This is a genomic window from Pseudomonas sp. IT-347P (genome assembly GCF_949768005.1).
Lineage (GTDB): Bacteria > Pseudomonadota > Gammaproteobacteria > Pseudomonadales > Pseudomonadaceae > Aquipseudomonas.
The window spans coordinates 225,956-281,791 of record NZ_CATKPQ010000058.1 but is presented as its reverse complement, the minus strand read 5'-3'; the positions used below and the strand labels follow the sequence as shown (position 1 = coordinate 281,791).

The window sequence follows — 55,836 nt, the reverse complement described above, 5'->3', positions numbered from 1 at the left end:
CCATCGAGAACGGTCAGGGCCGCGAACGCCTGGAACGTTGGGGTCCGCGTACGCTGGATCTGGACATCCTGCTGTTCGGCGATCGACTGATCGACGAACCACGCCTGAAAGTCCCGCATTACCAGATTCAGGAACGCGCGTTCGTGCTGTATCCCCTCGCTGAACTGGCTCCGCGAGATTTGCGCTTGGCTGACGGCCGCACCCTCCCCGACCTCTTGGCAGCCTGCCCATTCGTCGGTCTGGAACGCCACCCCCTCGCCTGACACCAATCCCCTGTGGGAGCGGGCTTGCTCGCGAATACGGTGTACCCGTTAAATAAGATGCTGACTGACACGACGCCTTCGCGAGCAAGCCCGCTCCCACACTGACTTGTGTCATGTCCAGATGTATTGTCCGACAAAAACCTCCCGAATCAGCCCCGCCGCGCCGCTGAATCGCATCAGTAACGGCGGTAACACTCCCCTCGTAACAATGCGGTAACACACGCAATTGACTTCCTGTTGGCTCATCACGACTATAGGCGTCCCGCTGCCGCCAACCCGGCACACACGGGCGCAATCCAGGCCATATAAGCACGACAAAAGAGCGTGCGCCTGAGTAGATGAAGAATCACGCGCGTTACTCGCAGTAGTTTCCAGAGCGCCTGAACGAGGATTTTTTACATGCCAGCCATCACCCTGACCACGCTCCAGAGCCTCAAGCAGAAAGGTGAAAAGATCACCATGCTGACCTGCTATGACGCGACCTTCGCCCACGCCTGCAATGAGGCCGGTGTCGAAGTGCTGCTGGTGGGCGACTCCCTCGGCATGGTCTTGCAAGGTCACGACAGCACGTTGCCGGTGACCATCGCAGAAATGGCCTACCACACCGCTTGCGTCAAACGCGGCAACAGCGATGCCCTGATCCTCGCCGACCTGCCGTTCATGGCCAACGCCACCCTTGAACAAACCATGACCAACAGCGCCATGCTGATGCAGGCCGGTGCGCACATGGTCAAGGTCGAAGGTCAGTTGTGGCTGGCCGAGTCGATCCGTCTGCTCGCCGAGCGCGGTGTGCCGGTTTGCGCGCACATGGGCCTGACCCCGCAAGCGGTGAACATTCTCGGCGGCTATAAAGTGCAGGGCCGCAACGAAAATCAGGCGCGGCAGATGCGTGCCGATGCGATTTCGCTGGAACAGGCCGGCGCCGCCATGCTCCTGCTGGAATGTGTACCGAGCGAACTGGCCGCCGAAATCACCCAGGCGGTAAAGATCCCGGTCATCGGCATCGGCGCCGGTAACGCCACCGACGGTCAGGTCCTGGTGCTGCACGACATGCTCGGCCTGTCGATCACCGGCCGCGTACCGAAATTTGTCAAGAACTTCATGCACGGTCAGGACAGCATCCAGTCCGCGCTGAAGGCTTACGTCAATGAAGTCAAAGCCACCACGTTCCCAGGCATCGAACACGGATTCTCTGCATGAACACCGTTAAAACCGTACGCGAACTGCGCGCCGCTGTGGCCCGCGCCCGCAGCGAAGGCAAGCGCATCGGCTTCGTGCCGACCATGGGCAACCTGCACAGCGGCCACGTCGCACTGATCACCAAAGCCACCCAGCGGGTGGATTTCGTGGTCGCGAGTATTTTCGTCAACCCGCTGCAATTCGGCGCCGGTGAAGACCTCGACAAATACCCGCGCACGTTGGCGGCGGACCAGGAAAAACTGCTGGAGGCCGGTTGTTCCCTGCTGTTCGCCCCGACAGTCGAAGAAATGTACCCCGACGGCATGGCCGGGCAGACTCGGGTCAGCGTGCCGCAATTGTCCGAAGGCCTGTGCGGCGCCAGCCGTCCGGGGCACTTCGAAGGCGTGGCAACCGTGGTCAGCAAGCTGTTCAACATGGTCCAGCCGGATCTGGCGATTTTCGGCCAGAAGGATTATCAGCAACTGGCGGTGATCCGCGCGCTGGTGCATGACCTGAACATGCCGATCCAGATTATCGGCGAACCGACCGTGCGCGCCGCCGACGGCCTGGCACTGTCATCGCGCAATGGTTTCCTCAGCGAAGAGCAACGCGCGGTGGCGCCGGTGGTCTATCGCTCGCTGAGCAACATTGCCGAATCGATCAAGCAGGGCGAACGCGATTTCCCGGCGCTGATCAGTGTCCAGTTACAAGAGCTCGAAGCCGCAGGCCTGCGCCCCGATTACCTGGAAATCCGCCACGCCCTGACCTTGCGTCCGGCGACGGCTGAAGACCGTGACCTGGTGATTCTGGTGGCCGCGTTCCTTGGCACCACGCGGTTGATCGACAACTTGCACCTGAATCTCGATACCCCGGTTTAACCAACACCGCAATATCCCCTGTGGGAGCGGGCTTGCTCGCGAATGCAACCTGTCAGTTGACCACGATGTCGGCTGACATGACGCCTTCGCGAGCAAGCCCGCTCCCACAGTGGTTTTCGCTGTAATGAAGATTGCATTTCAGCTGTATTGCCGCCCCCAAAGCCTTCGGGCACACTGCCCGCCGTTCGATGCCAACCCGGGAAATTCCTCATGCACGCGATCATGCTCAAGGCCAAACTGCACCGCGCCGAAGTCACTCATGCAGTGCTCGATTACGAAGGTTCGTGCGCCATCGATGGCGAGTGGCTGGACTTGTCCGGCATCCGTGAATACGAGCAGATCCAGATTTATAACGTCGACAATGGCGAGCGTTTCACCACCTACGCGATCCGTGGCGAAGAAGGCTCGCGGATGATCTCGGTCAACGGCGCCGCTGCGCACAAGGCCAGGGTTGGCGACCGCGTGATCATTTGTGCCTACGCTCATTACAGCGAAGCGGAACTGGTCGATTTCAAGCCGCGCATGCTCTACATGGCGCCGGGCAACGAGCTGAGCCACACCAGCAACGCCATCCCGGTTCAGCTCGCCTGATTCCTCAATCGCCCCGCTCCCCCTCCGTTTGTCGGCCAGTTCCCGGTCTGGATGTTAAAAAAGTACAGGGATCTGGTCAGACAAAGTCAAGACAGAACGCAGCGCGAGGTTTACTGTATTCGCCCTGTGTCCAGAAATCGTGTCGACGCAGTTGATCCCATGCCCAAACATGGCGTGTCGGGTCTGTTCAGTGTTCAAAAGGCCGTTCAAGTAAAAAGGAAAACCGCAGCGATGGCGTATTACCTCACTCCTCAAGACGTTACCGCTCTGCCCGCCTGGCAAGCGTTGAAAGATCACCGCCAAGCCATGCAGGATTTCAGCATGCGCGAAGCCTTCAACGCCGATCCGCAGCGCTTCAACCAGTTCACCCTCAGCAGCTGCGGCCTGTTTCTCGATTATTCGAAGAATTTGATCAACGCCCAGACCCGCAACCTGCTGGTCGGTCTGGCCAATGAAGTCGATCTGAAAGGCGCTATCAAAGCGCTGTTCGAAGGCGAAATCGTCAACACTTCCGAAGGCCGCCCGGCGCTGCATACCGCCCTGCGTCGTCCGGTCGGCGACAAGTTGTCGGTCAATGGCGTCAACGTGATGCCGGAAGTCCACAAGGTTTTGAACCAGATTACCGATCTGGTTGGCCGCATTCATGACGGTCTGTGGCGCGGTTACACCGAGAAGCCGATCACCGACGTGGTCAACATCGGCATCGGTGGCTCGTTCCTCGGCCCAGAGCTGGTCTCCGAAGCACTGCTGTCCTACGCGCAGAAAGGCGTGCGTTGCCACTATCTGGCGAACATCGACGGCAGCGAGTTCCACGAGCTGACGCAGAAACTGCGCGCCGAGACCACGCTGTTCATCGTTTCGTCGAAGTCGTTCAACACCCTCGAAACCCTGAAAAACGCTCAGGCTGCTCGCGCCTGGTACCTGGCGCAGGGCGGTTCGGAAGCCGAGCTGTATCGTCACTTCATCGCCGTATCGAGCAACAACGCGGCAGCCGTGGCGTTCGGTATCCGCGAAGAAAACATTTTCCCGATGTGGGACTGGGTCGGCGGGCGTTACTCGCTGTGGTCGGCCATCGGTTTGCCGATTGCCCTGGCCATCGGCATGTCCAACTTCAAGGAACTGCTGTCCGGTGCCTACACCATGGACCAGCATTTCCAGACCGCGCCGTTCGAACAGAACATGCCGGTGCTGCTGGCCTTGCTCGGTGTCTGGTACGGCAACTTCTGGGGCGCGCAAAGCCACGCGATCCTGCCGTACGACCATTACCTGCGCAACATCACCAAGCACTTGCAACAGCTGGACATGGAATCCAACGGCAAGAGCGTGCGTCAGGACGGCACACCGGTGTCGACCGATACCGGTCCGGTAATCTGGGGCGGCGTCGGCTGCAACGGTCAGCACGCTTATCACCAGTTGCTGCATCAAGGTTCGCAGTTGATCCCGGCCGATTTCATCGTACCGATCGTCAGCTTCAACCCGGTCTCCGACCACCATCAGTGGCTGTACGCCAACTGCCTGTCGCAGAGCCAGGCGTTGATGCTCGGCAAAACCCTGCCGGAAGCCGAGCAGGAACTGCGTGACAAGGGCATGAGCGAAGAGCAGGTACACAAGCTCGCGCCGCACAAGGTGATCCCGGGCAACCGTCCGAGCAACACTATTGTGGTCGAGCGCATCAGCCCGCGTCGTCTCGGCGCGCTGGTGGCGATGTATGAGCACAAAGTGTTCGTGCAAAGCGTGGTCTGGGGCATCAACGCCTTCGACCAGTGGGGCGTGGAATTGGGCAAGGAACTGGGCAAAGGCGTTTACAACCGTCTGGTCGGCAGCGATGAAACCCTGGCTGACGATGCCTCCACCCAGGGCTTGATCAACTACTTCCGCGGCCGTCACCGCGGGTGATGTGATGGTTCGGCCCACAAGGTTTGGCTCAAACCCAATCTTGTGGGCACAGAGATCCCTTGTAGGAGTGAGCCTGCTCGCGATAGCGGTGTATCAGTCAGCATTGATGTTGAATGACACACCGCTATCGCGAGCAGGCTCACTCCTACAGTTGTTTTGAGGTGCATTCAACATCAGCTTCAGCCTTCAGATTCCTGATCCGGCTTGAACCCTTTGCCCGCTCGGCGCATCTTTATTCCTGTCGCACCACAAGAATAAGGAACCGTCATGTTCGATATCAGCACGTTCCCAAAAGCCGATGCTGTCCGCCGGGCTGCTCAGTTGAGTCAGGATGACTATCGGCGCCTGTACCGCGAATCCATTGAACACCCCGCTACCTTCTGGGCCGATCAGGCCACGCAGTTCCTCGACTGGAGCACGCCGTGGCAGACCGTTCAGCGCTACGACCTGAAAACCGGTGAAGCCGCCTGGTTTGCCGGGGGCAAACTGAACGTCAGTTACAACTGCATCGACCGCCATCTGGAAAAGCGCGGCGAGCAGACTGCCTTGCTCTGGGAAGGCGACGATCCGGCTGAATCGGCGCAGATCACCTATAAAAAACTTCATCACCACGTTTGTCGCCTGGCCAATGTGCTGAAAAGCCGTGGCGTGAAGAAAGGCGATCGAGTGTGCATCTACATGCCGATGATCCCCGAGGCCGCTTACGCCATGCTCGCTTGCGCGCGGATCGGTGCGATCCATTCGGTGGTGTTTGGCGGTTTTTCCCCGGACTCCCTGCGTGATCGCATTCTCGATGCCGACTGCCGCACGGTGATCACGGCGGATGAAGGCGTGCGCGGTGGCAAGTTCGTGCCGCTGAAACAGAACGTCGACAAAGCCCTGCAAAGTTGCCCCGACGTCAGCACCGTCGTGGTGGTTGAACGCACCCAAGGCAACGTCGACTGGGTCGACGGCCGCGACCTCTGGTACCACCAGGCCGTGCGCGAGGTCAGCGACGATTGCCCACCGGAGCCGATGGACGCCGAAGACCCGTTGTTCATCCTTTACACCTCCGGCAGCACCGGCAAACCCAAAGGCGTGCTGCACACCACCGGTGGCTATCTGCTGCAAGCGGCGATGACCTTCAAATACGTGCTCGATTACCGCGACGGCGAAGTGTTCTGGTGCACCGCCGATGTCGGCTGGGTCACTGGCCACAGCTACATCGTCTACGGTCCACTGGCCAATGGCGCGACCACGCTGATGTTCGAAGGCGTGCCGAGCTACCCGAACAGTTCACGTTTCTGGCAGGTGATTGATAAACACAAGGTCAACATCTTCTACACAGCGCCCACCGCCCTGCGCGCGTTGATGCGCGAAGGCGCCGAGCCGTTGAAGGAAACGTCGCGCGCCAGCCTCAGATTACTCGGCAGCGTCGGTGAGCCGATCAACCCGGAAGCGTGGGATTGGTATTTCAACGTCGTAGGAGAACAGCGCTGCCCCATCGTCGATACCTGGTGGCAGACCGAAACCGGCGGCATCATGCTCAGCCCGCTGGTCAGCGCCCAGCGAATCAAACCGGGCTGCGCCACGCAACCGATGTTTGGTGTGCAACCGGTGCTGCTCGATGAGCACGGCAAAGAAATCAAAGGCGCCGGCAGCGGCGTGCTCGCCATAAAATCAAGCTGGCCGGCGCAGATCCGCAGTGTCTATGGCGACCCGCAGCGAATGGTCGACACCTATTTCAAACCCTACCCCGGCTACTACTTCACCGGCGACGGCGCGCGTCGCGACGAGGATGGCGACTACTGGATCACCGGGCGCATCGACGACGTGATCAACGTCTCTGGCCATCGCATCGGCACGGCTGAGGTGGAAAGTGCGCTGGTGTTGCACGACAGCATCGCCGAAGCCGCCGTGGTCGGTTACCCGCACGACGTCAAAGGTCAGGGCATCTACGCCTTCGTCACGCCCATGAACGGCACCGAACCGAATGACGAACTGAAGAAGGAACTGCTGGCCCACGTCAGCAAGGAAATCGGCAGCTTCGCCAAACCCGACCTGATCCAGTGGGCACCGGCCTTGCCGAAAACCCGTTCAGGCAAGATCATGCGACGCATCCTGCGCAAGATCGCCTGCAACGAACTCGACAGCCTCGGCGACACCTCGACCCTGGCCGATCCGAGTGTGGTGCAAGGCCTGATCGACAAGCGCCTCAATCAGTAACACCCCGGGCGCGGTCAACCGGCCGCGCCCGCCCTTCCTCACTGAGTGGTCATGGAATTCATCCGCAGCCGTATCGAACAGCAACTCATGAGCCTGACCGGGCTGTCGCTCGGTCAGCTCGATCTGGAAAACCCCAAGGGCGATCCCGGCCTGTTTGGTCCGGATTCGATCAGCTGGCAGGTGCACGGCGATTTCAGCAGTATGTTGATCGGTGGCATCAGCGCACTGTTGCTGCAAGCTTTGCATCCGCTGGCGCTGGCCGGGGTTTGGGACCATTCGAACTTTCGCGAAGACATGCTCGGTCGCTTGCGGCGTACCAGTCAGTTTGTCTCCGGCACCACGTTTGGCTCGCGCAGGGACGCTGACTGGCTGATCGAGAAAGTGCGCACCATTCATCTGCAAGTAGTCGGTACTGCGCCGGATGGTCGTCCCTACGCGGCGAGTGATCCGGATTTACTGACCTGGGTGCACGTGGCCGAAGTCAGCAACTTTCTCGCCGCGCATTTGCGTTATCGCAATCCGCAGTTGTCGGGGGCGGATCAGGATCGTTATTACGCGGAAATCGCGGTGATTGCCGAACGCCTGGGCGCACGGGATGTGCCGAAATCGCGGCAAGCCGTCGCTGATTATCTGCAACGCATGCGCCCGCAGTTGCTGTGCGATGGGCGCAGCCGTGAGGTTTTGCGCTTGCTGCTCGACGCACCGGCGCCCAGTGTTCTGGCGCGGCCGCTTGGTGATTTGATGATGAAGGCCGGTATCGACCTGTTGCCGGACTGGGCCAGCGACATGCTCAATGTCCGCCAGAGTTCGCTGCAACGGCAATTGATTCGCGCCAGCGTCAGGCGCAGTGCACCGATGCTGCGCTGGGCGATGCGCAATGGTTCGGTGCAAAGGGCTAAACGCCGGATGGGTTTGCTGACCTAAAAGCTTCGCGAGCAGGCTCGCTCCTACAGGAGATCGGATTGGCAGCATCGATCCCATGTGGGAGTGAGGCTGCTCGCGAAGGGCGCCACTCGATAGCCCGCCAAGCTGCTAAACTCCCGCGCCCCCATTCTCTCCAGCAAGGCGCCCGCATGTCTTCCTTGAATCAGGCGCTGCGCGCCGCCCTCGATCAACGCCAGGACTTGCTCACTGAGCTACACAGCCAGGGCACCGATTGCTATCGGCTGTTCCACGGTAGCCAGGAAGGCGCCGGCGGTTTGACCATCGACCGCTACGGCCCGCAACTGCTGGTGCAAAGCTTTCACCAGACGCTCGAGCGTGACGATCTGCTACAACTGCACGCCATGGTCAACCAGACCCTGGGCTTCGACTCCCTTCTGGTCTACAACGACCGCTCCCGTGGCAACTCGCGCATTGATCGCGAAGACAGCGTCTACCAAGCCGATGACGCAGCGCTGGCCGATCTGGTCGGCCACGAATGGGGTCTCAACTACCGGGTGCGCGGTCGCCATGCCGGGCAGGATCCACTGCTGTTCCTTGACCTGCGCAACACCCGCGGCTGGGTCAAGGGTCACGCCAAAGGCAAATCCGTACTCAACCTGTTCGCCTACACCTGTGGCGTCGGTCTCAGTGCCGCCGCCGGTGGTGCGCGCGAAGTGTGCAACCTGGATTTCGCCGAGGGCAACCTGGCGGTCGGTCGCGAAAACGGCCTGCTCAATCCGCAATTGCCCGAGATGCAATTCATCCAGTCCGATTACTTTCCGGCAATTCGCCAACTAGCCGGTCTGCCGATCAGCCAGCGTCGCGGGCAGAAACTGCCGAGCTACCAGCGCCTCGATCAGCGTCAATACGATCTGGTGCTGCTCGACCCGCCAGCCTGGGCCAAAAGCGCTTTCGGCACCGTCGATTTGCTGCGCGACTATCAAAGCCTGCTCAAGCCGGCCTTGCTGACCACCGCCGACAACGGCGTGCTGATCTGCTGCAACAACCTGGCAAAAGTCAGCATGGACGACTGGCGCGAGCAGGTGCTGCGCTGTGCCGAGAAGGCCGGGCGACCGGTGCGTGAATGGCAAGTGATGACTCCGGGCGCCGACTTCCCGTCGATGGACCAGCAACCGCCGCTGAAAACCCTGATCCTGCAGCTCTGAACCGCCCGCGCGGCTGACAACTGTTCCCCTGTGGGAGCGAGCTTGCTCGCGAAGGCGTCATGTCAGTCGGCATATTTATCAACTGAACGACCGCTTTCGCGAGCAAGCTCGCTCCCACAGTGTTTGTGATTACACAAAAATCTGAACAATCCTGCCCCCTGCGATGTACTTCGGAACCAGAATCGCGTGCCATACTCCAAGGCACTCCGATTCAGACAGATGAAGCCGCACATGCCCAAAGGATTGATCCGCGCGATTGGCGCCCTGTTGACCGCTCTGGCCCTCTACAGCTTGCTGGGGTTTCTGATTCTGCCGGGCATCGCCCTGCGCATTGCCAATCAGCAACTGGCCAGCTACGCGACGGTGCCTGCGCATATCCAGCGCATCGAACTCAACCCGTTCAGCCTTGAAGTCACCCTGTGGGGTCTGATCATCGGCGAGCCGGGCAAGGAGCAGGTGGGTTTCGATCGCTTGTACGCCGACCTGCAAATCGACAGTCTGTGGACCAAAGCCCTGCATCTGGCGAACATCGAGCTGGACAAGCCGAAGACCGAAATCCTGTTTGCCAAGGACGGCAAGCTCAACCTGCTCGGTCTGTTCAATGTGCCGGCCAGCGAGCCGACACCGGCCGACCCGGACGCCAAACCCTTCCCGTTGCGCATCGATAACATCAAACTGGCCAGCGGTGTGGTGCACTTTCAGGACGTGCGCCCGAGCGAGCCCATCGAGTTTCTTTACGACGACCTCAGCTTCGAACTGAAAAACCTCAGCACCCTGCCCGAAGACAGCGCCGACATGACCCTGATCGCCATCGGCCCGGCCGGTGGGCGAATCGACTGGAGCGGTAATTTCAGCCTGATCCCGTTCACCTCCGAAGGCACCCTGAAAGTCACCGACGGCAAGATGAAAGCTTTCTGGCCCTACGTGCGTGACTCGGTGCCTTTGGTGCTCGAAGACGGCGTGATCAGCCTCAGCACCGACTACAAACTCAATCTGTCGAAAGAAACCGAACTGCTGCTGAACAACGTCGCGGTGAGCATCGCGCCGTTCGCCATCAAGGCTCCGGACGGGCGCCCACTGGCTAAACTTGAACGCCTCGACGTCAGCGAGACCTCGCTGGACCTGGCCAAACAACAAGTGGTGGTCGGCAAAATCCGCAGTAACAAACTGGAAACCTGGGCGGCGCTCGAAGCCGATGGGCAACTGGACTGGCAGAAACTGTTCGCCAGCCAGCCATCGAAACCGGCCGCCAAAGCTGCTGCCGAACCGGCGAACACCCCGGCAGCCGCCGACTCGCCGAAAACACCGCCTGCGCCGAGCAAGCCATGGCAAGTGCTGCTCAAAGATGTGCAATTGCGTAACTACACCGTGCATCTGGCCGATCGCTCTGCAACGCCTGCGGTGGCGCTGGATATCACGCCGCTCAACGTCGATCTGCAGGATTTCGACAGCCTCAACGGTTCGCCTTTCAAGCTCAAGCTCGATGGCGGCGTGGGCAAACAAGGCAAAATCACGGCTGATGGCACGGTCAATCTGGCCCCCGTCAACGCCCAGCTCAACGTCAAAACCCAGGACATCGACCTGCGTGTCGCGCAGTCCTACATCAATCCGTTCATTCGCCTGGAACTGCGCAGCGGCATGCTCGGCAGCGATCTGAAGGTCAACCTCAAGAGCACCGAGCCGCTGGCCCTCAGCGTTACCGGGCGCGCGCAGATCGATCAACTGCACACCCTCGACACCCTGAAAACCCGCGACTTCCTCAAATGGCAGCAGGTGGTGGTCGAAGGCCTGAACTATCAGCACGGCGACAGCTTGTCGATCGACAGGATCAACCTGTTCCAGCCGTATGCGCGGTTCATGATCAACGATGATCGCACCACCAACATCGATGACCTGCTGATCCCGCAGCCCGCCGACAGCGGCACCAAAACCACAGCGGCGAAACCGGCCAGCAACGAAAAACCGCTGGGCATTCACATCGGTGGCATCGCCATCAACGATGGCTCGGCCAACTTCGCCGACTTCAGCCTGACACCGAACTTCGCTACCGCCGTGCAGCAACTCAATGGCCAGATCGGTACCATCGACAGCCGCCAGGCGAAACCGGCCAGCGTCGACATCAAAGGCAAGGTCGACCGCTATGCACCGGTGACCATCAAGGGCGCGGTCAATCCATTCGACCCGATGGCCAGCCTCGATATCGCCACCAGTTTCAAACGGGTCGAGCTGACGACACTGACGCCCTACTCCGGCAAATTCGCCGGTTACCGTATCCGCAAGGGCCGCCTCAACCTTGACCTGCATTACCTGATCACCAAGGGCCAGCTCAAAGCCGAAAACAAAGTGGTGGTCGAGCAATTGCAGCTCGGCGAGAAAGTCGACAGCCCGGATGCCGTGAGCCTGCCACTGAAACTGGCGATTGCCTTGCTCAAGGACGTCGACGGTAAGATCTCCATCGAGTTGCCAGTGACCGGCGACTTGAACAACCCGCAGTTCAGCGTGATGCCGATTGTCTGGCAGACCTTGCGCAACCTGATCGTCAAAGCCGCTGCCGCGCCCTTCAAAATGATTGGCGGGCTGATCAGTGGCGGCAGTTCGCAAGACCTTGGCACCGTGTCGTTTGCCCCGGGTTCCAGCGAGTTGAGCAAGGATGCCGAAGCGGCGCTGGTGAAACTGTCCCAAGCGCTGAAGGAGCGCCCCGCCCTGCGCCTGGAAATCGAAGGCACCGCGGCCAAAAGCAGCGACGGCCCATTGCTCGCCGAACAGCGCCTGGAACGCGAATACCAGTACAACTACTACAAGATGCTCCAGCGTCGCGGCGATAAAGTCCCGGCGCAGGCGTCGTTGCTGCAAGTGCCGGACAGCGAGAAAGGCCCACTGCTCGAAGGCATCTACCGCACCCGTCTGAAAACCCAGCCGCCGGCCGAATGGAAGGATCTGGGCAAGGAAGAACGCACGGCGAAGCTGCGCGAGGGCGTGATCAAGTTCTGGAGCAGCAGCGACGTGCTGTTGCGTCAGTTGGGTCAGGACCGAGCCAGCAGCATCAAGGATTATCTGGTCGATAAAGGCAAGCTGGCAGACGACCGCGTGTACTTCATCGATGCCAATCTCGGTGAAGCCGAGAGCGATGGCCGCGTGGTCACGCAAATGCATCTGGATGCCGAATGATGAAACTGCAGTGGCTGGCCTTGATCGCAATGACCTTCGCGGCCAGCCACGCCTCGGCCTCCGATACGCTGCGCTGCGGCAGTCAACTGATCAGCCTTGGCGACCGTGCCAGCGAAGTCGTGCAAAAGTGCGGCGAACCGGTCAGCCGTGATGTGTTGGGCTACAAGCGCAGCGCCAACCGTCGCGAGGAGTTTCAGGTCGAGGAATGGACCTACGGTCCGAGCAACGGCATGTATCAATACCTGCGCTTCGAAGGCAATCGTCTGCGGCAGATCAACAGCAAACGCGGCGACTAAACCAACACCAAACCCCTGTGGGAGCGAGCCTGCTCGCGAATGCGTCGTGTCAGTCGAAATCTTCGTCAGCTGACAGACCGCATTCGCGAGCAGGCTCGCTCCCACAATTGTTTTGTGTTGTCTCTGAAATAGAACAGGCCCCGACACAAGTGGCGGGGCCTGTAATGGTCACATCCGTGTGACCCTTCGCATGAACTCTAAAGTTGCGGCAGACGTATTGCTCGGCCCGTCTGTCGCGTCTTCTCCCGGTCCAGGCGAGAAGTCATGCCTTACTCGGCTTTCAGGCCGTCAGCGGAAACCGCTTTGACGCCTTTGATTTTTTTGGCGATTGCTACAGCGGTAGCTTTTTGCGCATCAGTTACTGCAGTAGTCGACGACAGCGATACTACGCCTTTGTTGGTTTCTACTTTGATGTCAGTACCTGGAATGCCTTTTTCGGTAACCAGGTCAGCTTTGACTTTAGTGGTGATCCAAGTGTCAGAAGTAGCTTCTTTAGCCTGGGTGACTTCACCAGCGGCCAGAGTCATTGGAGCCTGGGTAGCCTGAGTGGATTGGGCGAATGCACCGGAAGCCATGGTCAGGGTCAGCGCGGTAGCAGCAGCGGCAGTGATAGCGAACTTCTTCATACGAGTAACTCCTGTTTTTCTGGAAAGTCTGCTGGTTGTCTTGTCAGCAGGGTTACCAAGGTAGTTGCGAACGCTGTGCCAACTTTTTGTTAAGCACAATATCCTTAAAAATCAGTATGTTACGTATATGCTAAATTTCCGGAATCATGCAATTTGCATGAGTTGCGCGATATTCACATGCAAGTTGCGGTTTTTTGGAAAGTTCCTAAGACGCTGAAATTATTGAAGCTTTTGAGAAGCACTCACAATGAAAAATGCCCCGCATTGCGGGGCATTCGGCTGTCCATCAACACATCAGGTACCGCTGGCAGTACAGCCTTTTGGCGAATAGTCCGGTGCAACGGTCGTACCGCAAGTCCATACGCCCGCACCGGTACCCGAGGAACGAGTAAGGGTGATGGTTTTATCCAGCACCGGGCCTGGCGCGTTTTTAATCGTGCAGACGATTGTCCCGGCACCCGTGGACGCAGTACCCGATGCAGTGACGGCGCAATTGGAGGTCGTGACGGTCGCGGCACCCGCTACAAGTGTCAGTGTCGGATCAGTGCCCTGATTGATGGTGTCTTCGAACGGCACTTTCAATGCGCTGATCTCAGCGAGCCCTGCCGTCACCTTCGACCGCGCCTGATACTTGGAATACTGCGGCAAGGCAATGGTCGCCAGAATCCCGATGATCGCCACCACGATCAGCAGCTCGATCAGGGTAAAGCCTTGTTGTTTTTTCATAGACACGCTCCATGCATGAGTCGAATTCTCATGATCTGAAAGAGATTGAGCATAGGCCATGCCAAGGCCCGCAAGCCCCGTCCATTGGGCGCAATCGGCGAGCGATGCCGTTTCCTACAGCCTGCAACCGCACTATCTGACACTTTTTGTCACCTGCACCCGCCGTGTTTGGCGCTGTCACTTGACTAGGCTATAAGTCATGAACGGCAAGCGTGCGGAATCCCCATGAATGACATCGCTCTGAGCGGTCTGGCCAAGCAATTGGTGCAGGCCGAACTGCTCACGGAAAAAGGCGCCCAGCAAGCCTGGCAACAGGCCCAGCGCAATCGGCTGTCGCTGGTCAGCTATCTGGTGCAGAACAAATTGGTGAAAAGCTCGCAGGTTGCCGAGATCGCCTCCGAGCATTTCGGCATGGCCTTGCTGGATCTCAATTGCCTGGACAAGGAAACCCAGCCTAAAGGCCTGGTCAGCGAAAAACTGGTGCGCCAGCATCACGCCCTGCCTTTGTGGCGGCGCGGCAACAAGTTGTTCGTGGGCATCTCCGACCCGAGCAACCATCAAGCAATTAACGATATTCAATTCAGCACCGGGCTGAGTACCGAAGCCATTCTGGTCGAGGACGAGAAACTCACCGATGCCATCGAAAAATTCTTCGACACCCAGGCCAGCGGCCTTGAGGACATGGCCGATGTCGATCTCGACGGGATCGATGTCGAATCCATCGACGACAGCAAACAGGACGCTATCGGCGGCCTCGACGCCGACGATGCGCCAGTGGTGCGCTTCGTGCACAAGATGCTGCTCGACGCAATCAAGAGCGGTTCTTCCGACTTGCACTTCGAGCCTTACGAGAAAAACTACCGGGTGCGGGTGCGCACCGACGGCATCCTGCGCGAGGTCGCCAAGCCGCCGATTCAACTGGCCGGGCGTATTGCCGCACGCCTGAAAGTCATGGCCAGCCTGGATATTTCGGAACGACGCAAACCCCAGGACGGGCGAATCAAGATGCGCCTGTCGAAAAGCAAGTCGATCGACTTCCGGGTCAACACCCTGCCAACCCTGTGGGGCGAAAAAGTGGTGATCCGGATTCTCGACCCGTCCAGTGCGCAGATCGGTATCGACGCCCTCGGTTACGAGCCAGAGCAAAAGGACTTGTACATGGCCGCTCTCAAGCAACCACAGGGCATGATCCTGGTCACCGGCCCCACCGGTTCCGGTAAAACCGTGTCGCTGTACACCGGCCTGAATATCCTCAACACCGTCGATATCAACATCTCCACCGCCGAAGACCCGGTGGAGATCAACATGGAAGGCATCAACCAGGTCAACGTCAATCCCAAACAGGGACTCGACTTTGCCCAAGCGCTGCGTTCGTTTCTGCGCCAGGACCCGGACGTGATCATGGTCGGTGAGATCCGCGATCTGGAAACCGCCGAGATCGCCATCAAAGCCGCGCAGACCGGTCACCTCGTGCTCTCGACCCTGCACACCAACAGCGCCGCGGAAACCCTGACACGCCTGCACAACATGGGCATTCCCGGCTTCAACATCGCCACCTCGGTCAGCCTGATCATTGCCCAGCGCCTGGCGCGCAAACTTTGCAGCCACTGCAAGAAACCCATCGAGATCCCGCGCGAAACCTTGCTCAAGGAAGGCTTCCCCGAGGAACGCATCGGCCATTTCACGATCTACGAGCCGGTCGGTTGCGATCACTGCAACGGCGGTTACAAGGGACGCGTGGGGATTTATGAAGTGGTGAAAAATACAGCAGAGCTGCAACGCTTGATCATGGCCGAAGGCAATTCGCTGGAAATCGACACACAGATGCGCCGTGACGGTTTCGACGACCTGCGCACCTCCGGTTTGCGCAAGGCCATGCAAGGCATTACCAGCCTTGAAGAAATCAACCGGGTCACCAAGGACTGAACATGGCCGTCAAGGCAGCAAAGATCAGTATTTATGCCTGGGAAGGTACGGACAGAAAAGGCAGCAAAGTCACCGGTGAGTTGAGCGGACAGAGTCCGGCGCTGATCAAGGCCCAACTGCGTAAACAGGGGATCAATCCCGGCAAGGTGCGCAAGAAGTCCGCGTCATTGCTGAGTTTTGGCAAACGCATCAAGGCCCGGGACATCGCCCTGTTCACCCGGCAGATGGCGACCATGATGAAAGCCGGCGTGCCGCTGTTACAGTCGTTCGACATCATCGGCGAAGGCTTTGAAAATCCGGCCATGCGCAAGCTGGTAGACGAGGTGAAGCAGGAGGTCGCGGCCGGTAACAGCTTCGCCGCAGCCCTGCGCAAGAAACCGCAGTACTTCGACGAGTTGTATTGCAACCTGGTCGATGCTGGCGAGCAGTCTGGCGCCCTCGACACCCTGCTCGAACGCGTCGCGACCTATAAGGAAAAAAGCGAAAGCCTCAAGGCCAAGATCAAGAAAGCCATGACCTATCCCACCGCTGTGGTGCTGGTGGCCGCGGTTGTTACCGGGATCCTGCTGGTCAAGGTGGTACCGCAATTTCAGTCAGTGTTTTCCGGTTTCGGCGCTGAACTGCCGGCGTTCACCCTGATGGTGATCAGTCTGTCTGAATTCATGCAGCAATGGTGGTGGGCCATTCTCGCTGCGTTGGTCGCGGCCATTTTCGGTACCCGCCACGCGCTGAAAACCTCCCAGGCCTTGCGCGATCGTAAAGACACCTGGCTGCTGAAGCTGCCATTGGTGGGCACGCTGATGTACAAGTCTGCCGTGGCGAGATTTGCCCGAACCTTGTCGACCACATTTGCCGCCGGTGTGCCGCTGGTGGAGGCACTCGACTCGGTGGCCGGCGCCACCGGCAACGTCGTCTTCAAACGCGCCGTGCTGCGCATTCGTCAGGACGTTTCCACCGGCATGCAGCTGAACTTCTCGATGCGCAGCAGCGGCGTTTTTCCCATCATGGCCGTGCAGATGACGGCGATTGGCGAAGAGTCCGGCGCCCTGGATGAAATGCTCGACAAGGTTGCAGGCTTTTACGAAGAAGAAGTGGATAACATGGTCGACAATCTCACCAGCCTCATGGAGCCGTTCATCATGGTCGTTCTGGGGGTGATCGTCGGCGGTCTGGTGGTGGCCATGTACCTGCCGATTTTCCAGCTCGGCTCAGCGATCTGACATGCCTATCGACGAACTCTTTGCCGTGTATCCGCTGGCCTTTGTCTTCACCGCCCTGCTGTTGGGACTGGTGGTCGGCAGCTTCCTCAATGTGCTGATCTGGCGCCTGCCGAAGATGCTCGAACGCGACTGGCGCCAGCAGGCCCACGATGTGCTCGGTCTGCCCGGCGAAACGCCGCAACCTACCTACAACCTGATGCTGCCGCACTCCGAATGCCCGCATTGCACCCACCGGATTCGCCCGTGGGAAAACATTCCCCTGCTCAGTTATCTGTGGCTGCGCGGGCGCTGTTCAGCGTGTGCCGCGCCGATCAGTAAACGTTATCCCTTGACCGAACTGGCCTGTGGGCTGCTCTCGGCCTTCATCGCCTGGCACTCGGGTTTCGGCTGGCCGGCGTGCCTGCTGATCTTCCTCACCTGGGGTCTGCTGGCGATGAGTCTGATCGACACCGAGCATCAATTGCTGCCCGATGTACTGGTGCTGCCGTTGCTGTGGCTGGGGTTGATCGTCAACAGTTTCGGCCTGTTCGTGCCGTTGCACGATGCGTTGTGGGGCGCGGTGGCCGGTTACTTGTCGCTGTGGTCGGTGTTCTGGCTGTTCAAACTGCTGACCGGCAAGGACGGCATCGGTCACGGTGATTTCAAGCTGTTGGCGCTGCTCGGGGCATGGGGTGGCTGGCAGATTCTGCCGTTGACGATTCTGTTGTCCTCACTGGTCGGCGCCATAATCGGGGTGATTTTGCTGCGCCTGCGCGAGCAGAAAACCTCGACGCCGATCCCTTTCGGCCCCTACCTGGCAATTGCCGGCTGGATTGCCTTGCTCTGGGGTGGTCAAATAACCGCCTTCTATTGGCAGTTTGTCGGTTTGAAATGAATACCCCTGTGGAAAAACCCTGGATTCTCGGCCTCACTGGCGGCATCGGCAGCGGCAAGAGCGCGGCCGCCCAGCACTTCATTGATCTGGGTGTCCACGTGGTGGATGCCGATCACGCCGCGCGCTGGGTGGTTGAGCCGGGGCGTCCGGCGCTGGCAAAGATTGCCGAACACTTCGGCCCCGGTGTGCTGCAGGCCGATGGCACGCTGGACCGCGCCGCCCTGCGCAAACTGATCTTCGAAGTACCGGAGCAACGCCGCTGGCTCGAAGCCCTCCTGCATCCGTTGATCGCCGAGGAAATCGCTCATCATCTGGCGCTGGCAAAATCGCCTTACGCGATTCTGGTTTCGCCGCTGCTGATCGAATCCGGGCAATACGCGATGACCCGGCGCATCCTGGTGATCGATGCCCCGCAACAATTGCAGATCGAACGCACCTTGCAGCGTGACCAGACCAGCGAGCAGCAGGTTCAGGCGATCCTCAAGGCCCAGTCGAGCCGCGAAGACCGTGTGAGCCGCGCCGACGACGTAGTGGTCAACGACCGCGACCTTGCCTGGCTGCACAGCGAGGTCGAGCGCCTGCATCACTTTTACCTGACTTTATCCGGAGGCCAAGCATGAGCCAGATCCCCACCGTTGACTGCCCGACCTGCGGCGCCCCCGTGGAATTCACCCCCGAAAACAAGTTTCGGCCATTCTGCTCCGATCGCTGCAAGCTGATCGACCTCGGCGCCTGGGCGTCGGAAGAACACAAGATTCCGGTCGCACCGGATGCCGAAGATGAACTGTTTTCCGGCGACTTCGATCCGCGCCACTGATCCCGGTCAGGGCCGCATAAAGCTGTAGTCCTGATCGTCGTCGAGGTTTTCCGCAAGAAAGCGCAACTCGTCGGCCAGGTCTTCGGCATTGCGCACAGCCTTGCTCTGCTGCACCACAGCGCTGAGCAAGGCGCGCAAACTCAACCCCGGGTCGAAACCGACTTCCTGGGCCATTTCCAGACTCTGCCGGGTTTCCTGCCTGGCCCACTCGTAAACACCCATGCCGCTGCTCCTGAAGGGATTTGCGCGAGCATGAAATGTCCCGCGCGTGGCGGGTTTGATGTGGATCAAGACTTCGGATCGTCGTCCTTCCAGGGCGCCGAAAGGTAGCGCGTGCGGTTGAAGGTCTCCAGCCATTCCGGGCTGAATACCACCAGCGCACTGACGATCATGCCGTTGATGAACGCCTCGGGAAAAATGATCAGCCACAAGTAACCGATGAAATCTTCCAGCCATTCCGGCATGGCGAAGAGGCCGTCGTACCACAACAGTGCCAGGCTCAGTATCAGGCACAACAACGCCGACAGCGCGGCGGCAAAAAATCCGGAACAGAAGATGTACACGAACGGATTGCGCGGCTGCGCACGCTCGACGAGGATCGCCACGCACTCGGTAACCAGCACCGGCAGCAAAATGAACAAGGCGCCATTGGCCCCCATCGCTGCGAGATCCTGACGCCCGAGCAGCACCAGGCCGATTTGCGCTACCAGCCCGCCGACGATCGCCAGCGGCCAGTCCAGCAACAACGTGACCGCCGTTATGCCGAGGAAGTGATACGACACGCCCGTATCGAAATCCCTGCGCATCAACCACAACAGAAACAACGCAAACACGGTGCCGAACAGCAAATGCTGACGCCGGCTGTCGCTGAACAACTCGACCCACGGTGCCCGCACCATCGCCCAGAGCAGCACTGGCAGATAGATCAACCAGCCGAGCGTCAGGCTTGCGGTGGAAAGCAGTTCAGCCCCGATCATTGTCCCTTACCTTTGCTGCACCACAGCTCCTACACGGGATAGTCGTCGCGCGAATAATCCATTTATTGAAGTCTACACCGTGTGTACTGACGCATCCGCCAAGCAAAGCTTTCAGCTTGTCGCATTTGAACGCTAAGCTTGGGCTTATGGATGACTCAGATTATTTACGCCTGCTGACCATCGCGGCCGAGCAGGCCAACGCCTTTCTGTCCAATGCCCGCAAATGGGAGCGCGAGCGTTGGGTTTGCCAGCGCCTGCTGCAAGGCTTGAACATTCCCTACCGCGCCGATGAATTCGCGCCGGCCGGCGAACCGCCGGACGTACTGTTCCGGGACGCCAATTTCGAGGTGTTCTTCGTGCTCGATGAAGGCCGCCGCCTCAACGACGAATGGCGTGATGAACTGCAGCGCCGGCGCAGCGCCTTTTCCCTGAGCCAACTGGTGCGCCGCGAGGCCAAGCCCAAACGCATCCCGGCCAACGAGTTCCTGCTGCGACTGGCACCGACCTTGCGCAAAAAAGCGCACAACTACAAGGAACGCGGCATGGATCTGGGTGAACTGGACATCATTGCTTTCGCCAGCCTTAAACGCGAAGTGCTTGATCTGAACAGCCATTTCCCCCCGCCGACCGAATATCTGCGCCAAGGCTGGCGCTCGTTGTCCCTGGTCGGTCCGACCTTCGCCCGCGTGCTGTTCGCCCACCCGGATGCACCGGATTTTCTGCGCAGCAACCTCGGCCGCAGTATCGTCTTTGATGTGGGAATCAGCCTGTGACACCACTGCAGCAATTGATCGCCGATGTACCGCAGACCGGCTGTGTGCGCTGGATTGGTGTGCGCCCAGAATCCCGTGGCCCGATGATCGAACTCGATGCAGTGGAGGCGCGTCTGGAAGCAGGACTGACCGGCGACCACGCACGTCCCGGTGTGCGCAACGCGCGACAGGTGACGCTGATTCAGTGGGAACATCTGGCGGTGATCAGCGCTTTGATGGGGCGCCCGGATGATCAACCGGTCAAGCCTGAAGATCTGCGGCGCAATCTGGTGATCAGCGGAATCAATCTGTTCAGCCTCAAGGGTCGGCGCTTTCGCATCGGTCAGGCCATATTCGAAACCACGGGCTGGTGTCAGCCTTGCGCACGTTTGCAGAACAACCTTGGCCCCGGCACCTTTCAAGCGGTGCGCGGGCATGGCGGAATTACCGCACGGGTGTTACAAAGCGGAATCATTCGCCTCGAAGACCGAGTGAGCGTCGAGGCGGTTCCGGACAGCGGCTATGCTGCGTTCAACCCCGGATAAAAACCGCTGTAGCTTCTGCCCATTCAGTAACGTCTACCTGACGAGGCATTTATGACCAGCCGCCTGAAACCCGAAGACCAGAAACATGTCGAAGAGTACCTGCAACTGTCTCAACACCGTGTCGAGCGCCGGCCTTTCCGGCCGTGGATGCTCCTGGTGCTGGTGCTGGCAGTGACCATTGGTCTGGGCCTGTTGAGCCGATTTATCAGTTACCTGACGCTATGAGCTGCCTCGCGCTCGCTTGGGTAACGATACCGATTTCCTTTAAAAACCTTGCGAGCTATCCCCATGTCCCATCGTATTGTTATTGTCGGCGGCGGCGCCGGCGGTCTGGAGTTGGCTACCCGTCTGGGTAAGACTCTGGGCAAGCGCGGCACGGCCAGTGTGATGCTGGTCGACGCGAATCTGACGCACATCTGGAAACCGCTGCTGCACGAAGTGGCCGCCGGATCGCTCAACTCTTCCGAAGACGAACTCAACTATGTTGCCCAGGCGAAATGGAACCACTTCGAGTTCCAGCTCGGCCGCATGAGCGGGCTCGATCGCGCGCAGAAGAAAATCCAGCTGGCGGCCACCTACGACGAAAACGGCGTCGAACTCGTCCCGGCGCGTGAAGTGCAATACGACTCGCTGGTGATCAGCGTCGGCAGCACCACCAACGATTTCGGCACGCAGGGCGCGGCGCAGCATTGCCTGTTCCTCGACACCCGCAAACAGGCCGAGCGCTTTCACCAGCAACTGCTCAACCACTATCTGCGTGCGCATGCCGGACAAACCGATGTGGTCGAGCAGATCAGCGTGGCCATCGTCGGCGCTGGCGCCACAGGCGTGGAGCTGGCGGCCGAACTGCACAACGCCGCCCATGAGCTGGCGGCGTACGGTCTGGACCGGATCAAACCGGAAAACATGCACATCACCCTGATCGAAGCCGGGCCACGGGTGCTGCCTGCCCTGCCGGAACGCATCAGCGGACCGGTGCACAAGACTCTGGAAAAACTCGGGGTCAATGTCATGACCAACGCGTCGGTGAGCGAAGTGACCGCTGACAGCCTGATCACTGCCGATGGCAACGAGATCAAGGCCAGCCTGAAGGTCTGGGCAGCGGGCATCCGGGCCCCGGGTTTCCTCAAGGACATCGATGGCCTGGAAACCAATCGCATCAATCAGCTGCAAGTGTTGCCGACCCTGCAAACCACCCGTGACGAGAACATCTTCGCCTTCGGCGATTGCGCCGCGTGCCCGCAACCGGGCACCGATCGCAACGTGCCGCCACGGGCGCAAGCCGCGCACCAACAAGCCTCACTGCTGGCCAAATCGCTGAAGTTGCGCATCGAAGGCAAGACCTTGCCGGAGTACAAGTACACCGACTACGGCTCGCTGATCTCGCTGTCGCGTTTTTCGGCGGTGGGTAACTTGATGGGCAACCTGACCGGCAGCGTAATGCTCGAGGGCTGGTTGGCGCGGATGTTCTACGTGTCGCTGTATCGCATGCACCAGATGGCGCTGTACGGGCCGTTCCGTACGGCGATGCTGATGCTCGGCAGCAAGATTGGCCGTGGTACTGAACCGCGCCTGAAACTGCATTGATGCAGTAAAACTGTAGGAGGGGCTTGCTCCCGAAGGCGGTGGGTCAGTCGACATTAATGTGGCTGATATACCGTTTTCGCGAGCAAGCCCGCTCCCACAGTTGATCTTCATATGATTGAAGATATGTGTCTGACTGTATCTGCGCCCCACCCTTCACAACTTCGCTTACAAACTCCCCCGCTACGCGACACAGTCGCGATACACCGCGACCGCTTAATGGCCACACCCGAGCACACCTGCTCAGGCAATCGTCCTTAACGTGTGGTTGCACAGCGCAGCCCTGGAGAATGTATATGTCCCGTACTTCGACCTTCGGTAAAAAATCCATTGGCCTGATCGGCGCCGCCATGGCGGGTGGGCTGATGTTGTCCGGTTCGGTGTTTGCCGCTCAACCCCTGGCGCAGGGCTACATGGTTGCCTCGGCAGAAACTTCGGTGAAAACGCCGGAAGGCAAATGCGGTGAAGGCAAATGTGGCGACGCCTCGATGGCCAAGACTGACAGCGATGGTGACGGCAAGGTCTCGCGCGCCGAATTCCTGAAAGTCGCGCCGAAGTCCGACTTCGACAAGATCGACACCAACCATGACGGCTTCATTGATGAGCAAGAGGCCTACAACAACGTGAAGGCCAACTTCGAAGCCAATGGCAAGAAGATGCCAAAAGGCCTGTTCGAGCACCTGAAAGACCAGGACGGCGCCTGATCGGCAGAAAAAAGCCGCGCGTCTCCTGTGAGAAGCGCGGCTTTTTCATGTGTGGTTATTTACAGCTGGAAACGCCGCACCATGCCCTGCAAGGCGTTGGCCAGTTGCGACAACTCATGGCTGGAAGCACTGGTCTGGTCAGCGCCTGCGGCAGAACGTACGGACAAATCCCGAATATTCACCAGGTTGCGGTCCACTTCCCGCGCGACTTGCGCTTGTTCTTCCGCAGCGCTGGCGATTACCAGGTTGCGTTCATGGATCTCATGCACCGAGGCGGTAATGGTGTGCAACGCCTCACCGGCGCGCTCTGCCAACGCCAGCGTGGTGGTCGCACGCGCGGTACTGGCCTGCATCGATTCCAGCGCCAGGCTCGAACCGCTGCGCATGCCCTGAACCATCTGCTCGATCTCCTGCGTTGATTGCTGGGTGCGATAGGCCAGCGCCCGCACCTCATCAGCGACCACAGCAAAGCCTCGCCCGCTCTCACCGGCCCGTGCCGCTTCAATCGCCGCGTTGAGCGCCAGCAGATTGGTCTGTTCGGCAATTGCTCGGATCACGTCCAGCACTTTGCCGATGTCCTGCGATTGATTGGCCAGTGATTGCACCAGTTCGCCGGTCTGTTGCACATCGCTGGCCAGGGCGTTGATGGCCGTGGCGGTCTCACTGACGCGCACCTGCCCCAGATGCGCCGACTCGCTGGACTGACGGGTCGCGTCAGACGTCGACACCGCGTTGCGTGCGACCTCCTCCACCGCGGCCGTCATCTGATTAACGGCTGTCGCGGCTTGTTCGATTTCGTTGTTCTGTTGTTGCAAACCCTGTGTGCTGTCGAGTGTCACCGCGTTGAGTTCATCGGCAGCGGTTGCCAGTTGCGTGGCCGAGCCGCTGATACCCTGCAGCGTCTCGCGCAGGTTCTGCTGCATGGTCGCCAAGGCTTTGAGCAAACGACTGACTTCGTCGTTGCCATGGGTCTCGATCGGTCGGGTCAGATCGCCCTGCGCGACACTTTCTGCTGCGCTCACTGCGCTGCTCAGCGGGCGGACGATGCTGCGCGTGAGCATCATTGCCAGTGCTACCGTGGCCAGCGCGGCCAACGCAATGAACAAACTGACAATCGTGCGCGAGTTTTCGTAATGCGCAGCGGACTTCTGACTCTCGGCGGCGACCTGCTTGGCGAACAGGTCCGCCAGATCGTTAAGTTGTTTCCCGGAACCATCGACGACGGTTTTCATGTCGACCAGCAACAACTTGGTCAGCTCATCACGCTTGCCTTGCTCGGCGAGGGCGAAGGATTGAGCGATACCGCTGCGATACGCGGCAAAGGTCTTTCTGAATTGGTCGTATAGTTGCTGGCCTTCCGGAGTGTCGACCAGTTTGTCGTAAGCAGCGATTTTCTCGCTCAGTTCTTTGTCGCGGGTGTCCATCTGGCTGCGGTAAGTCGCAATGTTGGCCGGATCCTGATCCAGCGCCATGCGCAACGAGATGGTGCGGATGCGCAGCATGATCTCGCGAATCTCGTCGCCGCCACGAATACTCGGCAGCCACTGATTTTCTACCGCAACTTCACTGTCGCGAATGCTCGACATCTGCCCCAGCGCAAACACGCCGAGCAATGCCACCAACACCGCGATCAGGGCGAACCCCAAGGCCGCCCGCGGAGCAATATTCAACTGACGAAGCAACATGACGAACGCCCTTATTCTTGTATTGGCCAGATTCAAGGGGCGAAAGCCATGGCAGTCCCCTCGTGTTAGCGGGCTATCGGCAGGTTGTATGATGACTTGAAGAGGAAATGAATTTTTTGTCGGACAAAAAAAATCCCCGTATCTTTCGATACGAGGATTTTTAATATGGTCGGGGTAAGGGGATTCGAACTCCTGACATCCTGCTCCCAAAGCAGGCGCGCTACCGGACTGCGCTATACCCCGGTAAAAAAAAGGCGACCTTTCAAAGATCGCCTTCTTCGATCAGCGCTTTTGGCCTCTGATCTTAAGATTCGATCCCAGCGCTAACTGGTTTCAAAAATGGTGGGTCGTGTGGGATTCGAACCTACGACCAATTGGTTAAAAGCCAACTGCTCTACCAACTGAGCTAACGACCCAAAAATGGTCGGGGTAAGGGGATTCGAACTCCTGACATCCTGCTCCCAAAGCAGGCGCGCTACCGGACTGCGCTATACCCCGGTTTGAAATTGGCTCCGTGACCAGGACTCGAACCTGGGACCCAATGATTAACAGTCATTTGCTCTACCGACTGAGCTATCACGGAACTACATATTTCAATTTACAACGGTGAAACTTGTTGCTTCCAGTCACTCGTTCGCATCGCTGCGTTCGTGTGTCTGAGGCGCGCTATTCTACAACCTAGAACACCTCTGTCAACCCCCTAAATTGCTTTCAAGTTAATGATTTGCAACTTATTTCAGTTTTCAATCCAGAGGATTGAAACGCTGCCGGTGACTGACTGCGGGGCGCACTTTACAAGCCTTTTCCTTTGAGTTCAACAGCCTAACGAAAAAAAAGGCCCCACAATGTGAGGCCCTCCTTTTTTCCCTGGCGCTTTGCCTCAGTTGAAAACGATTTCGTCGTTCTCGACCGTGCCGGTCGCCGTGTCGCCCGGCATGAAGTGACCCGAAAGGATCAACTGCGCCAGCGGGTTTTCGATCCAGCGCTGGATCGCCCGTTTCAAAGGACGTGCGCCATACACCGGGTCATAGCCGACGGCGATCAGCTTGTCCATCGCCTCCGGACTCAGTTCCAGTCTCAGCTCGCGCTCGGCCAGACGGCTGCGCAGACGGCCCAACTGGATTTCGGTAATGCCAGCGATCTGATCCCGCGCCAGAGGCTCGAAGATCACCACTTCGTCGACCCGGTTGATGAACTCGGGACGGAAGTGCGACGTCAGCGCATCCATGACTGCAGCACGCTGCGCCTCGCGATCACCGACCAGCTCCTGAATCTGCACAGAGCCAAGGTTGGAGGTCATGACGATCACCGTATTGCGGAAATCCACCGTACGGCCATGGCTGTCGGTCAGGCGACCATCCTCAAGCACTTGCAGCAAGATGTTGAACACATCCGGGTGCGCCTTTTCGACTTCGTCCAGCAGGATCACCGAATAAGGCTTGCGACGCACAGCCTCGGTCAGGTAACCGCCCTCTTCGTAGCCGACGTATCCCGGTGGCGCACCGATCAGGCGAGCCACGGAATGTTTTTCCATGAACTCGGACATGTCGATCCGCACCATCGCCTCTTCCGTATCAAAGAGGAATTCGGCCAGCGCCTTGCACAGCTCGGTTTTACCGACACCGGTCGGGCCGAGGAACATGAACGAGCCGCTTGGACGATTCGGGTCGGACAACCCGGCACGCGAACGCCGTACCGCGTTGGCCACCGCCACCACGGCTTCGTCCTGACCGATTACACGCTGGTGCAACAGGCTTTCCATCTTCATCAGCTTGTCGCGCTCGCCTTCGAGCATTTTCGACACCGGGATGCCGGTCCACTTCGACACGACTTCAGCGATCTCTTCTTCAGTCACCTTGCTGCGCAGCAACTGATTTTCGCTCTTGCCGTGCTGATCGACCATTTGCAGGCTGCGCTCCAGATCCGGGATCACCCCGTACTGCAATTCGGCCATGCGGTTCAGATCGCCTTTGCGACGTGCAGCTTCCAGTTCCTGACGCGACTGCTCGATCTTCTGCTGAATCTGTGCGGAACCCTGCACCTCGGCTTTTTCCGAGTTCCAGATTTCTTCCAGATCCGAGTACTCACGCTCGTGACGCTCGATTTCTTCCTGGAGTTTTTCCAGGCGTTTCTTCGCGGCGTCGTCGCTTTCCTTCTTCAGCGCCTGGGATTCGACCTTCAGCTGAATCAGGCGACGTTCCAGACGATCCAGCACTTCCGGCTTGGAATCGATTTCCATGCGGATGCGGCTGGCGGCCTCGTCGATCAGATCGATGGCCTTGTCCGGCAACTGCCGGTCAGTGATGTAGCGATGGCTGAGCTTGGCCGCGGCGATGATCGCGCCGTCGGTGATTGCCACCTTGTGGTGAACCTCGTAACGCTCTTTGAGGCCCCGCAGGATGGCGATGGTGTCTTCTTCGCTCGGCTCATCCACCAGGACTTTCTGGAAGCGACGCTCGAGCGCGGCGTCCTTCTCTATATATTGGCGGTACTCGTTGAGCGTGGTCGCGCCAACGCAATGCAACTCACCGCGAGCCAGTGCAGGCTTGAGCATGTTGCCGGCATCCATCGAGCCTTCGCCCTTACCGGCGCCGACCATAGTATGCAGTTCGTCGATAAACAGAATGATCTGCCCTTCCTGCTTCGACAGCTCGTTGAGCAGCGATTTCAGGCGCTCTTCGAACTCACCGCGATACTTGGCACCGGCAATCAGTGCGCCCATATCGAGCGACAGCAGACGCTTGCCCTTGAGGCCGTCCGGCACTTCGCCGTTGATGATGCGCTGCGCCAGACCTTCGGCAATCGCGGTTTTACCCACGCCAGGTTCACCGATCAGTACCGGGTTGTTCTTGGTGCGGCGTTGCAGAACCTGAATGGTGCGACGAATTTCGTCATCACGACCGATCACCGGATCGAGCTTGCCTTCTTCAGCGCGTTTGGTCAGGTCGACGGTGTATTTGTCCAACGCCTGACGCGACTCTTCGTGGTTGGCGTCATTTACCGCTTCGCCGCCACGCAGGTTGTTGATCGCGTTTTCCAGGGCTTTCTTGCTCACGCCCTGGCCGAGCAGCAACTTGCCGAGCTTGCTGTTCTCATCCATCGCGGCGAGCAGCACCAGTTCGCTGGAAATGAACTGGTCGCCCTTCTGCTGGGCCAGACGATCGGCCTGATTGAGCAGGCGCGCCAGATCCTGCGACATGTTGACATCGCCGGTCGGGTTCTGGATTTTGGGTAATTGGTCGAGCTCTTTGGTCAGCTCTTTACGCAAGCTGTTGACGTCGAAGCCTACCTGCATCAGCAGAGGTTTGATCGAACCACCCTGCTGTTCAAGCATGGCTTGCATCAGGTGCGCCGGCTCAATCGCCGGATGATCGTGGCCAACCGCCAACGACTGGGCGTCGGACAAGGCCAACTGTAATTTGCTGGTTAAACGGTCTATACGCATGGGGTCACCTTCCTTTTGAGCAGGCCGGACCTAAAAACCATCCTGAATAAAGAAACCTGCCAGATACACTGTAGATGCGGTCGATTCTGGGAGATTCAAGCGTCAGCGGATTGATTCAGGTCAGGCAAGTCTAGCGGGTGAGCCAAACTAAGGAAGCGAAGCGACCGGTGCGCGACGCACGGCGATAAGAAAAGAAGCGTGAATCGGTCACGGTGCAGAAACCGCCACCATAAACCGCGGTGACACCCCGTTCAGCCAGACGCAAGCGCGCCAGCAGATAGATGTCAGCCATGAACTTGCCAGCATTGTGACTTGGCACGAAAGCACTTGCCGCTTCGGGCAATTGCTTGATGAAGACTTTCCGCACTTCCGGGCCGACTTCAAAGGCTTTCGGGCCGATCGCCGGGCCGAGCCAGACCAGCACCTCTTCAGCCGGAACATCAAGGCTGTCGAGGGTCGCCTCCAGCACACCCGCCGCCAGACCACGCCAACCGGCGTGAGCCGCAGCCACACGGGTGCCGGCACGATCACAGAACAATGCCGGCAGACAGTCCGCCGTCATCGCCGCACAGGCAATACCCGGCGTCGCCGTCCAGCTCGCATCAGCGGTCGCAACAATGCCCGGATCAGCGTGCGCCACGGCAATCCCGTGCACTTGCTGTAACCAGGCAGGCTTTACGGAGAAGTGCTCGGTCAGGCGCCGACGGTTCTCAGCGACGGCTTCCGGGCGATCATCGACATGATCACCCAGATTGAGACTGTCGAACGGCGCCTCGCTGACACCGCCCTCGCGAGTGGTGACGCAGGCTCTTACGCTGGCCGGCGCAGGCCAGTCCGGCGTCAGCCAGTTCATCCGACGAACGCCTCGCGATCCTGCTTGAGCAGGGTCAACAGCCAGACGAAATCTTCCGGCAGCGGCGATTCCCAGCTCATGCGTTCACCGCTCGTCGGGTGATCCAGCTCAAGGAAGCGCGCATGCAGTGCCTGACGCGGGAAGTGCTTGAGGGATTCAACCATGGTCGGGTTGGCCGCTGGCGGAATGCGGAAACGACCGCCGTACGCCGGGTCGCCGACCAACGGGAAGTTGATATGCGCCATGTGCACGCGGATCTGGTGCGTACGACCGGTTTCCAGTTTCACCCGTACGTGGGTGTGGGAACGGAAACGCTCCAGCACGCGATAGTGACTGACGGCAGGCTTGCCGCCCTCCATCACCGCCATACGCTGACGCTGCTGGCCGTGGCGACCGATCGGGGCATTGATCTTGCCCCCGGCGGTGACCACACCGATCACGATGCACTCGTAGATGCGGCTGACGCTGCGGCTCTGCAACTGCGCAACCAGTTTGGTCTGCGCCTGAATGGTCTTGGCCACCACCATCAGACCGGTGGTGTCCTTGTCCAGACGATGCACGATACCGGCGCGCGGGACATTGATGATGTCCGGCACATGGTGCAGCAAGGCGTTGAGCAGCGTGCCATCGGCATGACCGGCAGCCGGGTGTACCACCAGGCCCGCGGGCTTGTTGATCACCAGAATGTCGTCGTCTTCATAGACGATGTCGAGCTCGATGTCCTGGGCGATCCACTCGCCCTGGGCTTCCTGCTCGGCAGTCAGCTCAAGGATGGCACCGCCGTGCACGATGTCGCGAGGGCGGATGACCGCCCCGTCCACAGTCAGGCGACCTTCTTTGATCCAGGCGGAAAGGCGCGAGCGTGAGTGCTCAGCGAAGAGTTGGGCGGCGACTTGATCGAGGCGTTGGCCGCCCAAATCGGACGGCACCTCTGCGCGAAGTTCAATTTTATCGGACATGCTCTGACTGGGCGTCGGCACAGCCTTTGGTTTCGGCTGCGCGCTTGTGGTTAAATACGGCGTCTTTTGCCCCGAGGCTTTTCAACGGGGCGCTCATCATAACAGGACGGCCCCGCCCAAGACAGCGGCCGTCATAGGGACGCAAGCCGCCATGCAAGTGAAACACCTGCTGCTGATCGCCATCCTCGCATTGACCGCTGCTTGCTCATCGAAGGAAGTCGTAGACGAAAACCTCAGCGAAGCCGAGCTGTATCAGCAGGCTCAGACTGATCTGGACAACAACAGCTACACCAGCGCCACAGCCAAGCTGAAGGCTCTGGAGTCGCGTTATCCGTTCGGTCGCTACGCCGATCAGGCACAGCTGGAGCTGATCTACGCCAACTACAAGAACGCCGAGCCGGAAGCTGCCAAGTCTGCCGCCGAGCGTTTCATTCGTTTGCACCCGCAGCATCCGAACGTGGATTACGCGTACTACCTGAAGGGTCTGACCTCGTTCGACCAGGACGTTGGCCTGCTGGCGCGCTTCCTGCCACTGGACATGACCAAGCGTGACCCGGGCGCCGCGCGCGACTCGTACAACGAGTTCGCCCAGCTGACCAGCCGTTACCCGAACAGCCGCTACGCGCCGGACGCCAAGCAGCGCATGATCTATCTGCGCAACCTGCTGGCCGCCTACGAAATCCACGTGGCCGACTACTACCTGACCCGTCAGGCTTATGTAGCCGCCGCCAACCGTGGTCGTTATGTCGTGGAGAACTTCCAGGAAACCCCATCGGTCGGTGACGGCCTGGCGGTAATGACTGAGGCCTACCAGCGTCTGCACCTGGACGATCTGGCAGCGACCAGCCTGGAAACCCTGAAGCTCAACTACCCAAATCACCCGAGCCTGCAGGATGGCCAGTTCGTGCCACGGGTTGCCGAAGCCGACAACCGTTCTTTCCTGAGCAAGGCGACTCTGGGCCTGATCGAATCGCGCCCACCGCTGCCGCCGGGAGAAACCCGCGCCAACCAGGACGTGCAGAAGCAGTTCCAGGACGCGAAAGACGCGATCCCGAACGAGCTCAAGCCAAAGGACGAAAACGGCGACGTGATCGAAGAGCCGGAACCCGAGTCGAGCGACACCGACCGTTCGTGGTTCAGCTACATGACTTTCGGCGTGTTCGACTGATCACACCGGATGTACAGAAAAGGGAGATCTGCGGATCTCCCTTTTTCATTTCCGCGCTTTAATCCGCTGTGCGCTGATCGGGTCCTTGGCTAAACTGCCGGATCATCAGTCAAAAAGCCGCTCATCATGCTTCGTTTACTGTTCTGGATTGCCCTGATCTTCGCCGCCATCTGGCTCTGGCGAAAATTCAAGGCCCCCGCCTCCTCCACCCAATCGCCGCGCGAGCAGGACGCCCCGCCGATGGTGCGTTGCGCCCATTGTGGCGTGCACTTGCCCCGCGACCGTGCCCTGGGCAACCAGCAACAATGGTATTGCAGCCAGGCTCACCTAGAGCAAGGCCCGGGTACCCGTGATCGCTGAGGCCGCCCACGCCGACAGCAAACAGGCGCAGCGCCTGCTGCGCCTTTATCATCTCTACCGCTTGAGCATCGGCATCACCCTGGTGCTGCTGATCTCCAGCAACATGGACAACCGCCTGCTGACGTCGGCCAATGATGAATTGCTGCGCGGCGGCAGCTGGTTGTACCTGATCCTCAATATTCTGCTGGTGGTGTTCCTGGAGAACACCCGACGGCCAGCGCAACTGTTCAGTCTGGCCCTCGTCGATGTCCTGCTTTTATGCGGTCTGTTCTTTGCCGCGGGCGGCGTCGGCAGTGCGCTGGGCAATTTGCTGATTGTTTCAGTGGCGATCAGCAACACCTTGCTCCGGCGACGCATCGGCCTGTTGATCGCCGCCATCGGCGCGCTGGGCATCGTCGGTTCGAGTTTCCTGCTGGGCTTCAATCACCCGCTGAGCGCCAATGAATACTTGCAGGCCGGCACCCTCGGTGCGCTGTGCTTCGCCGCATCCTTGCTGGTGCAGGGGCTGATCCGCCGCCTCGAAGTCAGCGAAACCCTGGCCGAGCAACGCGCCAGCGAAGTGGTCAGCCTCGAAGCCCTCAACGCGCTGATCCTGCAACGCATGCGCACCGGCATTCTGGTGCTCGACGAGGCGCGTCGGGTGCAACTGGCCAACCACAGCGCGCAAACCCTGCTCGCGCAATCGCACCTTCAGGGGCATTTGATCGATGACTACTCCACGGCGCTGGTCGATCGCCTGCAACTGTGGATGAACAACCCGACCTTGCGTCCGCAGAGCCTGAAAATTCCCGGCAATGGCCTGGAACTGCAACCCAGCTTCATCGCCCTTGAACAGAGTCCGAATCAGCAAACCCTGGTGTTTCTCGAAGACCTCGCACAAATCACCCAGCAGGCCCAGCAACTGAAACTTGCCGCGCTCGGCCGCCTGACCGCCGGCATCTCCCACGAGATTCGCAACCCGCTGGGCGCCATCAGTCACGCCGCGCAGCTATTGGCCGAGTCCGAGGAACTCGACAGCGCGGATCGGCGTCTGACGCAGATTATTCAAGACCACTCCCAGCGCATGAACCGAGTCATCGAAAACGTCCTGCAACTGTCACGCCGCCAGCAAAGCGCTCCACAGCGCCTCGATCTCAAGCCATGGCTGGAAAACTTCGTGGCGCAAAACCGTGAACAGGCCAGCGAGCGCCAACAAATTCATCTGCGGATCAATTCGGGAGATTTCACCACGCTGATGGACCCCAACCAGCTCACGCAAATTCTCGACAATCTGCTACGCAACGGCTGGCGCCACAGCGCTCTGCTGCACGATCAGGCCGAAGTCTGGCTAGCGCTGTTCAGCGATCCCGACAGCCAGTTGGCGGTCCTCGAAGTGCAGGACAACGGCCCCGGCGTACCTGCCGATGAACAAACGCATCTGTTCGAACCATTCTTCACCACCAGCAGCCAGGGCACCGGCCTTGGGCTTTATCTGTCCCGTGAGCTGTGCGAAAGCAACCAAGCGCGCCTAGACTTCCAGTCACGCCATGACGGCGGCTGCTTTCGCATCACCTTTGCTCACGGACGGAAACAAAGTTGAACACGAGCCCACGGCAAAAAATCCTCATCGTCGACGACGAGCCGGATATCCGCGAACTCCTGGAAATCACTCTGGGGCGGATGAAACTCGACACCTACAGCGCTCGTAATCTGGCTGAAGCCCGGACACTGCTGAATCGCGAACATTTCGACCTGTGCCTGACCGACATGCGCCTGCCCGATGGCACAGGACTGGACCTGGTCCAACACATTCAGCAACGTTATCCACAACTGCCGGTGGCGATGATCACCGCCTATGGCAGCCTGGAGACGGCGATCAACGCTTTGAAAGCAGGGGCTTTCGACTTTCTCACCAAACCGGTGGACCTCACTCGCTTGCGCGAACTGGTCGGCACCGCCCTGCGCATGCCAGCAGCGGGAGGCAGTTGCACCGCCATTGATCGACGCTTGCTCGGCGATTCACCGCCCATGCGCAATCTGCGCAAGCAAATCGACAAACTCGCGCGCAGCCAGGCGCCGGTGTACATCAGTGGCGAGTCCGGCAGTGGCAAGGAACTGGTCGCGCGTCTGATCCATGAGCAAGGGCCACGCTCCGGCCAGCCATTCGTACCGGTGAACTGCGGGGCCATTCCTTCGGAGCTGATGGAAAGCGAGTTTTTCGGCCATCGCAAAGGCAGTTTCACCGGTGCGGTCGAAGACAAGCCGGGGCTGTTTCAAGCGGCCCATGGCGGCACACTGTTTCTCGACGAAGTGGCGGACTTGCCGCTGCCGATGCAAGTCAAGTTGCTGCGGGCGATCCAGGAAAAAGCCGTGCGCAGTGTCGGCGGCCAGCAGGAGAGCGTGGTTGATGTACGAATTCTTTGCGCCACCCACAAGGATCTCGATGCGGAGGTCGCGGCCGAACGCTTCCGTCAGGATCTGTATTACCGCTTGAACGTGATAGAACTGCGCGTGCCGCCCCTGCGTGAGCGGCGCGATGACATCGAAGTGCTCGCGGCCAGCATGCTCAAGCGCCTGGCCAAGGACACCGGCCAGCCGGCAGCGCGCTTACATCCTCAGGCTATTGAGGCGCTGAAGAACTATCGGTTTCCGGGGAATGTGCGGGAACTGGAGAACGTGCTCGAACGGGCGCACACCTTGTGCGAAAACCGCACGATCGAGGCTGGGGATTTGCGCCTGAGTGAAGGCAACTGCGCGGCGGATGGCGGCATCGCCGATCTGACCCAGATCGACAATCTGGAAGACTATCTGGAGAACGTCGAGAGGAAGCTGATTCTCCAAGCGCTGGAAGAAACGCGCTGGAATCGTACGGCAGCGGCGCAGCGCTTGAGTCTTTCGTTCAGGTCGATGCGCTACAGGCTGAAAAAGTTAGGCCTGGATTGAGGGCCCCTTCGCGGGCAGGCTCGCGAAAGCGGCCTGCCAGGCACCAGAAATCTATCTGACTAAATGCGGCCTTCAGGCGCATACGGCGCCGGATCGATAATCGGTGACCGCTCCAGCATCACATCGGCAAACAACTGGCACGACGCCGGCGCCAGCACCAGACCATTACGGTAATGCCCGCAGTTCAACCACAACCCTGCGCACCCCGGCACCCGGCCAATGTAGGGAATCCCCGCCGGCGAACCCGGACGCAACCCGGCCCAGTGCCCGACCACCTCGGCCTGCGCCAGCGCCGGCAGCAACTCGACCGCTGAAGCCTTGAGACTGTCCAGCGCCACATCGGTCGGCGTCTTGTCGTAACCCTCGTGCTCCAGCGTGCTGCCGATCAGGATATGGCCGTCGCGACGCGGGATCGCATAACGGCCCTTGGCCAGGACCATGCTCGGCAAAAAGTCCGCCGCACATTTGTACAGAATCATCTGGCCCTTGACCGGTTCAACCGGCAATGTCAGGTCCAGCGTCTTGAGCAGATCACCGCTCCAGGCCCCTGCCGTCAGCACGACCTGATCGCCCTTGATCACTCCCTTCGATGTCTCGACGCCGATAACCTGCTCACCCTCGCGGACAAAGCCGCTGACTTCACACTGTTCGTGAATGGTCACGTTCGGCAGTGCCTGAAGTGCCGCTTTCAGTGATTTCACCAGGCGCGGGTTGCGCACGTTGGCGACATCGGCCATGTAAATCGCCCGGGAGAAACCACCGCCAAGCACCGGCACCGCGTCATGCGCCGCCGAGATATCCACAGCCCGCAGCGGACGGTTCTCCCGCTCGGCCCAGGCCAGCGCCTCGGCCTCATCGTCCAGATCCAGCCAGTACAGGCCGGTGGTGTGCACTTCCGGATCGACCCCGGTGTCGGCAAACAGACGCGCGCCGAGCTGTGGATAAAAATCCTGCGACCAATGCGCCAGCGCGGTGACTGCCGGGCTATAGCGCCACGGATACAGCGGCGAAACGATACCGCCGCCCGCCCAGGACGATTCCTGGCCAAGATTCGAACGATCGAGCAGCACCACGCTGCGCACCTCGGAGGCGAGATTGTAGGCAGTCAGCAGGCCAATTACCCCGCCACCGACAATCACCACTTGCTGTTGCCTGGTCATGTTTGATCCAACCGTAAAAAAGACAGTGGGCGAAAAAGGCACCCGAAAGAAAGCGCTTCAGCGGCCCCAGCAATCCTTGGTGGTCAGCCCGGTAGTCGCGTTGTTCATGCTTCTGACGCCGGTATTGGTCAGGGTGAAATCCCCGCACTTGTCAGTGGCCATGGCCGTGCCCGTCTTACGGGTGGCGGTCAGGAGAAAGGTCTGGTCAGCGATGGTCGGGGTGATGGTGTAGAAATCATTGCCTGTGCTGAGCCCGGTAACGTTGGTGTAGGTATTGTTCCTGGTGTAGAAGCGTTCGAGGGTCTGCGCCTGTTCCGAGAGCAGCGACACCACCTCGGCGCGACGGCCTTTCTTCAGGTATTCCGTATAGCTCGGTGCGGCGATGGTGATGACGATCCCGATGATCGCAATCACGATCATGATTTCGATCAGGGTAAAACCTCGGCTGGATCTGCGCATGCCTCAACTCTCGCTTACTGTATTTGTCGCCACATGATACGACGGCTGCCGCCGCCGGATTTTTCCACCAGCGTGGTAATGCCGCCGCTGGAGTCATTCACAATCTTGCGCGTGGCGCCGTTGACGATGGCATTCAGGGTCGGAATGCCGCCGGTGAACACCACGCCACTGGAAATCGTGTCGTTGCTGTCGACCACGCCATCGGCGTTGGTGTCGAGCACCGCGTAGTTGAGCATCTTACCGCTGAACCCATCGAGCTCGACCAGTTTGCCGGTACCAAAACTGGAACACGGGTCGGTGGTGTCGACGCTGGCGGTGGTGAAGATGATCCGCCCGAGCACCAGACTGGCCTGATTGATCACCCGTTCGCCGGTCAGCGCGTTGTTATACACCAAGGGCAGGTACCAGCCCTTCTCTCCCGGATAGATCGTGTCGTTTTGCGTCGTCGTCACGAACTGCCCGGTACTGCCGGAGAACACGCCCGTGATGGCCTGCGCCTGCAAACTGCTGACCGTGAGCTGTCCCGAGCCGCCGTCGGCGTCCCATACCGAATAGAACGCTTGCAGATCCTTGTTGGTCTTGTCGGCCGTTTCGTTGAATTTACCGGTGCCGAAGAAAATCTGTTTGCCGCCGAGCGAATTGTCCGCCAGCAACGGTTGCGCAGTGATCGGCTGGGTCGCTCCGCCGGCGGTGGTGAACAGCGGCTTGCCGGAAAACGCTACGCCCCAACTGTCCGTCGAGGTCGCGCTCAAGTCGAACTTCCACAAACGCCCTTTCAAGTCACCGCCATAAGCGGCCTGCACGACGTTCTGTGAGTTGACCTTGAGTTTTACCGAAGACAAACCGTTAGTGGTTTCCGTATTGTCGATGACGATTTTCCTGATCAGCGAACCGTCGCGCACATCCAGCACATACAACGCAGCCACCCCTGAGTTGCTGCCGTAACCGTTGGCGATAAATGCAGCCCAGCGCCCATCGGCCAAGCGTGCCACTTCCGGACGGGCGTAGGCATAACCCAGATCATTGAAAGCGTTGGCCGTGCTGGCAGTGGCCGGTGCGCTGACCTCCCACAAGGCGCGCATCACGTTCCCCGCCGAGGCGTCGAACAACTGCAGCGCGTAGAAAGTTTTGCCGCCGGCACCGGTGCCACCGATGGCCAGGGTTTTCCACGCGCCGCTGATTTGCGCGTCGTACACGCCGACCTGACCGTCGACGAGAAACTTGTGGCTGACACCGTTGACGTAGTTCGGATCGGCAATGAACCGCAGTGACGGCAATACGCTGGACGGCATATAAGCGTAGCGTCGAGTGCCATTGGCCGAGTTGATGACGTTGACGAAGCCGTCGTTGGCATTCACCACCAGACTGGCGCTCATGGTGTTCGCCTTGGTGGTCAGGTAGGTGCTGTAGGTAGTGTCGCCCGAGAGGTCGGATGCAGTTTTCTCCGTGGGCGACGCTAGCACCAGAGGCGAATTGATAATGTCGCCGAGCAATACGCTGCGCACTTTCAGGCCGGCCTTGTTGGTGCCTTTGCTCCACTCCACCAGATCGTTGCCAGTGATGCCGGTGGGCAGGCCCTGGCTGAGCGTGGTCTGTTGAGGCAGGGAAAAATTGCCGAAGGCCAGGCTGACCGCTGCGTTGCTCGCTGTGTTCCACGACTGGAAGGTCGGTGCGGTAGCACTGGGGACAATGGTGGTATCGGTGTTCCACAGGGTGGCAGAGGTATTCACCGCACCAGCCGCCGTGAAGCCGAATGACTTGATCGTCCCACGCCAATCCTTCGGGTCGTAACTGGTCTGGAAATAACTGGTGCCACTGGCCAGCGTCGTGCCGCTGGTGACGCCGCTGCCACCAGAGCCGGCCTTGGAGGTAATGTCACTCAGTGCCGAAGATAAAGCCGCATTGAGTCCCGAGCTGTCGGTCGCCTGGTAATACCTGCCCTGCCCATAGCTGGCGGCGTCGGACAACATGTCGTTATCCGCCGCGAACCCTACTGTGTAGGTGTTCATGTTCTGTTTGGGAAAATCCACCGCATTCCAGCTCTTGCCCGCTGCATCGGTGCCGGCCGAACGCATGTCGATATCGAAGGCAAACTTGGCGATGTCATCCAGATACAGCGTGTCCCCTTCACCATCACCGTTGAGGTTGCTGCCATCATTGTTGACACCGTCCCAGTTCGGCAAACGGCTGCCACCCAACGGGTCGTTGGTGGGGAAGGTGCGGTCGTAGGTCGGCAAGCCATCGGTAATCACCACGCCGTAGTTTTTCTGACAGCGGTACTGAATCGGGCTGGTATAGGTCGCTGGCGTGCCGTTGTAATAAGGCGCCAGGCCGCGCATGTAGCGGGTGACTTCGTAGTAGGTTTCGGCCAATGGTGTATTGGCCACGGCGTTCAAGCCGTTGATCGATGAAATCAGCGCGTTGTAGTTGGTGTCGGCCTGGGCCTGAGTCACGCTGCCCGTGACGGGCGACAAATCGGTAATCGACCGGGCTATGAATCCGCCATTGCCCGAATTGCTACTGGTGGCCGGGTTGAACGTCGACAAGCCCATGCGCAAGGTGCGGTTACTGCTGACCAATGCTGTGGAAACGTTACGCGCAACATTCATTCGGTAATCGTTGGGAATCGCGCCGGTGGTGAAATCACGAGTGCCGTTGCTGATAGCCTGGCTGACAATCCAGGAAATGTAATCGGCGGAATACCGGGTGTTCTCATTGCCTACGGGGTCGGGAAGCTTCAGACACAACGGTGCCACGCTGTTGTTGTAGAACGCATAGGCGCCGCCCGAACACCCGGAAGTCGGCAGGCTCGATAGAAACACCGTGTCGCCGGTGATCTGCGGAGCATTGAGCGCAGAGCACAATCCGAGGAAGGCATTGCACTGCCGGGCCGGAGTGCGGTTGATGTTCGGATCAAATCCGGCGGCGTAAATGATACTGTTCATACTCCCCGAGTCGTCAATCAGCAGCATCACATTCGGCGCCACCGCAGCTGCGCTCAGCAGCGGTGAATCGGACGGCGTGAACGCCCACGCCGGCGTCGCCAGATAAAGGCTCAGCAGCATGCCGAGCAGCAGCGACGCGGAGCGTTCAATACTTCGCATAGACACTCTCCACCACACTGCGCGAACTACCGGCGATGCCGACAGCGGTGACGCGATATAGCGTCGCCGAGGTATTGCTCGGCACATTTACCGCCGTCAGGGTCGTGCCGATGTTCTGAACACCGTAAAAGCCATTACCGGTGGCGATCCAGGTCACCCCGGAGGTCGAATTGAAACCGGCTGAATTGACCACTGACGACTCCGCCGGCGGCGCACATTGGGTCGTGCCGCTGCACACCGCCAGCGCATAACTGTCCAGTTGCACAGCGCTCTCGCCGACACGCAAAGCCGCCTCGGCAGTCTGGAACGACTGATTGCGCAGACTGACGCTGCCGGCCATTTTCTCCTGCAGGTTGGCGCTTTGCATCGACGACAAACCGATCAGGGTCAGCAACAGAAGAAACACCAGGCTGACCAGCAGGACCATACCGCGCTGTGCCTGACGTTGTTGCAAGGAAATCCTCATCACCGCCTCCCTCACTGCAAGCGATTGCGCAATGCCGCAACCACGTTGAAGGTTTGATTGCGCACCCGATTGCTCGGATCGGTGAGGGTCAGGCTCAGGCGCACACTGCGGATGCGCGCCGGGTCGCCGGGGTTGGCGCTGTAAGTCGAGGCCGCCACATCCGTTGCGGAGCTGGCGAGACCAAAAGTGACGTTGAACGCACTGACGTTGTTCACCAGCACCTGCTGCGTCGGCGTACCGCTGCCGGTGCCCATGAGAATCTGATTGTTGCTGAAGCTGTAGATCAGCCGCCGGATCGGGAAGGCGATCTGCCCGCTCGCCGGTGATCGCAAGCCGGTATAAGCCATCGCACTGTTGCGGCAATCGGAAATCACCGTCCAGGTCGGTGTGCCCCCACCGCTGCCGATATCGGCAGTGACCAGCGTCAGTTTCAGATTGGCGTTGTCCCAACTGATCGGCGTGACCTGCGCAGCGTTGAAGTCGCCCGCAGAGCTTGAGTCGAGAATAGTGCCCAGGCAACCGAACATTCCGACCATGCGGATTTCCTGAATCATTTTGCTCAACACGAACCGCGCGTCTTCCTGCATCGCGGCGGCGCTGTTCTGGCTGACATAGGTGTTTTTCGCCGCGATGAAAATCTGCACCACGCCCAACACCACGATCAGCCCCAATGCCAGGGCGATGAGCATTTCGATCAGGCCGAAACCACGCTGATGGCGCCTCATGGTGTAGCCACCGGATCGACGGCGGCGCGACTGCTCAGGACGAAACTGCGCTGAGCACTGGCAGTATTGGCTGCCCGCGCATCGCTCCAGTTGATCGTGATGGTGTACACGCGCTGATTGAGGGTGATGGTGCCGGTCGCCGTCGGCCCGCCGAAATTGATGATATTGGTGGAGAAATCGTAGAGATCCTGATCTCGCGCAACACTGAGATTGCCCGAAGTCGGCGGCGTGACGGTGTAGTCAGCACCGGAGTTGGCGCGAATGCGGTCCATCATGTCGTAGGCGATGAAACTGGCCTGGCTGGTCATCCGCGAGCTGTCGGTGTACTTCAGCGCATTCAGTTGCACCGCCGCCGCGCCCAACAGGCCGACCGTCAGAATCAGCAACGCGATCAGCACTTCAATCAGCGTCATACCCTGCTGTGCGTGTTGACTCCCTGCCCTCATCCGCAAGTTCCACCCAATTGAATTCGTCCGTTCAAACACACGTTCAGCGTCCTGCCCTGCGTGCCCAGCGTGTAACTGATGACCACCGCCGTCGACGGTGCCGCCAGACCGCCAAGGTTGTTGAAATCGAGTGCGGTCACTCCTGAGGGTAGCGTCAGAGTCGCGCCGCTGCTCATCGCCGGAACAACCCGCAACACATTGGCCGACGTGCCAGTACCGTCGTAGACCGACAACTCACCGGTCCACACGCTGCCGCCGGCGGTCGGACGCAGGCGCAGAGTGGTGCCACGGTCGATGGCTTCGAGCCTGGCGAAATTGATCGCCCGTTGCAGGTCGCCCATCTCGGTATCAGCCTTGCTGCTCTGTACCGAACGGGTGAACGCCGGCACCGCCAGGGTGAGCAGGATCACGAAGATCGCGATCGCGACCAACAACTCGATCAGCGTGAAACCTTTTGTACGAAGATCCATCAATGCCCTCCGTTGCCGTCGGCTATACCTGCTTCTACACGCTAGAACATTCAACCGGCCCGCGTCGGTTGATTTGACCTGCCCGGCGCACGGAGCGCGCCGCGCATCACACTCCATGGAGGGAGTTTTCATGTCGCAACAGGGTTTCAGCCTGATCGAACTGCTTATGGGACTGGCGATTGGCGCAATTGTTCTGCTGCTGGTCAGCCCGGCGTTCGCCACTCTCAGAGAATCGAACCATCGGGATCAGGCGGCGCAATCCCTGCTCGATGGCCTTCGCAACGCGCGTACGCTGGCTATCACGCGCAATCAGAGCGTGGTGATTCATGGCATCAACGGTGACTGGAGTCAGGGCTGGCGGATCATTCTGGATATCAGCGGCAAAGGACCGAAAGACAGCAGCAATCCGCTGCTGCAAGAGCGTGCGAATGACACGCGGGTGCCGATTGTCGGCAATGGGTCAGTGAGTCGTTACGTACGCTTCAGCAGTCTGGGGCAACCGCTGATGCCCGGGCGGGCATTTCAGGCAGGGACCTTACATGTCTGCTCGGCCCGCAAGCCGCTCAGCCAGCGCCAGATTGTACTGGCGGCGACCGGTCGCGTGCGCCTGAACAGCGAAGAGGCTGAACAGGCGCTGTGTCAAACAACGCAAGGTGTCAGATCGAACGCACGCGCAACTCTTTAGGCATCGAGAACGTGATGTTCTCTTCGCGACCGGCCAGTTCATCGGCACCGGTGGCACCCCAGGCCTGCAGTTGCTGAATCACGCCGCGCACCAGCACTTCCGGCGCGGAAGCACCGGCGGTGATGCCGATACGCTCAACACCATCGAACCAGCTCTTTTGCAAATCTTCGGCGCCGTCGATCAGATAGGCCGGCGTGGCCATACGTTCGGCCAGCTCACGCAGACGATTGGAGTTGGAGCTGTTCGGACTACCGACCACCAGCACCACGTCGCACTCGTCAGCCAGTTGCTTGACCGCGTCCTGGCGGTTTTGCGTGGCGTAGCAGATGTCGTCCTTGCGCGGACCGCCGATGGCCGGGAAGCGCGTGCGCAGCGCATCGATAACTCGACTGGTGTCGTCCATCGACAGCGTGGTCTGGGTGACGAACGCCAGTTTGTCCGGGTTATGCACCTGCAACTCGGCGACGTCTTTCTCGTCCTCGACGAGGTAGATCGCGCCGCCATTGCTGCCATCGTACTGGCCCATGGTGCCTTCGACTTCCGGGTGACCGGCGTGGCCGATCAGGATGCACTCACGGCCATCGCGGCTGTATTTCGCCACTTCGATGTGCACCTTGGTCACCAGCGGACAGGTAGCGTCGAATACTTTCAAGCCACGGCCAGCGGCTTCGGTACGTACGGCCTGGGAGACGCCGTGGGCACTGAAGATCACGATGACGTCATCCGGCACCTGATCCAGCTCTTCGACGAAGATCGCCCCGCGGCTGCGCAGGTCTTCGACGACGAACTTGTTGTGCACCACTTCGTGACGCACATAGATCGGCGGCCCGAATACTTCCAGGGCGCGGTTGACGATTTCGATCGCCCGGTCCACGCCGGCGCAGAAGCCACGGGGGTTGGCGAGTTTGATTTGCATGCTGTGCCTCGTGTCTTGCGCGCGAAAACAGTTAAAAACATTGTGGGAGCGAGCTTGCTCGCGAAGAGGCCATCACCTGCAACATTACTGTTGGCTGGCACACCGCATTCGCGAGCAAGCTCGCTCCCACATTTGACTTCATAGAGTCAGTTAGATCGCTTTAACGTTGATGATCTCGACGTCAAAGGTCAGCGTCTTGCCTGCCAGCGGGTGGTTGAAATCGATGGTCACTTGCGTGTCGTCGAACTCCTTCACCACACCCGGCAGCTCAGTATTGGCCGCATCGTTGAAGATCACCAGCAAACCCGGCGACAACTCCATATCAACGAACTGCGAACGCGGGATGATCTGCACGTTCTGCGGGTTCGGCTGGCCGAAGGCGTTTTCTGGCTCGACGGTCAGCGTGCGTTTATCGCCGGCCTTGAAGCCGAACAGCGCCGCTTCGAAACCCGGCAGCAGGTTGCCGTCGCCGACCTTGAAGGTCGCCGGGGCTTTGTCGAACGTACTGTCGACGGTGTCGCCGTTCTCCAGGCGCAATGCAAAGTGCAAAGTGACTTCCGTGTTCTGGCCGATGCGTTGTTCAGCCAATACCTGTTCAGTCATGAACGGCTTCTCCGGTCTTTTTACTTTTGAACATATCCAGTGCCAGCATCACCGCACCCACGGTGATGGCGCTGTCGGCGAAGTTGAACGCCGGGAAGTACCAGCGGTTCTGCCAGTGCACCAGAATGAAGTCGATCACATGGCCCAAGGCAATGCGGTCATACAGATTGCCCAGCGCACCGCCCAGCACCAGCGCCAGCGCGACTGCCAGCCAGGTATCGTTGCGGCCCAGACGCTTGAGCCAGACCACCAGCACCGCACTGACCACAATCGCGATCAGGGCGAATAGCCAACGCTGCCAGCCGGAGCTGTCAGCCAAAAAGCTGAAGGCAGCGCCGGTGTTGTAGGCCAGGGTCCAGCTGAAGTAATCGGGAATGATCACGATCTGCTGGAACATTTCGAGCTTGCCTTCGAAGTAGAACTTGCTGGCCTGGTCAATGACCAGAACCAGCAAGCTCAACCACAGCCAGCTCAACCGTCCAAAACGGCCAACGGCATCAGGCATAGTGACGAACCTCGCCAGCGCCGCTGATGTTGTCGACGCAACGACCGCAGATTTCCGGATGCTCCGGGTTCACACCAACGTCTTCGCGGCAGTGCCAGCAACGGGCGCATTTCGGGAACGCCGATTTGACGATCTTCAGTTTCAGACCGCTGACTTCGGTGGTTACCGCGTCAGCAGGTGCCTGCACAAAAGGCGCCACGCTGGCCGTCGAGGTGATCAGGACAAAGCGCAACTCATTGCTCAGCTTGACCAGGTCGGCGCTCAGGGCATCTTCGGCGTACAGCGTCACCTCGGCTTGCAGGTTGCCACCGACGGCTTTGGCCGCGCGCTGGATTTCCATCTCTTTGTTGACCGCAACCTTAACTTCCATGATGCGATCCCAGTACTCACGACCCAGCTCGAAGCCTTCCGGCAGTTCGGTCAGACCTTCGTACCAGGTATTGAGCATGACCGATTCGTTACGCTCGCCCGGCAGGTACTCCCACAGTTCGTCGGCAGTGAAGGCGAGGATCGGTGCGATCCAGCGCACCAGCGCTTCGGAGATGTGGAACAGCGCGGTTTGCGCCGAACGGCGGGCCTTGCTGTTGGCGCCAGTGGTGTACTGACGGTCCTTGATGATGTCGAGGTAGAAACCGCCCAGCTCCTGCACGCAGAAGTTGTGGATCTTCGAGTAGACGTTCCAGAAACGGTATTCGCCGTAGTGCTCTTGCAGCTCGCGCTGCAGCAGCAAGGTGCGGTCGACCGCCCAACGATCCAGCGCGAGCATGTCTTCGGCCGGCAGGATGTCGGTGGCCGGGTTGAAACCGCTCAGGTTCGAAAGCAGGAAGCGTGCGGTGTTGCGGATACGACGATAGGCGTCCGCACTGCGTTGCAGGATCTGGTCGGATACCGCCATTTCGCCCGAGTAGTCAGTCGAAGCGACCCACAGACGCATGATGTCGGCGCCCAGGGTGTCGTTGACCTTCTGCGGCGCGATGACGTTACCCAAAGACTTGGACATCTTGCGGCCCGCTTCGTCAACGGTGAAACCGTGAGTCAGCAGTTCGCGGTACGGCGCGTGGTTGTCGATGGCGCAACCGGTCAGCAGCGACGAGTGGAACCAGCCACGGTGCTGGTCGGAACCTTCCAGGTACAGATCGGCACGCGGGCCGCTCTCGTGACCCATCGGGTGCGAACCGCGCAGGACGTGCCAGTGCGTGGTGCCCGAATCGAACCAGACATCGAGGGTGTCGCTGATCTTGTCGTACAGCGGCGCTTCGTCACCGAGCAGTTCGGCGGCGTCCATCTTGAACCAGGCTTCGATGCCTTCGACTTCAACGCGCTTGGCAACTTCTTCCATCAGCTCGACGGTGCGTGGGTGCAGCTCGCCGCTTTCCTTGTTGAGGAAGAACGGGATCGGCACGCCCCAGTTGCGCTGACGCGAGATGCACCAGTCCGGACGGTTGGCAATCATCGAGTGCAGGCGCGCCTGGCCCCAGGCCGGGAGGAACCTGGTGTCTTCGATGGCTTTGAGCGAGCGCACACGCAGGGTGTCGCCGCTGGTTGGCTCTTTGTCCATGCCGATGAACCACTGCGCAGTCGCGCGGTAGATCAGCGGGGTCTTGTGGCGCCAGCAGTGCATGTAGCTGTGTTCGATGACGGTGGTGTGCATCAGCGCACCGACCTCAGTCAGCTTGTCGACGATGGCCGGGTTGGCCTTCCAGATGAACTGGCCGCCGAAGAATTCCAGCGACGGCACGTACACACCGTTGCTCTGCACCGGGTTAAGAATGTCGTCGTTGACCATGCCGTATTTCTTGCAGGTCACGAAGTCGTCCACGCCGTAAGCCGGAGCGGAGTGAACCACACCGGTGCCAGCGCCCAGTTCGACGTAGTCAGCCAGGTACACCGGCGACAGACGGTCGTAGAACGGGTGACGGAAGTTGATCAGTTCCAGTTGTTTACCGGTGGTGGTCGCGATGACCGAGCCTTCGACGCCATAGCGCGCCAGGCAGGCCTCGACCAGTTCTTCCGCCAGCACCAGCAGCTTGTCACCGATATCAACCAGCGCGTAGTTGAACTCCGGGTGAACGTTCAGCGCCTGGTTGGCCGGGATGGTCCACGGGGTGGTGGTCCAGATCACGATCGACGCCGGTTTGCTCAACGACGGCAGACCGAACGCGGCAGCCAGTCGGGCTTCGTCAGCGATCGGGAAAGCCACGTCGATGGTCGAAGACTTCTTGTTCTCGTACTCGACTTCAGCTTCGGCCAAGGCCGAACCGCAGTCGAAGCACCAGTTCACCGGCTTCAAGCCCTTGAACACGAAACCGCCCTTGACGATTTCGGCGAGAGCGCGGATTTCACCGGCCTCGTTCTTGAAGTTCATGGTCTTGTACGGGTTGGCCCAGTCGCCCAGCACGCCGAGACGGATGAATTCGGACTTCTGCCCTTCGATCTGCTCGGTGGCGTAGGCACGGCACAGTTCGCGGGTCTTGTCCGCGCCCAGGTTCTTGCCGTGGGTCACTTCAACCTTGTGCTCGATCGGCAGGCCGTGGCAGTCCCAACCCGGAACGTACGGCGCGTCGAAACCCGAAAGGGTTTTCGAGCGGATGATCATGTCCTTGAGAATCTTGTTCAGTGCGTGACCGATGTGGATCGTGCCGTTGGCATACGGAGGGCCGTCGTGCAGAACGAACTTCGGACGATCCTTGCCAATCTCGCGCAACTTTCCGTACAGGCCAATACTGTCCCAGCGCTGCAGGATCTGCGGTTCGCGCTGTGGCAGGCCGGCCTTCATTGGGAAGGCGGTGTCCGGAAGGTTTAGCGTGGCTTTATAGTCGGTCATTTAAGGCTCTTCATTAGCGATGGGCGCTAGGTGCGGCTAGTGCACGGGCGGTGGCGACATCCGCATTGATCGCCGTTTTCAATGCCTCCAGGGAGGCGAAACGCTGCTCTTCGCGCAGCTTCTGGTGGAAAACCACCGTCAAACGCCGGTCATACAGATCGCCGGCAAAATCTAGAAGATGGACTTCAAGGTGGGCCTTGCCATCACCTTGTACCGTGGGCCGCACACCAATATTGGCGACACCGGGCCAGGTCTTGCCGTCGATATCGACATCCACCAGGTACACCCCGGTGAACGGCACGCGACGACGCTTGAGTTGAATGTTGGCAGTGGGCGTACCCAGTTGCCGGGCCAGTTTCTGGCCATGCAGCACGCGACCGGCAATGCGGTACGGGCGACCGAGCAAACGTTCAGCCAAGGCAAAATCGGCGGCAGCCAAGGCGTTACGCACCTGGGTGCTGCTGACGCGAATGCCGTCCAGCTCGACGGTTTGCGCGGCTTCGACGGTAAAACCGTGAACTTGCCCGGCTTGCATCAGGAAATCGAAATCGCCGAGGCGATCGCAACCGAAGCGGAAATCGTCGCCGACCTCCAGATGCTGCACACCGAGGCCATCGACGAGGATGGTGTCGACGAACTCACTGGCGCTGAGCTTGCTCAAGCGCTGGTTGAAAGCCAGGCACAACACCCGGTCAACACCCTCGGCGGCCAGCAGCTGCAGCTTGTCGCGCAATCGGGCCAGACGCGCCGGCGCGGTGTCGGGGGCAAAGAATTCCCGTGGCTGCGGCTCGAAAATCACCACGCAGGCGGGTACGCCCAACTCGAGCGCGCGCTCACGCAGTCGGGCCAGGATAGCCTGGTGACCACGATGAACACCGTCAAAGTTGCCAATAGTGGCGACGCAGCCCCGATGCTGGGGGCGCAAGTTGTGAAGGCCTCGAACCAGCTGCATAACGCGCTTCTTGCTCATAAAGTGGTCGATTATAACCACACCCGACGGTCGACGACAGGCAACACCGTAACGCAAAGTGAACGAGCCGACAAAACTGCCGGCCCGAGCCTGTTTATAAAGGGTAAAACCTTAGCTCAAGGCCTTGCGATTGAAGTCGCGCAGACGGAAACCCAGCAGCAGCAACATACCGAAATACGCCACCACCCCGGCAATCACCAGGGCGCCCAGGCGCATAAAGCGTTCGAGCATGTGCCCTTCATCCCAAGCGGGCATGAAATGCATACCGGCCAGCAGCACCGCCGACATCACGGTCACTGCGACGACCAGTTTGAAAGCGAATTTCCCCCAGCCTGGCTGCGGCTGATACATCTTCTGCTTGCGCAGTTGATAGAACAGCAACCCGGCGTTCAGACAGGCACCGGCACTGATTGCCAGCGCCAGACCGGCATGGGCCAGCGGACCGATCAATGCCAGGTTGAACAGTTGAGTGCACACCAGCGTGAAGATCGCGATTTTCACCGGCGTACGAATGTTCTGTTGCGCATAGAAGCCCGGCGCCAGCACTTTGATTACGATAATCCCGAGCAGACCGACAGAATAGGCAATCAATGCGCGCTGGGTCATTTCGGCGTCGAAGCCACTGAATTGACCGTACTGGAACAGCGAAACGGTCAGCGGCTCGGCGAGAATCCCTAGCGCCAGCGCACACGGGAGCACCAGCACGAAGCACAGGCGCAGGCCCCAATCGAGGATTCGCGAATATTCGTGGCGGTCTTTGCTCGCATAGGTTTTCGCCAGCGTTGGCAGCAGGATTGTGCCCAAGGCCACACCCAGCACACCGGATGGCAGCTCCATCAAGCGGTCGGCGTAATACATCCACGACACCGAGCCCGCAACCAGAAACGAGGCGAAGATGGTGTTGATGATCAGCGAAATCTGGCTGACCGAGACGCCGAGAATCGCCGGCAGCATCTGCTTCATCACGCGCCAGACGCCGGTGTCGCGCAGATTCAGACGCGGCAGCACCAGCATGCCGATTTTTTTCAGGTGCGGCAGTTGATAGAGCAACTGCGCCAGACCACCCACCAATACCGCCCAGCCCAGCGCCATCACTGGCGGGTCGAAGTACGGCGTGAGGAACAGCGAAAACACGATCATGCTGACGTTAAGCAACGTCGGCACAAAGGCCGGCACCGAGAAACGGTTCCAGGTATTGAGGATGGCCCCGGCCAGCGATGAAAGGGAGATCAGCAATATATAAGGGAAGGTTACCCGCAGCAGGTCGGACGTCAGCTGGAATTTTTCCGGCGTATCGGTAAACCCCGGAGCCGTGGCCCAGATCACCCAGGGCGCGGCGATCATGCCCAGCGCCGTCACCACCGCCAATACCAGCGTCAGCAGGCCCGAGACGTAAGCAATAAAGGTACGGGTCGCCTCCTCGCCCTGCTGGCTTTTGTATTCAGCCAGAATCGGCACAAAGGCCTGAGAGAACGCCCCCTCGGCGAAGATACGCCGCAGCAGATTGGGCAGTTTGAAGGCAATGAAGAAGGCGTCCGTCGCCATTCCGGCGCCGAATGTACGAGCAATCAGCGTGTCACGAACAAAGCCCAGAATCCGGGAGAGCATCGTGATAGAGCTGACGGCGGCCAACGATTTGAGCAGATTCATTGAGGGAATTTGTGCCTGTCGATAAACAGCAGGCGAACAAAGCGCCTACTTGTGCGATACTCCGCGCCGCAGCAGCACAGAGCCAAAGCTCGCGAGTTTACAGGTCAAGCGCCGGAAATAAATATCCCGCCTCTTTATACCTACCACTTAGCGGAACGTTTCAAGTGCCCTTGACAAGACTTCTCTTCATCGGCATGATTCGCGGCCTATTTTGTTTGCTATTTCCTAAAAAGTCTTTCGAGGAGCTCGACGGTGGCCAACTCACCTTCCGCCAAAAAACGTGCAAAACAGGCTGAGAAGCGTCGCAGCCACAACGCCAGCCTGCGTTCCATGGTTCGCACCTACATCAAGAATGTAGTTAAAGCCATCGACGCAAAAGACGCTGAAAAAGCTCAAGCTGCATACGTTCTGGCTGTGCCAGTTATCGACCGTATGGCCGATAAAGGCATCATCCACAAGAACAAGGCTGCTCGCCATAAGAGCCGCCTGAATGGCCACGTCAAAGCGCTGAAAGAAGCTGCTTAATCGACGTAGTCATTAAAAAACCGACCTTAGGGTCGGTTTTTTATTGCCTGTGATTTAGTAAATCCAGCACAAAAAATGTGGGAGCGGACTTGCTCGCGAAGGGGACGTATCAGTTGATAGCGATATCAACTGAAAGACCGCTTTCGCGAGCAAGCCCGCTCCCACAGTTAGTTTTGCGGTGTTATTGCTGGACCGGCACCCACGGCAGAATCGGGATCGCGGTCACGGCATTCTGCGGACTGCCCTCGATCAAACGATCGCTGTAAACCAGATACACCAGCGTATTGCGCTTCTTGTCGAGGAAACGCACCACTTGCATGGTCTTGAATACCAGCGAAGTGCGCTCCTTGAACACCTCATCGCCGTCCTTCAGATCACCCTTGAACTTGATCGGGCCGACCTGGCGACAAGCGATCGACGCTTCCGCGCGATCCTCAGCCAGACCCAAACCACCCTTCACACCGCCCGTCTTGGCGCGCGACAGGTAGCAGGTCACCCCTTCAACTTTCGGATCATCGAAAGCTTCGACCACAATGCGGTCGTTCGGCCCGACGAATTTGAACACCGTCGACACCTGACCGATTTCCTCAGCCGAGGCCAGCAATGGCATCGCCATCAGCAAGCCCAACAATCCTTTCGCTAAATGCATCGAGTTTTCCTTAAACCAGAATCAGGTTGTCACGGTGAACCAACTCAGGCTCCGCCATGTAACCGAGCAAACCGACAATCGCATCAGACGACTGACCGATGATTTTTTGTGCTTCCAGCGCACTGTAGTTGGCCAGGCCTCGGGCAATCTCGCGACCATCGGGCGCCACGCAAACCACCATTTCGCCGCGACGGAAACTGCCCTGCACCAATTTCACACCGACGGGCAGCAGGCTTTTGTTGCCTTTGGACAACGCCGACACCGCACCCTCATCCAGCACCAGCGTGCCGCGAGTCTGTAGATGCCCGGCCAGCCACTGCTTGCGCGCTGCAAGCATGCCGCGCTCAGGCGACAGCAGCGTACCAATGCGCTCGCCCGCCTTCAGGCGATCGAGCACACGCTCAAGCCGCCCACCGACAATGATGGTGTGCGCACCGGAGCGCGCCGCCAGTCGCGCCGCACGCAGCTTGGTTTGCATGCCGCCACGCCCCAGCGCACCGCCCGTGCCGCCTGCCACCGCATCGAGCCCCGGATCATCCGCGCGCGCTTCGTAAATCAGCTGCGCCTGGGGATTGTTACGCGGATCGGCGTCGAACATGCCATCGCGATCGGTCAGGATCACCAGCAAATCCGCCTCGACCAGGTTGGCCACCAGCGCCGCCAGCGTATCGTTGTCGCCGAAACGGATCTCGTCGGTGACCACGGTGTCGTTTTCGTTTATCACCGGGATGACTTTCAGCTCGACCAAGGCTCGCAGGGTGCTACGAGCGTTCAGGTAGCGCTTGCGGTCTGACAGGTCGTCGTGGGTCAGGAGAATCTGCGCCGTGTGCCGGCCATGTTCAGCGAAGCTCGATTCCCACGCCTGCACCAGACCCATCTGGCCAATAGCTGCGGCCGCCTGGAGCTCGTGCATCGCACTGGGTCGTGCGGTCCAGCCCAAACGACTCATGCCGGCCGCCACCGCCCCGGAGGACACCAGCACCAACTCGACGCCAGCCTCATGCAAGGCCACCATCTGCTCGACCCAGACACTCATTGCCGCGCGATCCAGCCCTTTGCCATCGGCTGTCAGCAAAGCGCTGCCGATCTTCACGACCCAACGCTGCGCACCTGTCACCTTGCTCCGCATCATCTTCAACCTTAGCTTGAGGGCAGCGCGACCCAGCGCCGCCCATGACGTTATTTGTGACTTGCGATTTCCAGATACTAAAACGCCGCTCGATTGAGCGGCGCTTAAGTTTACTGCAACGAATCAGTCACGCACGTAAATGATTTCCGGACCGTCTTCGTCATCCACATCCTCTTCGTCCCAATCATCGTCACCGATGTCATGGACGGACTTCACGCCGCTGCGACGCAGGGCACGCTTGTCATCCAGCGCCTGCAGTTGCGCACGCGCTTCGTCTTCGATGCGCTGATCGAGATCGGCCAGCTCTTCCTTGTACGCAGGGTCTGCGGCCAAGCGATCGGCGCGATCTTCCATGTAACGCATGATGTCGTGGCACAAACGCTCGGTGCCGATCTTGGCGATCGCCGAGATCACGTAGACCGGACCGGTCCACTCCAGGCGATCAACGATCTCCTTGACGCGAGCATCGTGCTCTTCTTCAAGGATCTGGTCGCACTTGTTCAGCACCAGCCAACGATCACGCTCTGCCAGGGACGGGCTGAACTTGATCAACTCGTTGACGATCACTTCAGCGGCATCCGGCGCACTGCTGTCATCCAGCGGCGCCATGTCGACGAGGTGCAGCAGCAGACGCGTACGCGCCAAGTGCTTGAGGAAGCGAATCCCCAGGCCGGCACCATCGGAAGCGCCTTCGATCAGTCCCGGAATATCGGCAATGACGAAACTCTTCCAGCGATCGACGCTGACCACGCCCAGGTTCGGCACCAGCGTGGTAAACGGGTAATCAGCAACTTTCGGCTTGGCGGCCGAAACGGAGCGGATAAAGGTACTTTTACCGGCGTTCGGCAAACCCAGCAGACCGACGTCAGCCAGCACTTTCATTTCCAGTTTCAGATCACGCTGCTCGCCTGGTTTGCCCGGCGTGGTCTGACGCGGCGCACGGTTGGTACTGGATTTGAAACGGGTGTTGCCCAGCCCGTGCCAGCCGCCCTGCACGACCATCAATTTCTGACCCGCCTTGGTCAGGTCGCCGATCACTTCCTGCGTGGCGGAGTCGATCACCGTGGTGCCGACCGGCACGCGCAGGATCAGGTCTTCGCCTTTCTTGCCGGTGCAGTCAGTGCTGCCGCCGTTGGAACCACGCTCGGCATCGAAGTGCCGGGTGTAACGGTAGTCGACCAGGGTGTTGAGGTTTTCGTCGGCCATCATGTAGATGGAACCGCCGTCACCGCCATCACCGCCGTTCGGGCCACCGTTTTCGATGAATTTTTCCCGACGGAAACTCATGGCGCCATTGCCGCCGTCACCAGCCTTTACGCGAATCGATACTTCATCAACAAACTTCATAACCAACGCCTCTCGCCGTACGGACGAGCCGAAAAACAATCAAGACATAAGACTCTTGCAAAAATGAGCGCAGCGACCCCAAAACACGACACGTATCGCACGCCGACAGCCCATACAAACAGTTTTGCAAGAGACTCACCCCACAAACGAAAAAGCCCCGTCGCGAGACAGGGCTTTTCCAGCGATCGCGCAATTAAGCTGCGACAACGCTCACGTAACGGCGGTTGAACGCGCCTTTTACTTCAAACTTGATCACGCCTTCGATTTTCGCGAAGAGGGTGTGATCCTTACCCATGCCAACGCCGTAGCCAGCGTGGAATTGGGTGCCGCGCTGACGCACGATGATGTTGCCCGGAATGATTTTCTGGCCGCCATACATCTTAACGCCAAGGCGTTTGGCTTCTGAGTCGCGACCGTTACGGGTACTACCACCAGCTTTTTTGTGTGCCATGAGTCAATTCTCCTAGTGAGGAATTAGGCTGAAATTAAGCCTGAATACCGGTGATTTTGATCTCGGTGTACCACTGGCGGTGGCCCATACGCTTCATGTGGTGCTTACGGCGACGGAACTTGATGATGCGGACTTTATCGTGACGACCTTGGGAGATCACTTCAGCCACAACGGTAGCGCCAGCAACAACTGGAGCGCCGATATTCACGTCGTCGCCATTGGCAACCAACAGAACGCGATCAAAGGTAACGGATTCGCCAGTGGCGACTTCCAGTTTTTCGATCTTCAGGTATTCACCTGGGGCGACTTTGTACTGCTTGCCGCCAGTAACGATTACTGCATAAGACATGGTATTTCTCCGATAATCCTGCTCACCCAGCTCTTTATAAGAAGAGGTATTGGCTGGCATGGCTGCATAAGGCTGGAAGGCCCGTTGCAATTGCGTAAGGCAGGTGCTGCCCAGGAAGTTCAGGGTGCGCGATTGTACGCAAGGTGCCGCAGGCTTGCAAGTAGCCGTCTATCGCGCCTTGACAGGTCTGGACGGGGGTCCTAGCATGCCGCGCAACCCTTCTGGAGCGACTCTCGCTGATGCAACCCCAAGCTTTCTACCGCGCGGTGGCGGACGATTTTAGCGCCGTCGACGGCATCATCAAGAAGCAGCTGACTTCCCGAGTACCGCTGGTATCGAAAATCGGCGATTACATCACCTCGGCTGGCGGCAAGCGTCTGCGTCCTTTATTAGTGTTGCTGTGTGGCAAGGCCCTGGGTCGCGAAGGCGATGACATGCGCCTGCTGGCCGCCACCATCGAATTCCTGCACACCGCCACCCTGCTGCATGACGACGTGGTCGACATGTCCGGCATGCGCCGTGGCCGTTCGACTGCCAACGCCATGTGGGGCAACGCCCCGAGCGTGCTGGTCGGTGACTTCCTGTACTCGCGCTCGTTCGAAATGATGGTCGAACTGGGCTCGATGCCGGTGATGAAGATCCTGTCCCAGGCCACGCGCATCATCGCCGAAGGCGAAGTGTTGCAGCTGTCCAAGGTGCGCGACGCCAGCACCACCGAAGAAACCTACATGGAAGTCATCCGCGGCAAGACTGCGATGCTCTTCGAAGCTTCGACCCATAGCGCCGCCGCACTGGCCGGAGCTACCGCCGAGCAAAGCGAAGCCTTGCGTACTTTCGGCGATCACCTGGGCGTGGCGTTCCAACTGGTCGACGACCTGCTCGACTACAAGGGCGACGCGGAAACCCTGGGCAAGAACGTCGGTGACGATCTGGCCGAAGGCAAACCGACCCTGCCACTGATCTACACCATGCGTGAAGGCACGCCGGAACAGGCTGCCCTGGTGCGTCAGGCGATCCAGAAAGGCGGGATCGAAGACCTGGAAAGCATCCGCATTGCCGTCGAAGCTTCCGGTTCGCTGGAGTACACCGCGCAACTGGCCCGTGATTACGTGGCCCGCGCGATCAAGTGCCTCGAAGCGCTGCCGGCCAGCGAATACCGCGATGCGCTGGTTGAACTGAGCGAGTTCGCGGTCGCCCGCACGCACTGATTCAACTCCCTGTGGGAGCGAGCCTGCTCGCGAAAGCAATCTGCCAATCGACATCAATGTTGACTGACACACCGCTTTCGCAAGCAGGTCGAATCGTCGCACCGTCGCTCCCATAGTTGTTTCTGCACTATGCCCTCCTGCGCGTAAAACCCTATACAATGTGCGACTTTTAGCGATCCACACCCAAGGAGCCTTAGTGAGCACGTTGCCACCCTGCCCGAAATGCAATTCCGAATACACCTACGAAGACGGCACCCAACTGGTATGTCCGGAGTGCGCCCACGAGTGGTCCGCCAGCGGCGAAGCCGAAGTGGCGTCCGATGATGCCGTGAAGAAAGATTCGGTCGGCAACGTTCTGCAGGACGGTGACACCATCACCGTGATCAAGGACCTGAAGGTCAAGGGCACCTCGTTGGTGGTCAAGGTCGGCACCAAGGTCAAGAACATCCGCCTGTGCGATGGCGACCACGACATCGACTGCAAGAT

At 59.4% G+C, this 55,836-nt stretch carries 54 protein-coding genes, 4 tRNA genes and 1 pseudogene (2 of these 59 only partly in view); 28 read left to right on the top strand and 31 right to left on the bottom strand.

Features of this window, described 5'->3' with window-relative positions:
• The 10 genes from folK to ACM6IV_RS25520 all read left to right on the top strand — a co-directional run.
• Positions 1–263, top strand: the 3' portion of a protein-coding gene (gene folK, locus ACM6IV_RS25565) for a 2-amino-4-hydroxy-6-hydroxymethyldihydropteridine diphosphokinase (protein ID WP_414872148.1). 223 nt of this gene lie to the left of the window's left edge; the window shows 263 of its 486 coding nt (coding positions 224–486); the start codon falls outside the window, past its left edge; the stop codon is at positions 261–263.
• 399 nt (positions 264–662) lie between these two features.
• A complete protein-coding gene (gene panB, locus ACM6IV_RS25560) occupies positions 663–1,463 on the top strand; it encodes a 3-methyl-2-oxobutanoate hydroxymethyltransferase (RefSeq protein WP_414872147.1) in 801 nt (266 codons plus the stop codon).
• A complete protein-coding gene (gene panC, locus ACM6IV_RS25555; RefSeq protein ID WP_414872146.1) occupies positions 1,460–2,320 on the top strand; it encodes a pantoate--beta-alanine ligase in 861 nt (286 codons plus the stop codon). The genes panB and panC overlap by 4 nt, the downstream gene beginning before the upstream one ends.
• A 210-nt stretch (positions 2,321–2,530) precedes the next feature.
• The gene (gene panD / locus ACM6IV_RS25550; RefSeq protein ID WP_414872145.1) at positions 2,531–2,911 is read left to right on the top strand and encodes an aspartate 1-decarboxylase; all 381 of its coding nucleotides are present in this window, start codon (positions 2,531–2,533) and stop codon (positions 2,909–2,911) included.
• Between the two features lie 231 nt (positions 2,912–3,142).
• A complete protein-coding gene (gene pgi / locus ACM6IV_RS25545) occupies positions 3,143–4,807 on the top strand; it encodes a glucose-6-phosphate isomerase (protein ID WP_414872144.1) in 1,665 nt (554 codons plus the stop codon).
• A 267-nt stretch (positions 4,808–5,074) separates the two neighbouring features.
• Positions 5,075–7,012 carry an acetate--CoA ligase gene (gene acs, locus ACM6IV_RS25540; RefSeq protein ID WP_414872143.1) on the top strand — a complete coding sequence of 646 codons (1,938 nt, stop codon included), beginning with the start codon at positions 5,075–5,077 and terminating at the stop codon, positions 7,010–7,012.
• A 51-nt stretch (positions 7,013–7,063) separates the two neighbouring features.
• Positions 7,064–7,936, top strand: coding sequence for an oxygenase MpaB family protein (locus tag ACM6IV_RS25535; RefSeq protein WP_414872142.1), 873 nt, complete (start codon positions 7,064–7,066; stop codon positions 7,934–7,936).
• A gap of 149 nt (positions 7,937–8,085) precedes the next feature.
• A complete protein-coding gene (locus ACM6IV_RS25530; protein WP_414872141.1) occupies positions 8,086–9,102 on the top strand; it encodes a class I SAM-dependent rRNA methyltransferase in 1,017 nt (338 codons plus the stop codon).
• A gap of 219 nt (positions 9,103–9,321) precedes the next feature.
• Positions 9,322–12,270, top strand: coding sequence for a DUF748 domain-containing protein (locus ACM6IV_RS25525; protein WP_414872140.1), 2,949 nt, complete (start codon positions 9,322–9,324; stop codon positions 12,268–12,270).
• Positions 12,270–12,566 carry a DUF2845 domain-containing protein gene (locus ACM6IV_RS25520; protein WP_414872139.1) on the top strand — a complete coding sequence of 99 codons (297 nt, stop codon included), beginning with the start codon at positions 12,270–12,272 and terminating at the stop codon, positions 12,564–12,566. The genes ACM6IV_RS25525 and ACM6IV_RS25520 overlap by 1 nt, the downstream gene beginning before the upstream one ends.
• 269 nt (positions 12,567–12,835) lie before the next feature.
• Here ACM6IV_RS25520 and ACM6IV_RS25515 read toward each other — a convergent pair whose 3' ends face one another.
• Together ACM6IV_RS25515 and ACM6IV_RS25510 are read right to left on the bottom strand one after the other, a co-directional pair.
• The gene (locus ACM6IV_RS25515) at positions 12,836–13,192 is read right to left on the bottom strand and encodes a BON domain-containing protein (protein WP_414872138.1); all 357 of its coding nucleotides are present in this window, start codon (positions 13,190–13,192) and stop codon (positions 12,836–12,838) included.
• A gap of 294 nt (positions 13,193–13,486) precedes the next feature.
• Complete coding sequence (locus tag ACM6IV_RS25510) at positions 13,487–13,918, bottom strand: pilin (RefSeq protein WP_250607137.1); 432 nt, start codon at positions 13,916–13,918, stop codon at positions 13,487–13,489.
• Between the two features lie 225 nt (positions 13,919–14,143).
• On the opposite strand from ACM6IV_RS25510, the gene pilB reads away from it, so the two are divergent.
• The 5 genes from pilB to yacG are packed head-to-tail and all read left to right on the top strand — an operon-like array spanning position 14,144 to position 18,755.
• Positions 14,144–15,844, top strand: a complete 1,701-nt coding sequence (gene pilB / locus ACM6IV_RS25505; protein ID WP_414872137.1) for a type IV-A pilus assembly ATPase PilB — start codon at positions 14,144–14,146, stop codon at positions 15,842–15,844.
• 2 nt (positions 15,845–15,846) lie between these two features.
• A complete protein-coding gene (locus ACM6IV_RS25500) occupies positions 15,847–17,064 on the top strand; it encodes a type II secretion system F family protein (RefSeq protein ID WP_414872136.1) in 1,218 nt (405 codons plus the stop codon).
• A 1-nt stretch (position 17,065) separates the two neighbouring features.
• Entirely contained in the window at positions 17,066–17,938 is an 873-nt protein-coding gene (locus ACM6IV_RS25495; protein ID WP_414872135.1) for a prepilin peptidase, read from the top strand.
• On the top strand, positions 17,935–18,558 hold the full coding sequence (gene coaE, locus ACM6IV_RS25490) for a dephospho-CoA kinase (RefSeq protein ID WP_414872134.1): 624 nt from the start codon (positions 17,935–17,937) through the stop codon (positions 18,556–18,558). Before ACM6IV_RS25495 ends, coaE begins: the two co-directional genes overlap by 4 nt.
• A complete protein-coding gene (gene yacG / locus ACM6IV_RS25485; protein WP_123464066.1) occupies positions 18,555–18,755 on the top strand; it encodes a DNA gyrase inhibitor YacG in 201 nt (66 codons plus the stop codon). Before coaE ends, yacG begins: the two co-directional genes overlap by 4 nt.
• A 6-nt stretch (positions 18,756–18,761) precedes the next feature.
• On the opposite strand, the gene ACM6IV_RS25480 is transcribed toward yacG, so the two are convergent.
• Both ACM6IV_RS25480 and ACM6IV_RS25475 read right to left on the bottom strand, forming a co-directional pair.
• Complete coding sequence (locus ACM6IV_RS25480) at positions 18,762–18,977, bottom strand: hypothetical protein (RefSeq protein WP_414872133.1); 216 nt, start codon at positions 18,975–18,977, stop codon at positions 18,762–18,764.
• 65 nt (positions 18,978–19,042) lie between these two features.
• Entirely contained in the window at positions 19,043–19,732 is a 690-nt protein-coding gene (locus tag ACM6IV_RS25475; RefSeq protein WP_414872132.1) for an energy-coupling factor ABC transporter permease, read from the bottom strand.
• Positions 19,733–19,878: 146 nt separating this feature from the next.
• Here ACM6IV_RS25475 and ACM6IV_RS25470 point away from each other — a divergent pair, with 146 nt between their 5' ends.
• The 5 genes from ACM6IV_RS25470 (at position 19,879) to ACM6IV_RS25450 (ending at position 23,317) form a co-directional block, all read left to right on the top strand.
• Complete coding sequence (locus ACM6IV_RS25470; protein ID WP_007909887.1) at positions 19,879–20,505, top strand: DUF1780 domain-containing protein; 627 nt, start codon at positions 19,879–19,881, stop codon at positions 20,503–20,505.
• Positions 20,502–21,029, top strand: coding sequence for an MOSC domain-containing protein (locus ACM6IV_RS25465; protein ID WP_414872131.1), 528 nt, complete (start codon positions 20,502–20,504; stop codon positions 21,027–21,029). The genes ACM6IV_RS25470 and ACM6IV_RS25465 overlap by 4 nt, the downstream gene beginning before the upstream one ends.
• Before the next feature lie 51 nt (positions 21,030–21,080).
• Positions 21,081–21,254: a DUF3094 family protein gene (locus ACM6IV_RS25460; protein ID WP_042561123.1), complete on the top strand. Its 174-nt coding sequence runs from the start codon at positions 21,081–21,083 to the stop codon at positions 21,252–21,254.
• 63 nt (positions 21,255–21,317) lie between these two features.
• Positions 21,318–22,616 (top strand): NAD(P)/FAD-dependent oxidoreductase, encoded by a 1,299-nt coding sequence (locus tag ACM6IV_RS25455; protein WP_016986237.1) that lies wholly within the window; start codon positions 21,318–21,320, stop codon positions 22,614–22,616.
• A 293-nt stretch (positions 22,617–22,909) separates the two neighbouring features.
• The gene (locus ACM6IV_RS25450; RefSeq protein WP_414872130.1) at positions 22,910–23,317 is read left to right on the top strand and encodes an EF-hand domain-containing protein; all 408 of its coding nucleotides are present in this window, start codon (positions 22,910–22,912) and stop codon (positions 23,315–23,317) included.
• 59 nt (positions 23,318–23,376) lie between these two features.
• Here ACM6IV_RS25450 and ACM6IV_RS25445 read toward each other — a convergent pair whose 3' ends face one another.
• From ACM6IV_RS25445 to rluD, 9 genes and pseudogenes are all read right to left on the bottom strand, one after another.
• On the bottom strand, positions 23,377–24,240 hold the full coding sequence (locus tag ACM6IV_RS25445; protein WP_414872171.1) for a methyl-accepting chemotaxis protein: 864 nt from the start codon (positions 24,238–24,240) through the stop codon (positions 23,377–23,379).
• Positions 24,232–25,002: pseudogene (locus tag ACM6IV_RS25440) on the bottom strand (MCP four helix bundle domain-containing protein); the annotation flags it as partial. The gene ACM6IV_RS25445 and the pseudogene ACM6IV_RS25440, both read right to left, overlap by 9 nt.
• A gap of 166 nt (positions 25,003–25,168) precedes the next feature.
• Positions 25,169–25,245 (bottom strand) — tRNA-Pro (locus ACM6IV_RS25435).
• 97 nt (positions 25,246–25,342) lie between these two features.
• A tRNA-Lys gene (locus tag ACM6IV_RS25430) sits at positions 25,343–25,418 on the bottom strand.
• A 5-nt stretch (positions 25,419–25,423) separates the two neighbouring features.
• Positions 25,424–25,500 (bottom strand) — tRNA-Pro (locus ACM6IV_RS25425).
• A gap of 9 nt (positions 25,501–25,509) precedes the next feature.
• Positions 25,510–25,585: transfer RNA gene (locus tag ACM6IV_RS25420), tRNA-Asn, on the bottom strand.
• Between the two features lie 297 nt (positions 25,586–25,882).
• Positions 25,883–28,447 carry an ATP-dependent chaperone ClpB gene (gene clpB, locus ACM6IV_RS25415; protein WP_250607148.1) on the bottom strand — a complete coding sequence of 855 codons (2,565 nt, stop codon included), beginning with the start codon at positions 28,445–28,447 and terminating at the stop codon, positions 25,883–25,885.
• A gap of 130 nt (positions 28,448–28,577) precedes the next feature.
• Positions 28,578–29,300 carry a peptidoglycan editing factor PgeF gene (gene pgeF, locus ACM6IV_RS25410; protein WP_414872129.1) on the bottom strand — a complete coding sequence of 241 codons (723 nt, stop codon included), beginning with the start codon at positions 29,298–29,300 and terminating at the stop codon, positions 28,578–28,580.
• The gene (gene rluD / locus ACM6IV_RS25405; protein ID WP_123448162.1) at positions 29,297–30,259 is read right to left on the bottom strand and encodes a 23S rRNA pseudouridine(1911/1915/1917) synthase RluD; all 963 of its coding nucleotides are present in this window, start codon (positions 30,257–30,259) and stop codon (positions 29,297–29,299) included. Before rluD ends, pgeF begins: the two co-directional genes overlap by 4 nt.
• 151 nt (positions 30,260–30,410) lie before the next feature.
• Between rluD and ACM6IV_RS25400 the strand changes: the two genes are divergently transcribed.
• The 4 genes from ACM6IV_RS25400 to ACM6IV_RS25385 all read left to right on the top strand — a co-directional run bounded on the left by ACM6IV_RS25400 (position 30,411) and on the right by ACM6IV_RS25385 (position 34,709).
• Positions 30,411–31,427, top strand: coding sequence for an outer membrane protein assembly factor BamD (locus tag ACM6IV_RS25400; protein ID WP_038361666.1), 1,017 nt, complete (start codon positions 30,411–30,413; stop codon positions 31,425–31,427).
• Between the two features lie 126 nt (positions 31,428–31,553).
• On the top strand, positions 31,554–31,787 hold the full coding sequence (locus ACM6IV_RS25395) for a PP0621 family protein (RefSeq protein WP_414872128.1): 234 nt from the start codon (positions 31,554–31,556) through the stop codon (positions 31,785–31,787).
• Entirely contained in the window at positions 31,777–33,366 is a 1,590-nt protein-coding gene (locus ACM6IV_RS25390) for a sensor histidine kinase (protein ID WP_414872127.1), read from the top strand. The genes ACM6IV_RS25395 and ACM6IV_RS25390 overlap by 11 nt, the downstream gene beginning before the upstream one ends.
• Complete coding sequence (locus tag ACM6IV_RS25385; protein WP_414872126.1) at positions 33,363–34,709, top strand: sigma-54-dependent transcriptional regulator; 1,347 nt, start codon at positions 33,363–33,365, stop codon at positions 34,707–34,709. Before ACM6IV_RS25390 ends, ACM6IV_RS25385 begins: the two co-directional genes overlap by 4 nt.
• 59 nt (positions 34,710–34,768) lie before the next feature.
• Here the strand turns inward: ACM6IV_RS25385 and thiO are convergent, their stop codons facing one another.
• From thiO to ACM6IV_RS25350, 7 genes are read right to left on the bottom strand one after another with little or no spacing between them, the layout of a single operon-like run.
• Positions 34,769–35,869 carry a glycine oxidase ThiO gene (gene thiO, locus ACM6IV_RS25380; RefSeq protein ID WP_414872125.1) on the bottom strand — a complete coding sequence of 367 codons (1,101 nt, stop codon included), beginning with the start codon at positions 35,867–35,869 and terminating at the stop codon, positions 34,769–34,771.
• A gap of 57 nt (positions 35,870–35,926) precedes the next feature.
• Complete coding sequence (locus ACM6IV_RS25375; protein ID WP_414872124.1) at positions 35,927–36,328, bottom strand: type IV pilin protein; 402 nt, start codon at positions 36,326–36,328, stop codon at positions 35,927–35,929.
• A gap of 14 nt (positions 36,329–36,342) precedes the next feature.
• Positions 36,343–39,432: a pilus assembly protein gene (locus ACM6IV_RS25370; protein ID WP_414872123.1), complete on the bottom strand. Its 3,090-nt coding sequence runs from the start codon at positions 39,430–39,432 to the stop codon at positions 36,343–36,345.
• Positions 39,419–39,898, bottom strand: a complete 480-nt coding sequence (locus tag ACM6IV_RS25365) for a PilX N-terminal domain-containing pilus assembly protein (RefSeq protein WP_414872122.1) — start codon at positions 39,896–39,898, stop codon at positions 39,419–39,421. Before ACM6IV_RS25365 ends, ACM6IV_RS25370 begins: the two co-directional genes overlap by 14 nt.
• An 11-nt stretch (positions 39,899–39,909) precedes the next feature.
• Entirely contained in the window at positions 39,910–40,623 is a 714-nt protein-coding gene (locus ACM6IV_RS25360) for a PilW family protein (RefSeq protein WP_414872121.1), read from the bottom strand.
• On the bottom strand, positions 40,620–41,069 hold the full coding sequence (pilV, locus tag ACM6IV_RS25355; protein ID WP_414872120.1) for a type IV pilus modification protein PilV: 450 nt from the start codon (positions 41,067–41,069) through the stop codon (positions 40,620–40,622). The genes ACM6IV_RS25360 and pilV overlap by 4 nt, the downstream gene beginning before the upstream one ends.
• The gene (locus tag ACM6IV_RS25350) at positions 41,066–41,539 is read right to left on the bottom strand and encodes a GspH/FimT family pseudopilin (RefSeq protein ID WP_414872119.1); all 474 of its coding nucleotides are present in this window, start codon (positions 41,537–41,539) and stop codon (positions 41,066–41,068) included. The genes pilV and ACM6IV_RS25350 overlap by 4 nt, the downstream gene beginning before the upstream one ends.
• Positions 41,540–41,669: 130 nt before the next feature.
• Here ACM6IV_RS25350 and ACM6IV_RS25345 point away from each other — a divergent pair, with 130 nt between their 5' ends.
• Entirely contained in the window at positions 41,670–42,224 is a 555-nt protein-coding gene (locus ACM6IV_RS25345; protein ID WP_414872118.1) for a GspH/FimT family pseudopilin, read from the top strand.
• On the opposite strand, the gene ispH is transcribed toward ACM6IV_RS25345, so the two are convergent.
• The 6 genes from ispH to murJ all read right to left on the bottom strand — a co-directional run bounded on the left by ispH (position 42,196) and on the right by murJ (position 49,692).
• The gene (ispH, locus tag ACM6IV_RS25340; protein ID WP_007909838.1) at positions 42,196–43,140 is read right to left on the bottom strand and encodes a 4-hydroxy-3-methylbut-2-enyl diphosphate reductase; all 945 of its coding nucleotides are present in this window, start codon (positions 43,138–43,140) and stop codon (positions 42,196–42,198) included. The two genes, ACM6IV_RS25345 and ispH, sit on opposite strands and share 29 nt — an antisense overlap.
• Positions 43,141–43,290: 150 nt before the next feature.
• Positions 43,291–43,728 (bottom strand): FKBP-type peptidyl-prolyl cis-trans isomerase, encoded by a 438-nt coding sequence (fkpB, locus tag ACM6IV_RS25335; RefSeq protein ID WP_172828167.1) that lies wholly within the window; start codon positions 43,726–43,728, stop codon positions 43,291–43,293.
• Between the two features lie 7 nt (positions 43,729–43,735).
• Positions 43,736–44,248, bottom strand: a complete 513-nt coding sequence (gene lspA / locus ACM6IV_RS25330) for a signal peptidase II (RefSeq protein WP_414872117.1) — start codon at positions 44,246–44,248, stop codon at positions 43,736–43,738.
• The gene (gene ileS, locus ACM6IV_RS25325) at positions 44,241–47,072 is read right to left on the bottom strand and encodes an isoleucine--tRNA ligase (protein ID WP_414872116.1); all 2,832 of its coding nucleotides are present in this window, start codon (positions 47,070–47,072) and stop codon (positions 44,241–44,243) included. Before ileS ends, lspA begins: the two co-directional genes overlap by 8 nt.
• A 13-nt stretch (positions 47,073–47,085) precedes the next feature.
• On the bottom strand, positions 47,086–48,024 hold the full coding sequence (gene ribF / locus ACM6IV_RS25320; RefSeq protein ID WP_414872115.1) for a bifunctional riboflavin kinase/FAD synthetase: 939 nt from the start codon (positions 48,022–48,024) through the stop codon (positions 47,086–47,088).
• A gap of 129 nt (positions 48,025–48,153) precedes the next feature.
• On the bottom strand, positions 48,154–49,692 hold the full coding sequence (murJ, locus tag ACM6IV_RS25315) for a murein biosynthesis integral membrane protein MurJ (protein ID WP_414872114.1): 1,539 nt from the start codon (positions 49,690–49,692) through the stop codon (positions 48,154–48,156).
• Positions 49,693–49,944: 252 nt separating this feature from the next.
• Here murJ and rpsT point away from each other — a divergent pair, with 252 nt between their 5' ends.
• Positions 49,945–50,217 carry a 30S ribosomal protein S20 gene (gene rpsT / locus ACM6IV_RS25310; RefSeq protein WP_003228351.1) on the top strand — a complete coding sequence of 91 codons (273 nt, stop codon included), beginning with the start codon at positions 49,945–49,947 and terminating at the stop codon, positions 50,215–50,217.
• A 181-nt stretch (positions 50,218–50,398) separates the two neighbouring features.
• Here the strand turns inward: rpsT and ACM6IV_RS25305 are convergent, their stop codons facing one another.
• From ACM6IV_RS25305 to rplU, 5 genes are all read right to left on the bottom strand, one after another.
• A complete protein-coding gene (locus ACM6IV_RS25305) occupies positions 50,399–50,866 on the bottom strand; it encodes a CreA family protein (protein ID WP_414872113.1) in 468 nt (155 codons plus the stop codon).
• Positions 50,867–50,876: 10 nt separating this feature from the next.
• Entirely contained in the window at positions 50,877–51,995 is a 1,119-nt protein-coding gene (proB, locus tag ACM6IV_RS25300) for a glutamate 5-kinase (RefSeq protein WP_414872112.1), read from the bottom strand.
• A gap of 123 nt (positions 51,996–52,118) precedes the next feature.
• On the bottom strand, positions 52,119–53,342 hold the full coding sequence (gene cgtA, locus ACM6IV_RS25295; RefSeq protein WP_016773122.1) for an Obg family GTPase CgtA: 1,224 nt from the start codon (positions 53,340–53,342) through the stop codon (positions 52,119–52,121).
• 193 nt (positions 53,343–53,535) lie between these two features.
• Complete coding sequence (gene rpmA / locus ACM6IV_RS25290; protein WP_003176049.1) at positions 53,536–53,793, bottom strand: 50S ribosomal protein L27; 258 nt, start codon at positions 53,791–53,793, stop codon at positions 53,536–53,538.
• Between the two features lie 34 nt (positions 53,794–53,827).
• Positions 53,828–54,142, bottom strand: coding sequence for a 50S ribosomal protein L21 (rplU, locus tag ACM6IV_RS25285; protein ID WP_007950961.1), 315 nt, complete (start codon positions 54,140–54,142; stop codon positions 53,828–53,830).
• A 239-nt stretch (positions 54,143–54,381) separates the two neighbouring features.
• Here rplU and ACM6IV_RS25280 point away from each other — a divergent pair, with 239 nt between their 5' ends.
• Positions 54,382–55,350: a polyprenyl synthetase family protein gene (locus ACM6IV_RS25280; protein ID WP_007909817.1), complete on the top strand. Its 969-nt coding sequence runs from the start codon at positions 54,382–54,384 to the stop codon at positions 55,348–55,350.
• Positions 55,351–55,546: 196 nt separating this feature from the next.
• A protein-coding gene (locus ACM6IV_RS25275; RefSeq protein WP_016986200.1) for a zinc ribbon domain-containing protein YjdM crosses the window boundary here: on the top strand, positions 55,547–55,836 show its 5' portion. The gene runs 52 nt beyond the window's last position; only the first 290 of its 342 coding nucleotides appear in the window; its start codon is at positions 55,547–55,549; the stop codon falls past the right edge of the window.

Bases quoted from the DNA above. Each gene is read 5' to 3' on its own strand.
- ACM6IV_RS25510 (WP_250607137.1), bottom strand. From the start codon at position 13,918: ATGAAAAAACAACAAGGCTTTACCCTGATCGAGCTGCTGATCGTGGTG.
- ispH (WP_007909838.1), bottom strand. From the start codon at position 43,140: ATGCAAATCAAACTCGCCAACCCCCGTGGCTTCTGCGCCGGCGTGGAC.
- murJ (WP_414872114.1), bottom strand. From the start codon at position 49,692: ATGAATCTGCTCAAATCGTTGGCCGCCGTCAGCTCTATCACGATGCTC.
- rplU (WP_007950961.1), bottom strand. From the start codon at position 54,142: ATGTCTTATGCAGTAATCGTTACTGGCGGCAAGCAGTACAAAGTCGCC.
- yacG (WP_123464066.1), top strand. From the start codon at position 18,555: ATGAGCCAGATCCCCACCGTTGACTGCCCGACCTGCGGCGCCCCCGTG.
- ACM6IV_RS25450 (WP_414872130.1), top strand. From the start codon at position 22,910: ATGTCCCGTACTTCGACCTTCGGTAAAAAATCCATTGGCCTGATCGGC.
- panC (WP_414872146.1), top strand. From the start codon at position 1,460: ATGAACACCGTTAAAACCGTACGCGAACTGCGCGCCGCTGTGGCCCGC.
- acs (WP_414872143.1), top strand. From the start codon at position 5,075: ATGTTCGATATCAGCACGTTCCCAAAAGCCGATGCTGTCCGCCGGGCT.
- ACM6IV_RS25400 (WP_038361666.1), top strand. From the start codon at position 30,411: ATGCAAGTGAAACACCTGCTGCTGATCGCCATCCTCGCATTGACCGCT.
- lspA (WP_414872117.1), bottom strand. From the start codon at position 44,248: ATGCCTGATGCCGTTGGCCGTTTTGGACGGTTGAGCTGGCTGTGGTTG.
- ACM6IV_RS25445 (WP_414872171.1), bottom strand. From the start codon at position 24,240: ATGCAGCAGAACCTGCGCGAGACGCTGCAGGGTATCAGCGGCTCGGCC.
- ACM6IV_RS25345 (WP_414872118.1), top strand. From the start codon at position 41,670: ATGTCGCAACAGGGTTTCAGCCTGATCGAACTGCTTATGGGACTGGCG.
- ACM6IV_RS25525 (WP_414872140.1), top strand. From the start codon at position 9,322: ATGAAGCCGCACATGCCCAAAGGATTGATCCGCGCGATTGGCGCCCTG.
- coaE (WP_414872134.1), top strand. From the start codon at position 17,935: ATGAATACCCCTGTGGAAAAACCCTGGATTCTCGGCCTCACTGGCGGC.
- ACM6IV_RS25515 (WP_414872138.1), bottom strand. From the start codon at position 13,192: ATGAAGAAGTTCGCTATCACTGCCGCTGCTGCTACCGCGCTGACCCTG.
- ACM6IV_RS25395 (WP_414872128.1), top strand. From the start codon at position 31,554: ATGCTTCGTTTACTGTTCTGGATTGCCCTGATCTTCGCCGCCATCTGG.
- rpmA (WP_003176049.1), bottom strand. From the start codon at position 53,793: ATGGCACACAAAAAAGCTGGTGGTAGTACCCGTAACGGTCGCGACTCA.
- ribF (WP_414872115.1), bottom strand. From the start codon at position 48,024: ATGCAGCTGGTTCGAGGCCTTCACAACTTGCGCCCCCAGCATCGGGGC.
- ACM6IV_RS25495 (WP_414872135.1), top strand. From the start codon at position 17,066: ATGCCTATCGACGAACTCTTTGCCGTGTATCCGCTGGCCTTTGTCTTC.
- panB (WP_414872147.1), top strand. From the start codon at position 663: ATGCCAGCCATCACCCTGACCACGCTCCAGAGCCTCAAGCAGAAAGGT.
- thiO (WP_414872125.1), bottom strand. From the start codon at position 35,869: ATGACCAGGCAACAGCAAGTGGTGATTGTCGGTGGCGGGGTAATTGGC.
- ACM6IV_RS25455 (WP_016986237.1), top strand. From the start codon at position 21,318: ATGTCCCATCGTATTGTTATTGTCGGCGGCGGCGCCGGCGGTCTGGAG.
- ACM6IV_RS25500 (WP_414872136.1), top strand. From the start codon at position 15,847: ATGGCCGTCAAGGCAGCAAAGATCAGTATTTATGCCTGGGAAGGTACG.
- ACM6IV_RS25460 (WP_042561123.1), top strand. From the start codon at position 21,081: ATGACCAGCCGCCTGAAACCCGAAGACCAGAAACATGTCGAAGAGTAC.
- ACM6IV_RS25475 (WP_414872132.1), bottom strand. From the start codon at position 19,732: ATGATCGGGGCTGAACTGCTTTCCACCGCAAGCCTGACGCTCGGCTGG.
- ACM6IV_RS25520 (WP_414872139.1), top strand. From the start codon at position 12,270: ATGAAACTGCAGTGGCTGGCCTTGATCGCAATGACCTTCGCGGCCAGC.
- ACM6IV_RS25360 (WP_414872121.1), bottom strand. From the start codon at position 40,623: ATGAGGCGCCATCAGCGTGGTTTCGGCCTGATCGAAATGCTCATCGCC.
- ACM6IV_RS25535 (WP_414872142.1), top strand. From the start codon at position 7,064: ATGGAATTCATCCGCAGCCGTATCGAACAGCAACTCATGAGCCTGACC.
- cgtA (WP_016773122.1), bottom strand. From the start codon at position 53,342: ATGAAGTTTGTTGATGAAGTATCGATTCGCGTAAAGGCTGGTGACGGC.
- ACM6IV_RS25370 (WP_414872123.1), bottom strand. From the start codon at position 39,432: ATGCGAAGTATTGAACGCTCCGCGTCGCTGCTGCTCGGCATGCTGCTG.
- pgi (WP_414872144.1), top strand. From the start codon at position 3,143: ATGGCGTATTACCTCACTCCTCAAGACGTTACCGCTCTGCCCGCCTGG.
- pilB (WP_414872137.1), top strand. From the start codon at position 14,144: ATGAATGACATCGCTCTGAGCGGTCTGGCCAAGCAATTGGTGCAGGCC.
- ACM6IV_RS25305 (WP_414872113.1), bottom strand. From the start codon at position 50,866: ATGCATTTAGCGAAAGGATTGTTGGGCTTGCTGATGGCGATGCCATTG.
- ACM6IV_RS25365 (WP_414872122.1), bottom strand. From the start codon at position 39,898: ATGAGGATTTCCTTGCAACAACGTCAGGCACAGCGCGGTATGGTCCTG.
- pilV (WP_414872120.1), bottom strand. From the start codon at position 41,069: ATGAGGGCAGGGAGTCAACACGCACAGCAGGGTATGACGCTGATTGAA.
- pgeF (WP_414872129.1), bottom strand. From the start codon at position 29,300: ATGAACTGGCTGACGCCGGACTGGCCTGCGCCGGCCAGCGTAAGAGCC.
- ACM6IV_RS25280 (WP_007909817.1), top strand. From the start codon at position 54,382: ATGCAACCCCAAGCTTTCTACCGCGCGGTGGCGGACGATTTTAGCGCC.
- ACM6IV_RS25375 (WP_414872124.1), bottom strand. From the start codon at position 36,328: ATGCGCAGATCCAGCCGAGGTTTTACCCTGATCGAAATCATGATCGTG.
- rluD (WP_123448162.1), bottom strand. From the start codon at position 30,259: ATGTCCGATAAAATTGAACTTCGCGCAGAGGTGCCGTCCGATTTGGGC.
- ACM6IV_RS25350 (WP_414872119.1), bottom strand. From the start codon at position 41,539: ATGGATCTTCGTACAAAAGGTTTCACGCTGATCGAGTTGTTGGTCGCG.
- panD (WP_414872145.1), top strand. From the start codon at position 2,531: ATGCACGCGATCATGCTCAAGGCCAAACTGCACCGCGCCGAAGTCACT.
- proB (WP_414872112.1), bottom strand. From the start codon at position 51,995: ATGCGGAGCAAGGTGACAGGTGCGCAGCGTTGGGTCGTGAAGATCGGC.
- ACM6IV_RS25530 (WP_414872141.1), top strand. From the start codon at position 8,086: ATGTCTTCCTTGAATCAGGCGCTGCGCGCCGCCCTCGATCAACGCCAG.
- clpB (WP_250607148.1), bottom strand. From the start codon at position 28,447: ATGCGTATAGACCGTTTAACCAGCAAATTACAGTTGGCCTTGTCCGAC.
- ACM6IV_RS25480 (WP_414872133.1), bottom strand. From the start codon at position 18,977: ATGGGTGTTTACGAGTGGGCCAGGCAGGAAACCCGGCAGAGTCTGGAA.
- ACM6IV_RS25470 (WP_007909887.1), top strand. From the start codon at position 19,879: ATGGATGACTCAGATTATTTACGCCTGCTGACCATCGCGGCCGAGCAG.
- ileS (WP_414872116.1), bottom strand. From the start codon at position 47,072: ATGACCGACTATAAAGCCACGCTAAACCTTCCGGACACCGCCTTCCCA.